Source organism: Micromonospora sp. NPDC047467 (genome assembly GCF_040643095.1).
GTDB lineage: Bacteria > Actinomycetota > Actinomycetes > Mycobacteriales > Micromonosporaceae > Micromonospora.
This window is the reverse complement of record NZ_JBEYTO010000002.1, coordinates 730,433-785,835: the sequence shown is the minus strand read 5'-3', so window position 1 is coordinate 785,835 and position 55,403 is coordinate 730,433. Positions and strand designations below refer to the sequence as shown.

Annotated in this window: 59 protein-coding genes, 2 tRNA genes and 1 pseudogene (2 of these 62 running past the window's edge); 23 read left to right on the top strand and 39 right to left on the bottom strand. The window is 72.3% G+C overall.

What is annotated here, in order from left to right; genetic code table 11:
* The 7 genes from cysD to ABZ780_RS07860 all read right to left on the bottom strand — a co-directional run.
* Positions 1-331: the 5' portion of a sulfate adenylyltransferase subunit CysD gene (gene cysD, locus ABZ780_RS07890; RefSeq protein ID WP_357009293.1), read on the bottom strand. 581 nt of this gene lie to the left of the window's left edge; only the first 331 of its 912 coding nucleotides appear in the window; its start codon is at positions 329-331; its stop codon lies beyond the left edge, outside the window.
* Between the two features lie 75 nt (positions 332-406).
* Positions 407-1,237 (bottom strand): inositol monophosphatase family protein, encoded by an 831-nt coding sequence (locus tag ABZ780_RS07885; protein WP_357009296.1) that lies wholly within the window; start codon positions 1,235-1,237, stop codon positions 407-409.
* Between the two features lie 133 nt (positions 1,238-1,370).
* Positions 1,371-1,961, bottom strand: a complete 591-nt coding sequence (pth, locus tag ABZ780_RS07880; RefSeq protein ID WP_357485099.1) for an aminoacyl-tRNA hydrolase — start codon at positions 1,959-1,961, stop codon at positions 1,371-1,373.
* A 95-nt stretch (positions 1,962-2,056) separates the two neighbouring features.
* Positions 2,057-2,755: a 50S ribosomal protein L25/general stress protein Ctc gene (locus tag ABZ780_RS07875; protein ID WP_357009302.1), complete on the bottom strand. Its 699-nt coding sequence runs from the start codon at positions 2,753-2,755 to the stop codon at positions 2,057-2,059.
* Between the two features lie 344 nt (positions 2,756-3,099).
* Complete coding sequence (locus ABZ780_RS07870) at positions 3,100-4,080, bottom strand: ribose-phosphate diphosphokinase (RefSeq protein WP_357009305.1); 981 nt, start codon at positions 4,078-4,080, stop codon at positions 3,100-3,102.
* Between the two features lie 57 nt (positions 4,081-4,137).
* Positions 4,138-5,670 carry a bifunctional UDP-N-acetylglucosamine diphosphorylase/glucosamine-1-phosphate N-acetyltransferase GlmU gene (gene glmU / locus ABZ780_RS07865; protein ID WP_357485096.1) on the bottom strand — a complete coding sequence of 511 codons (1,533 nt, stop codon included), beginning with the start codon at positions 5,668-5,670 and terminating at the stop codon, positions 4,138-4,140.
* A 110-nt stretch (positions 5,671-5,780) separates the two neighbouring features.
* Positions 5,781-5,852 (bottom strand) — tRNA-Gln (locus ABZ780_RS07860).
* 303 nt (positions 5,853-6,155) lie between these two features.
* Between ABZ780_RS07860 and ABZ780_RS07855 the strand changes: the two genes are divergently transcribed.
* Positions 6,156-7,121 (top strand): acyl-CoA desaturase, encoded by a 966-nt coding sequence (locus ABZ780_RS07855; protein ID WP_357485094.1) that lies wholly within the window; start codon positions 6,156-6,158, stop codon positions 7,119-7,121.
* A 220-nt stretch (positions 7,122-7,341) separates the two neighbouring features.
* The gene (locus tag ABZ780_RS07850; RefSeq protein ID WP_357009314.1) at positions 7,342-8,028 is read left to right on the top strand and encodes a TetR/AcrR family transcriptional regulator; all 687 of its coding nucleotides are present in this window, start codon (positions 7,342-7,344) and stop codon (positions 8,026-8,028) included.
* Between the two features lie 30 nt (positions 8,029-8,058).
* Here ABZ780_RS07850 and ABZ780_RS07845 read toward each other — a convergent pair whose 3' ends face one another.
* From ABZ780_RS07845 to ABZ780_RS07820, 6 genes are all read right to left on the bottom strand, one after another.
* Positions 8,059-8,535 carry a DUF4383 domain-containing protein gene (locus ABZ780_RS07845; RefSeq protein ID WP_357009316.1) on the bottom strand — a complete coding sequence of 159 codons (477 nt, stop codon included), beginning with the start codon at positions 8,533-8,535 and terminating at the stop codon, positions 8,059-8,061.
* A gap of 207 nt (positions 8,536-8,742) precedes the next feature.
* Complete coding sequence (locus ABZ780_RS07840; RefSeq protein WP_357485091.1) at positions 8,743-9,198, bottom strand: DUF4383 domain-containing protein; 456 nt, start codon at positions 9,196-9,198, stop codon at positions 8,743-8,745.
* Between the two features lie 102 nt (positions 9,199-9,300).
* Positions 9,301-11,106 carry an ABC-F family ATP-binding cassette domain-containing protein gene (locus ABZ780_RS07835; RefSeq protein ID WP_357009322.1) on the bottom strand — a complete coding sequence of 602 codons (1,806 nt, stop codon included), beginning with the start codon at positions 11,104-11,106 and terminating at the stop codon, positions 9,301-9,303.
* Between the two features lie 114 nt (positions 11,107-11,220).
* Positions 11,221-12,171, bottom strand: a complete 951-nt coding sequence (locus ABZ780_RS07830) for a 4-(cytidine 5'-diphospho)-2-C-methyl-D-erythritol kinase (protein WP_357485088.1) — start codon at positions 12,169-12,171, stop codon at positions 11,221-11,223.
* A gap of 77 nt (positions 12,172-12,248) precedes the next feature.
* Positions 12,249-13,118 (bottom strand): 16S rRNA (adenine(1518)-N(6)/adenine(1519)-N(6))-dimethyltransferase RsmA, encoded by an 870-nt coding sequence (gene rsmA / locus ABZ780_RS07825; RefSeq protein ID WP_357009326.1) that lies wholly within the window; start codon positions 13,116-13,118, stop codon positions 12,249-12,251.
* Positions 13,119-13,164: 46 nt separating this feature from the next.
* Complete coding sequence (locus ABZ780_RS07820; protein ID WP_357485085.1) at positions 13,165-14,064, bottom strand: TatD family hydrolase; 900 nt, start codon at positions 14,062-14,064, stop codon at positions 13,165-13,167.
* Between the two features lie 221 nt (positions 14,065-14,285).
* On the opposite strand from ABZ780_RS07820, the gene ABZ780_RS07815 reads away from it, so the two are divergent.
* On the top strand, positions 14,286-15,533 hold the full coding sequence (locus ABZ780_RS07815) for a hypothetical protein (RefSeq protein ID WP_357485083.1): 1,248 nt from the start codon (positions 14,286-14,288) through the stop codon (positions 15,531-15,533).
* A gap of 50 nt (positions 15,534-15,583) precedes the next feature.
* Here ABZ780_RS07815 and metG read toward each other — a convergent pair whose 3' ends face one another.
* Positions 15,584-17,386: a methionine--tRNA ligase gene (gene metG, locus ABZ780_RS07810; RefSeq protein ID WP_357485080.1), complete on the bottom strand. Its 1,803-nt coding sequence runs from the start codon at positions 17,384-17,386 to the stop codon at positions 15,584-15,586.
* Positions 17,387-17,535: 149 nt separating this feature from the next.
* Here metG and ABZ780_RS07805 point away from each other — a divergent pair, with 149 nt between their 5' ends.
* Positions 17,536-18,552 (top strand): hypothetical protein, encoded by a 1,017-nt coding sequence (locus tag ABZ780_RS07805; RefSeq protein ID WP_357485078.1) that lies wholly within the window; start codon positions 17,536-17,538, stop codon positions 18,550-18,552.
* A 25-nt stretch (positions 18,553-18,577) separates the two neighbouring features.
* On the opposite strand, the gene rsmI is transcribed toward ABZ780_RS07805, so the two are convergent.
* A complete protein-coding gene (gene rsmI / locus ABZ780_RS07800; protein ID WP_357485075.1) occupies positions 18,578-19,426 on the bottom strand; it encodes a 16S rRNA (cytidine(1402)-2'-O)-methyltransferase in 849 nt (282 codons plus the stop codon).
* A gap of 84 nt (positions 19,427-19,510) precedes the next feature.
* Between rsmI and ABZ780_RS07795 the strand changes: the two genes are divergently transcribed.
* The 6 genes from ABZ780_RS07795 (at position 19,511) to ABZ780_RS07770 (ending at position 26,603) form a co-directional block, all read left to right on the top strand.
* A complete protein-coding gene (locus ABZ780_RS07795; RefSeq protein WP_357485073.1) occupies positions 19,511-21,226 on the top strand; it encodes a phospholipid carrier-dependent glycosyltransferase in 1,716 nt (571 codons plus the stop codon).
* A 351-nt stretch (positions 21,227-21,577) separates the two neighbouring features.
* Positions 21,578-21,943: an MmcQ/YjbR family DNA-binding protein gene (locus tag ABZ780_RS07790; protein WP_357009348.1), complete on the top strand. Its 366-nt coding sequence runs from the start codon at positions 21,578-21,580 to the stop codon at positions 21,941-21,943.
* A gap of 144 nt (positions 21,944-22,087) precedes the next feature.
* Positions 22,088-23,371 (top strand): VWA domain-containing protein, encoded by a 1,284-nt coding sequence (locus ABZ780_RS07785; RefSeq protein WP_357485070.1) that lies wholly within the window; start codon positions 22,088-22,090, stop codon positions 23,369-23,371.
* Positions 23,371-24,153, top strand: a complete 783-nt coding sequence (locus ABZ780_RS07780) for a peptidase (protein WP_357485068.1) — start codon at positions 23,371-23,373, stop codon at positions 24,151-24,153. The genes ABZ780_RS07785 and ABZ780_RS07780 overlap by 1 nt, the downstream gene beginning before the upstream one ends.
* 532 nt (positions 24,154-24,685) lie before the next feature.
* Positions 24,686-25,342 carry a 4'-phosphopantetheinyl transferase superfamily protein gene (locus tag ABZ780_RS07775; protein WP_357009360.1) on the top strand — a complete coding sequence of 219 codons (657 nt, stop codon included), beginning with the start codon at positions 24,686-24,688 and terminating at the stop codon, positions 25,340-25,342.
* A gap of 142 nt (positions 25,343-25,484) precedes the next feature.
* Positions 25,485-26,603, top strand: a complete 1,119-nt coding sequence (locus ABZ780_RS07770) for a hypothetical protein (protein WP_357009363.1) — start codon at positions 25,485-25,487, stop codon at positions 26,601-26,603.
* 60 nt (positions 26,604-26,663) lie between these two features.
* Here ABZ780_RS07770 and ABZ780_RS07765 read toward each other — a convergent pair whose 3' ends face one another.
* On the bottom strand, positions 26,664-27,668 hold the full coding sequence (locus tag ABZ780_RS07765; RefSeq protein WP_357009366.1) for a hypothetical protein: 1,005 nt from the start codon (positions 27,666-27,668) through the stop codon (positions 26,664-26,666).
* Positions 27,669-27,948: 280 nt separating this feature from the next.
* Positions 27,949-28,022 (bottom strand) — tRNA-Ala (locus tag ABZ780_RS07760).
* A gap of 382 nt (positions 28,023-28,404) precedes the next feature.
* Between ABZ780_RS07760 and ABZ780_RS07755 the strand changes: the two genes are divergently transcribed.
* The gene (locus ABZ780_RS07755; RefSeq protein ID WP_357485065.1) at positions 28,405-28,590 is read left to right on the top strand and encodes a hypothetical protein; all 186 of its coding nucleotides are present in this window, start codon (positions 28,405-28,407) and stop codon (positions 28,588-28,590) included.
* On the opposite strand, the gene ABZ780_RS07750 is transcribed toward ABZ780_RS07755, so the two are convergent.
* The 5 genes from ABZ780_RS07750 to ABZ780_RS07730 all read right to left on the bottom strand — a co-directional run bounded on the left by ABZ780_RS07750 (position 28,566) and on the right by ABZ780_RS07730 (position 34,934).
* Positions 28,566-29,348: a hypothetical protein gene (locus ABZ780_RS07750; protein WP_357009369.1), complete on the bottom strand. Its 783-nt coding sequence runs from the start codon at positions 29,346-29,348 to the stop codon at positions 28,566-28,568. The two genes, ABZ780_RS07755 and ABZ780_RS07750, sit on opposite strands and share 25 nt — an antisense overlap.
* Positions 29,349-29,525: 177 nt before the next feature.
* Positions 29,526-30,176, bottom strand: a complete 651-nt coding sequence (locus ABZ780_RS07745; protein ID WP_357009372.1) for a GNAT family protein — start codon at positions 30,174-30,176, stop codon at positions 29,526-29,528.
* A gap of 73 nt (positions 30,177-30,249) precedes the next feature.
* A complete protein-coding gene (gene glp, locus ABZ780_RS07740) occupies positions 30,250-31,563 on the bottom strand; it encodes a gephyrin-like molybdotransferase Glp (RefSeq protein WP_357009374.1) in 1,314 nt (437 codons plus the stop codon).
* The gene (locus ABZ780_RS07735; RefSeq protein ID WP_357009376.1) at positions 31,560-32,522 is read right to left on the bottom strand and encodes a UTP--glucose-1-phosphate uridylyltransferase; all 963 of its coding nucleotides are present in this window, start codon (positions 32,520-32,522) and stop codon (positions 31,560-31,562) included. Before ABZ780_RS07735 ends, glp begins: the two co-directional genes overlap by 4 nt.
* A gap of 9 nt (positions 32,523-32,531) precedes the next feature.
* Entirely contained in the window at positions 32,532-34,934 is a 2,403-nt protein-coding gene (locus ABZ780_RS07730; RefSeq protein ID WP_357009378.1) for a diguanylate cyclase, read from the bottom strand.
* An 85-nt stretch (positions 34,935-35,019) separates the two neighbouring features.
* On the opposite strand from ABZ780_RS07730, the gene ABZ780_RS07725 reads away from it, so the two are divergent.
* Positions 35,020-35,697 (top strand): 5-formyltetrahydrofolate cyclo-ligase, encoded by a 678-nt coding sequence (locus ABZ780_RS07725; protein WP_357009381.1) that lies wholly within the window; start codon positions 35,020-35,022, stop codon positions 35,695-35,697.
* A pseudogene (locus tag ABZ780_RS07720) lies at positions 35,694-35,900 on the top strand (FmdB family zinc ribbon protein); the annotation flags it as partial. The gene ABZ780_RS07725 and the pseudogene ABZ780_RS07720, both read left to right, overlap by 4 nt.
* A 14-nt stretch (positions 35,901-35,914) precedes the next feature.
* Here ABZ780_RS07720 and ABZ780_RS07715 read toward each other — a convergent pair.
* A complete protein-coding gene (locus ABZ780_RS07715) occupies positions 35,915-36,211 on the bottom strand; it encodes a hypothetical protein (RefSeq protein ID WP_357485343.1) in 297 nt (98 codons plus the stop codon).
* Positions 36,212-36,453: 242 nt separating this feature from the next.
* Here ABZ780_RS07715 and ABZ780_RS07710 point away from each other — a divergent pair, with 242 nt between their 5' ends.
* Positions 36,454-37,137 carry a flagellar biosynthesis protein FlgA gene (locus ABZ780_RS07710; protein ID WP_357009384.1) on the top strand — a complete coding sequence of 228 codons (684 nt, stop codon included), beginning with the start codon at positions 36,454-36,456 and terminating at the stop codon, positions 37,135-37,137.
* A 137-nt stretch (positions 37,138-37,274) separates the two neighbouring features.
* On the opposite strand, the gene ABZ780_RS07705 is transcribed toward ABZ780_RS07710, so the two are convergent.
* On the bottom strand, positions 37,275-37,457 hold the full coding sequence (locus ABZ780_RS07705; RefSeq protein WP_357009386.1) for a hypothetical protein: 183 nt from the start codon (positions 37,455-37,457) through the stop codon (positions 37,275-37,277).
* 171 nt (positions 37,458-37,628) lie between these two features.
* Here ABZ780_RS07705 and ABZ780_RS07700 point away from each other — a divergent pair, with 171 nt between their 5' ends.
* The gene (locus tag ABZ780_RS07700; RefSeq protein ID WP_357009388.1) at positions 37,629-37,961 is read left to right on the top strand and encodes a hypothetical protein; all 333 of its coding nucleotides are present in this window, start codon (positions 37,629-37,631) and stop codon (positions 37,959-37,961) included.
* Between the two features lie 31 nt (positions 37,962-37,992).
* On the opposite strand, the gene ABZ780_RS07695 is transcribed toward ABZ780_RS07700, so the two are convergent.
* Positions 37,993-38,475: a DUF2231 domain-containing protein gene (locus tag ABZ780_RS07695; RefSeq protein WP_357485330.1), complete on the bottom strand. Its 483-nt coding sequence runs from the start codon at positions 38,473-38,475 to the stop codon at positions 37,993-37,995.
* Positions 38,476-38,679: 204 nt separating this feature from the next.
* Here ABZ780_RS07695 and ABZ780_RS07690 point away from each other — a divergent pair, with 204 nt between their 5' ends.
* Positions 38,680-39,108 (top strand): Fur family transcriptional regulator, encoded by a 429-nt coding sequence (locus tag ABZ780_RS07690; RefSeq protein ID WP_357009391.1) that lies wholly within the window; start codon positions 38,680-38,682, stop codon positions 39,106-39,108.
* 48 nt (positions 39,109-39,156) lie between these two features.
* A complete protein-coding gene (locus tag ABZ780_RS07685; RefSeq protein ID WP_357009393.1) occupies positions 39,157-40,020 on the top strand; it encodes an oxygenase MpaB family protein in 864 nt (287 codons plus the stop codon).
* A gap of 100 nt (positions 40,021-40,120) precedes the next feature.
* Here ABZ780_RS07685 and ABZ780_RS07680 read toward each other — a convergent pair whose 3' ends face one another.
* The 11 genes from ABZ780_RS07680 to ABZ780_RS07630 all read right to left on the bottom strand — a co-directional run bounded on the left by ABZ780_RS07680 (position 40,121) and on the right by ABZ780_RS07630 (position 48,501).
* Complete coding sequence (locus tag ABZ780_RS07680; RefSeq protein WP_357009590.1) at positions 40,121-40,948, bottom strand: PD-(D/E)XK nuclease family protein; 828 nt, start codon at positions 40,946-40,948, stop codon at positions 40,121-40,123.
* Positions 40,949-41,084: 136 nt separating this feature from the next.
* Positions 41,085-41,699, bottom strand: coding sequence for a MarC family protein (locus ABZ780_RS07675; protein WP_357009396.1), 615 nt, complete (start codon positions 41,697-41,699; stop codon positions 41,085-41,087).
* A gap of 40 nt (positions 41,700-41,739) precedes the next feature.
* A complete protein-coding gene (locus ABZ780_RS07670; RefSeq protein WP_357485062.1) occupies positions 41,740-42,612 on the bottom strand; it encodes a PHP domain-containing protein in 873 nt (290 codons plus the stop codon).
* Between the two features lie 47 nt (positions 42,613-42,659).
* Complete coding sequence (locus tag ABZ780_RS07665) at positions 42,660-43,922, bottom strand: hypothetical protein (RefSeq protein ID WP_357009403.1); 1,263 nt, start codon at positions 43,920-43,922, stop codon at positions 42,660-42,662.
* Complete coding sequence (locus tag ABZ780_RS07660) at positions 43,919-44,677, bottom strand: SigE family RNA polymerase sigma factor (protein ID WP_357485060.1); 759 nt, start codon at positions 44,675-44,677, stop codon at positions 43,919-43,921. Before ABZ780_RS07660 ends, ABZ780_RS07665 begins: the two co-directional genes overlap by 4 nt.
* Before the next feature lie 103 nt (positions 44,678-44,780).
* Complete coding sequence (locus tag ABZ780_RS07655; RefSeq protein ID WP_357009409.1) at positions 44,781-45,656, bottom strand: PH domain-containing protein; 876 nt, start codon at positions 45,654-45,656, stop codon at positions 44,781-44,783.
* Positions 45,657-45,662: 6 nt separating this feature from the next.
* Entirely contained in the window at positions 45,663-45,821 is a 159-nt protein-coding gene (locus tag ABZ780_RS07650; RefSeq protein ID WP_007455302.1) for a hypothetical protein, read from the bottom strand.
* A gap of 116 nt (positions 45,822-45,937) precedes the next feature.
* The gene (locus ABZ780_RS07645; protein WP_357485057.1) at positions 45,938-46,621 is read right to left on the bottom strand and encodes a DUF6758 family protein; all 684 of its coding nucleotides are present in this window, start codon (positions 46,619-46,621) and stop codon (positions 45,938-45,940) included.
* Positions 46,622-46,692: 71 nt separating this feature from the next.
* Positions 46,693-47,316, bottom strand: coding sequence for an RNA methyltransferase (locus ABZ780_RS07640; RefSeq protein ID WP_357009411.1), 624 nt, complete (start codon positions 47,314-47,316; stop codon positions 46,693-46,695).
* 53 nt (positions 47,317-47,369) lie between these two features.
* Complete coding sequence (locus ABZ780_RS07635; RefSeq protein ID WP_357009415.1) at positions 47,370-47,873, bottom strand: hypothetical protein; 504 nt, start codon at positions 47,871-47,873, stop codon at positions 47,370-47,372.
* A gap of 112 nt (positions 47,874-47,985) precedes the next feature.
* Positions 47,986-48,501: a MaoC family dehydratase gene (locus tag ABZ780_RS07630; protein ID WP_357009418.1), complete on the bottom strand. Its 516-nt coding sequence runs from the start codon at positions 48,499-48,501 to the stop codon at positions 47,986-47,988.
* A gap of 556 nt (positions 48,502-49,057) precedes the next feature.
* Between ABZ780_RS07630 and trxA the strand changes: the two genes are divergently transcribed.
* The 3 genes from trxA (at position 49,058) to ABZ780_RS07615 (ending at position 50,983) form a co-directional block, all read left to right on the top strand.
* Positions 49,058-49,420, top strand: a complete 363-nt coding sequence (gene trxA / locus ABZ780_RS07625) for a thioredoxin (protein ID WP_357009421.1) — start codon at positions 49,058-49,060, stop codon at positions 49,418-49,420.
* 154 nt (positions 49,421-49,574) lie between these two features.
* A complete protein-coding gene (locus tag ABZ780_RS07620; RefSeq protein WP_357009424.1) occupies positions 49,575-50,015 on the top strand; it encodes a hypothetical protein in 441 nt (146 codons plus the stop codon).
* Positions 50,012-50,983, top strand: coding sequence for an HTTM domain-containing protein (locus ABZ780_RS07615; RefSeq protein WP_357009427.1), 972 nt, complete (start codon positions 50,012-50,014; stop codon positions 50,981-50,983). Before ABZ780_RS07620 ends, ABZ780_RS07615 begins: the two co-directional genes overlap by 4 nt.
* Here ABZ780_RS07615 and ABZ780_RS07610 read toward each other — a convergent pair.
* On the bottom strand, positions 50,947-51,366 hold the full coding sequence (locus ABZ780_RS07610; protein ID WP_357009430.1) for a DUF393 domain-containing protein: 420 nt from the start codon (positions 51,364-51,366) through the stop codon (positions 50,947-50,949). The genes ABZ780_RS07615 and ABZ780_RS07610 overlap by 37 nt on opposite strands.
* Positions 51,367-51,457: 91 nt before the next feature.
* Here ABZ780_RS07610 and ABZ780_RS07605 point away from each other — a divergent pair, with 91 nt between their 5' ends.
* Positions 51,458-52,504, top strand: a complete 1,047-nt coding sequence (locus ABZ780_RS07605; RefSeq protein WP_357009433.1) for an Rv2578c family radical SAM protein — start codon at positions 51,458-51,460, stop codon at positions 52,502-52,504.
* A 25-nt stretch (positions 52,505-52,529) separates the two neighbouring features.
* Positions 52,530-52,937 carry a CoA-binding protein gene (locus ABZ780_RS07600; RefSeq protein ID WP_357009436.1) on the top strand — a complete coding sequence of 136 codons (408 nt, stop codon included), beginning with the start codon at positions 52,530-52,532 and terminating at the stop codon, positions 52,935-52,937.
* Between the two features lie 115 nt (positions 52,938-53,052).
* Here the strand turns inward: ABZ780_RS07600 and ABZ780_RS07595 are convergent, their stop codons facing one another.
* A complete protein-coding gene (locus ABZ780_RS07595) occupies positions 53,053-54,249 on the bottom strand; it encodes an acyl-CoA dehydrogenase family protein (protein WP_357009439.1) in 1,197 nt (398 codons plus the stop codon).
* A gap of 176 nt (positions 54,250-54,425) precedes the next feature.
* Here ABZ780_RS07595 and ABZ780_RS07590 point away from each other — a divergent pair, with 176 nt between their 5' ends.
* The gene (locus ABZ780_RS07590) at positions 54,426-54,962 is read left to right on the top strand and encodes a DUF4190 domain-containing protein (protein ID WP_357485054.1); all 537 of its coding nucleotides are present in this window, start codon (positions 54,426-54,428) and stop codon (positions 54,960-54,962) included.
* Between the two features lie 23 nt (positions 54,963-54,985).
* Here ABZ780_RS07590 and ABZ780_RS07585 read toward each other — a convergent pair whose 3' ends face one another.
* Positions 54,986-55,403 carry the final stretch of an SDR family NAD(P)-dependent oxidoreductase gene (locus ABZ780_RS07585; RefSeq protein ID WP_357009594.1) on the bottom strand. 419 nt of this gene lie beyond the right edge of the window, so 418 of the gene's 837 nt are visible here — the last part of the coding sequence; its start codon lies beyond the right edge, outside the window — the gene reads right to left on this strand; it ends in the stop codon at positions 54,986-54,988.

Sequence of the window (55,403 nt, the reverse complement as noted above, 5' to 3'; positions counted from 1 at the left end):
TCCCGTCGCCGGACTCCCGGACCATGCCGCTCGCCAGGGCCTCCGGCACGCTCGCCACCACGAGCTGCAACCCCAGCTCGGCGACCCGCTGATCGCGGTATTCCAGGACCTCGGGAAAGTTGTGCCCGGTGTCGACGTGCATGACCGGGAAGGGGATGTTGGCGGGGGCGAACGCCTTCTGCGCCAGCCGCAGCATGACGATCGAGTCCTTGCCGCCGGAGAAGAGCAGCACCGGGCGTTCCATCTCGGCGACCACCTCGCGCATCACGAAGATGCTCTCCGCCTCCAGGGCGTCCAGGTGGGAGACCCGGTAGGCCGCGGGGGTGGTCATGACGGCTGCTCGATTCGCTTGCTCATCCGATTTCCAGACCTTTCCGGTCGGGCATGTCAAGAAAGTCCGCTCAGGCTACCCGGAATGTCTCTGCAGCGCTGCAAGCAACCGGTGGGCGAGATCCTTGCGACAGACCAGCAGGTCCGGCAGGCGCGGATCCGCCTCGTTGTATCGAAGCGCAGAACCGTCGATCCGGGAAGCGTGCAGTCCGGTGGCCGTCGCCACAGCCACCGGGGCGGCCGAGTCCCACTCGTACTGCCCGCCGGCGTGGATGTACGCGTCCACCTCGCCGGTCACCACGGCAGCGATCTTCGCGCCGGCCGAGCCCATCGGCACCAGGTGCGCCCCGACGTCCTCGGCCAGGTCGGTCAGGAAGACGGGCGGCCGGCTCCGGCTCGCGGCCAGGCGGATCTTCCGCTCGCCGGCCGTCGCCGCCTCCACGGTCATCGGCGGGTACGCCGGCGGGTAGTCCGTGCCCAGCACCCGGTGCTGCGCCGGCAGCCCCACGGCCCCGGCCACCAGCCCGTGCGCGCTCGGCGCGTTACGGGCCCAGAGAGCGATGTGCACCGCCCAGTCCGAGCGGCCCTCCTCGGAGAACTCCCGGGTGCCGTCCAACGGGTCGATGATCCACACGCGGTCGGCGGTCAGCCTGGACACCGCCCCGGCGTTCACCTCGGCCGCCCAGGCCAGCCGCGAGCCCTCGTCCTCCTCGGAGAGCACCGCGTCCCCGGGCCGCCACTTCGCCAGCTCCGTACGGATCAGGTCGTGCGACACCTTGTCACCGGCCGACTTCAGGGCACCGGCGTCCGCGAAACCCAACTCCGTCCGCAGGGCGAGCAGCGCCTGACCGGCCCGAGAGGCCAGCCACCGGGCGAACGCGCCGTCGATCATCGGAGGACTACCCATCTGCCACTCCCGTCGCCTCGCCGCGTCCCGCGCCGCACGCACTGACTGGCCACGACCCGCTGCGCAGGTCGCGGCACTCCGAAAGGCGCAGACTACCGGCCCGCCATTTCCGATCCGGTACGCCCCGCACCGCTCAACCGCCGTGGTAGAGGTTCTGGGTCGGCTCCACGCCCTTGACGATCACCGACTCCACCACGTCGGCAGCCCGGTCCACCAGGAAATCCAGCTCCTTGCGCTCCGCCGCGCCGAAATCCGACAGCACGTAATCCGCCGGATCCTGCCGTCCCGGTGGGCGACCGACGCCGAACCGCACCCGGACGTAGTCCTTCGTGCCCAACGACTTCGACATCGAGCGCAGGCCGTTGTGCCCGCCCTCGCCACCGCCGAACTTGATGCGTACCTGGCCGAAGTCGATGTCCAGCTCGTCGTGCGCCGCGATCACCCGCGCCGGGGGCACCTTGTAGAACTGCGCCAACGCCGCGACGGGCCCACCGGAGAGGTTCATGTACGTCAGTGGCTTGGCCAGCACCAGCTTCGGCCCGCCGAACCCGAGCCGCCCCTCGGCTACCTCGGCGACCGCACGCTTGTGCCGGCCGAACCGCGCGCCCACGCGTCCGGCCAGCAGGTCGGCCACCATGAAGCCGACGTTGTGCCGGTTACCGGCGTACTCCCGACCGGGGTTTCCCAGGCCGACCACCAGCCACGGCCCCGCCTCGTCCGTCACGACCCGTCCCTTTCGCAGTCCCGTCCGACCGACACCCGATACGCCGGCAGGCGCCCCCGAAGTCTCGGGGACGCCTGCCGCACGATACGAACCGATCAGGCCTCGGTGCGCGCCTCGGTGTTCTCCGCGCCCTCGGCGGCCGGAGCGGCGTCCGCGCCCTCGGAGCCCTCGGTGACCTCGCCGACCTCGGCCTCAGCCTCGTCGGTGGCCACCTCGACCTCGGGCAGCGTCGCCTCGAGCTGCTCGGCGGTCGGCGCGGCGGTCACCGCGGCGACCGGCAGCGTCGCGTCGACAGCCAGCTCGACACCGCTCGGCAGCTCGACGTCGCCGGCGGTCACCTGGGAGCCCGCCTCCAGGCCCTCGATCGAGGCCTCGAGGTGGTCCGGCACCTTGGTGGCGTCGGCGGTCACCGAGAGGGTGTCGTGGTCGTGCACGATCAGGGTGTCCCGGGCGGCCTCGCCGGTCAGCTGGACCGGGACCTCGACGGTGACCTTCTCGCCCCGGCGGACCAGGATGAGGTCCACGTGCTCGAAGGTGTCCCGGATCGGGTCACGCTGAATCGCCTTCGGCAGCGCCAGCACCTGGGTGCCGTCGGTGATGTCGATCGCGAAGAGCTGGTTGGCACCGCCCTTACGGATCGCCGCGGCGAACTCCCGCGACGGCAGCGCGATGTGCTTGGGCTTCTCGCCGTGGCCGTACAGCACGGCTGGCACCTTGCCGGCCCGGCGGGTACGGCGGGCACCACCCTTGCCGAACTCGGTGCGGGGCTCGGCGCTGATCTTTACCTCGGACACGGGGAAACTCCTGATGCTTTTCGCTGCGGCGGCTTGTCGTCTTGCGGTGCTGGGCGAGGGGCTCGCTGGGGCTCATGCGTCATGAACGACTGCCCGGAGCACCGCGTCGATGACGGTGCCTCCGTGCGGCGCTCTTCAGCGGCCCGCCGGGCACCCTCGCCGTGGCAACCGCACCAGTCTACCCGAGCTGATTCCAGGGCTCGCGGCAGTCCCCGGTCACGGCTCCGGGCTGGTACGCCGACGGTGATCCCGTCCGCGTACCAGCCCCGTTTCCCCTCAGCCTGCCAGCTCCGGACCCGCCAGCGTGCCGAATGGCGGAAACGGGGCCCATCACACCGCGAGGCTCAGCTCAGCCCACCGAAGAGGGTGGTCACCGAACCATCGTCGAAGACCTCCCGGATCGCCCGCGCCAGCAGCGGCGCGATCGACAGCACGGTCAGCTTGTCCAGCTGCTTCTCCGGCGGGAGCGGCAGCGTGTTGGTCACCACGATCTCGCTGATCGAGCTGTTCTTGAGCCGCTCGGTGGCCGGGTCCGACAGCAGCGCGTGGGTGGACGCCACCACGATCTCCGCCGCGCCCGACTCCTTGAGGATGTCGGCGGCCTTGGTGATCGTGCCGCCGGTGTCGATCATGTCGTCGACGATCAGGCAGACCCGGTCCTCCACCTCGCCGACCACCCGGTTCGCCACGACCTGGTTCGGCTTCATCGGGTCGCGGGTCTTGTGGATGAACGCCAGCGGGCAGCCGCCCAGCCGGTCGGTCCACCGCTCCGCCACCCGGACCCGGCCCGAGTCCGGTGCCACCACGGTCATCGGGCGGCCGGCGTATTTGTGCTCCACGTACTCGGCGAGGATGTCCATCGCGAAGAGGTGGTCCACCGGGCCGTCGAAGAAGCCCTGGATCTGCGCGGTGTGCAGGTCGACGGTGAGGATCCGGTTCGCACCGGCGGTCTTCAGCAGGTCCGCCACCAGTCGTGCCGAGATCGGCTCCCGACCCCGGTGCTTCTTGTCCTGCCGCGCGTACGGGTAGAACGGCAGCACGACGGTGATCCGCTTGGCCGACCCCCGCTTCAGCGCGTCCACCATGATCAGGGTCTCCATGACCCAGGTGTTCACCCCGTGCGTCACGGACTGCACCACGAAGGCGTCCGAACCACGCACCGAGTCCTTGAATCGTACGAAGAGCTCGCCGTTGGCGAACTCGTACGCGTCGGCCGGCGTCGGCGCGACACCGAGCACCTCGCCGATCTCCTTGGCCAACTCCGGAAAACCTCGTCCGGAAAAGAGCATCAGGCTTTTGCGGTTTTCGGCGACGATGCTGCCCATGGGCCCGTCTGCTCCCGTTTGTCGGCGATACCCGGCCCTGTGGTGGTGGGTCGGAGACTATTCGGTTGCAGTATCTCCCGTGCCCGACGCACCGCCCACCGTCTCGGCCGGCCCGTGCATTGCCTCACTGTCGCTTGCGGCGCCGGCCCCGTTGGACGCACCCTGCACGTCGCGTGCCCGCTTGGCGGCCTCGGCCGCGGCGGTGCCGGCCCGCCGCTTCACCACCCAGCCCTCGATGTTGCGCTGGCGTGCCCGGGCGACACCCATCGCACCCGCCGGTACGTCGTCCACGATGACCGAGCCGGCCGCCGTGTACGCGCCGTCGCCCACCTCGACCGGTGCCACGAACATGTTGTCCGCGCCGGTCCGGGCGTGGCTGCCGATCACCGTGCGGTGCTTGTGCACCCCGTCGTAGTTGACGAAGACCGACGCCGCGCCGATGTTGCTCTGCTCGCCGATCGTCGCGTCACCGACGTACGTCAGGTGCGGCACCTTGGAGCCGGCGCCGATCTCGGAGTTCTTCACCTCGACGAACGTGCCGACCTTCGCCTTGTCGGCGAGCCGTGCGGCGGGCCGCAGGTAGGCGTACGGGCCCACGCTGGCGCCCGCGCCCACCTCGGCGCCCACGGCGTGGCTGCGCACCACCGAGGCGGCCGGGCCGACGATCGTGTCGACAAGCGTGACGTCCGGCCCGACCAGCGTGCCCGCGCCGACCACCGTGCTGCCGCGCAGTTGGGTGTTCTGGTCGATGACCGCGTCGCGGTCCAGCACCACCGTCACGTCGATCCAGGTGGTCGCGGGGTCGAGCAGGCTGACCCCGGTCCGCATCCACGCCTCGTTGACCCGGTCGCGCAGCAGCCGGCGCAGCGTCGCCAGTTCCACCCGGTCGTTGCAGCCCAACGTCTCCACGTGGTCGTCGGCCACGTGGACCGCGACCGGCTCGCCGGCCGAGCGGAGCAACCCGAAGACGTCGGTCAGGTACTCCTCACCCTGGTCGTTGTCGGTGGAGAGCTTGCCCAGCGCGTCGCGCAGCCGCACCGCGTCGAACGCGTAGATGCCGGCGTTGATCTCCTGGATGGCGCGTTGCGTCGCGTCGGCGTCGCGCTCCTCGACGATCTGCTCCAGCCGCCCGTCCGCGTCCCGGACGATCCGGCCGAGCCCGGTCGGGTCGGGCACCTCGGCGGCCAGCACGGTCGCCGCCGCGGCGGCCTGCTCGTGCGCGGTGACCAACGCGCCGACCGTCTCCGGGCGCAGCAGGGGAACGTCCCCGTTGATCACCACGACGGTGCCGGCCCCGTCCGGTACGGCCTCCAGCGCGATGCGGGCGGCGTGCCCGGTGCCGAGCTGCTCGGCCTGGAGCACGGGAGTGGCGTCCGGGGCGACCTCGGTCAGGTGGGCGCGAACCTGGTCGGCGCCGTGCCCGACCACGACGACGGTGCGGTCGGCCGCCAGCGGGGCGGCCGCGCTCAGAACGTGGCCCAGCAGCGTGCGGCCGAGCAGGGGGTGCAGCACCTTTGGCAGTGTCGACTTCATCCGCTTGCCCTCACCGGCGGCGAGCACGACGACGGTACGAAGGTGGGGCTGGGGCACGACGTGGCTCCCGTCGGGACGGCGGACACTCTCGCGGTCATGCTAACCGCGAGGGCCGGCTCGGTTCCCTCTTACCCCCAGTGGGGCCCAGAACGGACCAAAGGGGGCAGCTCGGCCGCCAGGGTTCGAACCTGAAACACGGGTACCAAAGACCCGGGTGTTGCCAATTACACCACGGCCGATCAGCGACGCTAAGGCGTCACATCTGGGATGGGCATCCCGCGCTACACCTTAGCGCCCCGGCCGCCGGACGCCATCGCTCATTCCGCCCTACGCCTGGCGACGCGCCCGCCCGGGAGCGCCCCGGGCGGCCGTCCGGATTCGACTCGGACGTCGGTGACCGGCCGCCTGCGGTCGCTATCGGCGAGGCTCTGACCTGCCTCTCAGCGCCTTTTCGGAAACTTCCTCGTGCGATCTACGGTGCCGTAAGTTACGGTGACGTAGGCGTAGCTTCGTGATCCTTTCGTCCCCCCCTGCGAGGTGCCATGTCGACCACTGTGCTCGAACCCAACACCACCGGCCCCGGCCCGAAACCGCTCACCGACGGCAGCCAGTCCCCCGGGATCCTGGCCGGCCTGTGGGCGTTCGTCGTGATTCCCTTCGTGGCCCTGCTGGTCGCCGTCCCGGTGGCCTGGGGTGGCTGGCTGGGCTGGACCGACGTGGTCATCGGCCTGGTCTGGTACGTGGTCTGCGGGCTCGGTATCACCGTCGGCTTCCACCGGTACTTCACGCACGGCTCGTTCAAGGCCAAGCGGTGGCTGCGCGTCTCGCTGGCGGTCGCGGGTTCGTTGGCGGTGCAGGGCGAGATCATCCAGTGGGTGGCCGACCACCGGCGGCACCACGCCTTCTCCGACCTGGAGGGTGACCCGCACTCCCCGTGGCGCTTCGGCACCAGCTTCTGGGCGCTGACCCGCGGGCTGTTCCACGCCCACGTTGGCTGGTTGTTCCGTCGGGAGCTGTCCAACCGGGCACGGTTCGCGCCCGACCTGATCGCCGATCGCGACATCAGCCGTGTGGACCGGCTCTTCCCGGCCCTGGTGGCCATCTCGCTGCTCGGCCCGGCGCTGATCGGCGGCCTGGTCACCTGGTCGTGGCAGGGCGCGCTCACCGCGTTCTTCTGGGCCGGGCTGGTCCGGATCGGCCTGCTGCACCACGTCACCTGGGCGATCAACTCGGTCTGCCACGTCTACGGCGAGCGTCCGTTCGCCATGCGCCAGGGTGACCGGGCGTCGAACTTCTGGCCGCTGGCGATCCTGTCGTTCGGCGAGAGCTGGCACAACCTGCACCACGCCGACCCCACCAGCGCACGGCACGGCGTCCTGCGTGGCCAGGTGGACATCTCCGCCCGCGTCATCTGGTTGTTCGAGAAGATCGGTGCGGCGTCGCAGGTCCGCTGGCCGAAGCCGGAACGCATCGCGGCGAAGCTCGTGAAGCCGGTCCCACCCCGGTAAACCGGGCGGTACTCCTGGAGGGCGCCTGGCAGGATGGCCGGATGACCGAGCCAAGCGGGGGGACCGGACGGCTCGGCGGACAGGGCCGGGCCCCAACCGGGTGCGGTCGCACTGCACGGCGGGCGGCTGGGCCGCCCGCCAGTGAGGCGACGATGTGAGCGGGCACAACGGAGGCACCATCCCACGGCAGGGCGTCACCGAGCGCCAGCGAGGCGGCGACATGCCTGAGGTCAGCGACACTGCCGGAGGCCGGCGCGCGGCTGCGGCTTCCGCGGCCAAACCCAAAACCACCTCCCGGGTACGCATGTCGGCGGCCCAGCGGCGGGAGCAGTTGATCGCGACCGGCCGTCAACTGTTCGCCGAGCGCGGTTTCGACGCCACCTCCATCGAGGAGGTGGCGGCCCGCGCCAAGGTCTCGAAGCCGGTGGTCTACGAGCATTTCGGCGGCAAGGAAGGGCTCTACGCGGTGGTCGTGGACCGGGAGGTCCGTGCCCTACTGGACCGGATCACCACGGCGTTGACCGCCGGGCACCCGCGGGAGCTGTTGGAGCAGGCGGCGATGGCCCTGCTGGGCTACATCGAGGAGGAGACCAGCGGGTTCCGCGTGCTGGTCCGCGAGTCGCCGCTGATGTCCGCGACGGGCACCTTCAGCAGCGTGATGAACGACGTGGCACACCAGGTCGAGCACATTTTGGGCGCCGAATTCAAGAGCCGCGGGTACGACCCGAAGCTGGCCGAACTGTATTCGCAGGCGCTGGTGGGCATGGTCGCGCTGACCGGCAGTTGGTGGCTGGAGGTGCGCAAGCCACGTAAGGAGGTGGTGGCGGCGCACCTGGTCAACCTGGCCTGGAACGGGTTGTCGCACCTGGAGGCGAAACCGGGCCTGATCACCGCGCGCCGCCGCTGACCCGTCAGCGACGGCCGCGGCCGTTCCCGCTCAGCGGCGGTGCACCTCGGCGACCGGGTGGTTACGGCGTTGGCGTTCCGTCTCGGCGTGCTCCTCGGACCCGACCTTGTCGTAGAGGCCGGTGCCGAGCAGGATCAGGCCGAACACCATCGACACGACGACTGTCGACATCGAGAAGTTGAGGAAGTTCGCATCGGTCTGCAGCACCGACATCATGAGGATGCTGGTCGCCAGGAACACCGCGCCGGCGGTCAGGTTCATGTAGTGGCCGAGGTTGGTGCGCCGGGACGCCCCGATGATCAGAACGACTCCGAAGATCACCGAGGCGAGTGAGAAGGCCAGGTTGGTTCGCAGGCCGAGCGCCCAGTGGCTGCCCCGGTCGAAGAGCGGGTCACCGATCGTCTCGGCGACACCCCAGACGCCGAAGACCAGGATGTAGAGGCCGATCAGACCGGTCAGAACCCGGTAGAGCGGCCGTGCCGGATGGTTCACCGGAAAGTGCGGCATACCTCGGACCTCCTGAATTAACCGATTCAGGAGGATTGTCACCCGAGGCGACAGAAGCTGTCCCATGAACGGGCAAAGCGGAAGGGCCGCCGAAAGGCTGGACCAGGTCAGGTTTTCGCCGGAGCCCGAGCTGCGCAGGGATCAAGCCTGACCGCCCGGAGCAGCTCGGGCTCCGGCGAAAACCACAACAGCGACCAAGAAACGACCTCAGAGGACGAGGCGAGCCTTATGGAACGCCTCCGCCTCCTCCTCGGAGCCGACCTTGCCGTACATGCCGGCCATGAGCAGCACCAGGGAGGCCGTCAGCATGACGACCACGGTGAACACGTTGACATTGAAGATGTTGGCGTCGGTCCGGATGAACGCGAGGCTGGCCAGGCCGATCGCCATGAGGGCGTACGCCAGCCACTGGTTGATCGCCACGTCGATGTTGCGGCCGAGCGCGGTGCCGACCAGCACGATGATCCCGATAAGCACGCTGAACAGCGAGAACCCGAAGTTGGTGCCCTGACCGAGGACCTGGGTGTCGTCCTTAGCGAAAATCTCGTCGCCGGCGGTCGTGATGATGCCGAGCACACCGAAGACCACCAGGTACAGACCGGTCAGCCCGCCGATCGCCCGGTAGATCGGCCGCGCGGGGTGGTTGACGGGGGTGTGGGCCATGTCTGAGTCTCCAACGCCGTGGGTGAGGTGTCGCCGACGATTGTCCCGCATGTGGTGGTGTGACGCCGCACACGTCCCCCGGGGCGACGCGTTCCACCCCGGTCAGCTCTCGGGCAGGTCCTCGGCGAGGGTCATCCAGGTCTCCTCGATCCGCTCCCGTTCGGCGCGCAGGTCCTTGAGCTGGGTGTCCAGGTCGGCGACCTTGGCGTAGTCGGTGGCATCGGCGGCGAGCTGGTCCAGCAGGGTGACCTCGCGCTGGTCGAGCTTGCCGAGCTGCCGTTCCAGCCGGGTCAGCTCCTTGCGGGCCTGGCGGACGTCGGCCGCGGACATGCCGCCAGCAGAAGGGCCGGCGGACACGGTGGTCGGGCTGGCAGCGGTCCGGGGTGCACCGGCCCGTTCGGCGGTCCGGGCAAGGTACTCGTCGACGCCGCCGGGCAGGTGCACGAGCCGACCGTCGCCGAACATCCCGTACGCCGTGTCGGTGACCCGTTCGATGAGGTAGCGGTCGTGGCTGGCCACGATGATCGTGCCCGGCCACGAGTCGAGCAGATCCTCCAGCGCGGCCAGGGTGTCGGTGTCCAGGTCGTTGGTGGGCTCGTCGAAGAGCAGCACGTTGGGCTCACCCGCGAGCAGCCTCAGCATCTGCAACCGGCGGCGCTCACCGCCGGAGAGGTCGCTGACCGGTGTCCAGAGGCGGCGGTCGTCGAAACCGAAGACCTCGGCGAGCTGGGCGGCGGAGACCTCTCGGTCGCCGAGCTGGACGCGGCGGGCGACCTCCTCGACGGCTTCGAGGACCCGCAGGTGCCCGGGCAGCTCGGCGAGCTCCTGGGACAGGAACGCCGGCCGGACCGTGGAGCCCGTGTTGAAGCGGCCACCGTCGGGGCGGGTGATCCCGGCGAGCATCCGCAGCAGCGTGGTCTTGCCGGCGCCGTTGGCACCGAGAATGGCGATCCGGTCACCGGGGCCGACCAGCCACGTGGCGTCCCGCAGGATCTCTTTCGGCCCGGCGTGCAGCTCGACGTTCTCCAGGTCGTACACCTGCTTGCCGAGCCGGGAGGTGGCCATCCGCTGCAACGACATGGTGTCGCGGGCCGGCGGCACGTCGGCGATCAACGCGTTGGCGGCGTCGATGCGGAACTGGGGCTTCGAGGTGCGGGCCGGCGGGCCACGGCGCAGCCAGGCGATCTCCTTGCGGAGCAGGTTCTGCCGGCGGGCCTCGGTGGCGGCGGCGACGCGCTCACGCTCGGCTCGGGCGAGGATCCAGGCGGCGAACCCACCCTCGTACGCGCGGACGGCCTGGTCGGCGACCTCCCAGGTGGTGGTGCAGACCGCGTCCAGGAACCACCGGTCGTGGGTGACCACCACCAGGGAGCCCTTGCGACCGACCAGGTGCCGGGCCAGCCAGTCGACACCGGCGACGTCGAGGTGGTTGGTGGGCTCGTCGAGGATCAACAGGTCGGAGTCGCGGACGAGCAGCGCGGCGAGCGCCACCCGGCGCCGTTCGCCACCGGACATCGGGCCGACCGGCTGGTCGAGGCCGAGGTGTGGCATGCCGAGGCCGTCAAGGATGGCGCGCACCCCTGCGTCACCGGCCCACTCGTGCTCGGCGCCCATGCCCTCGCCGAGCCAGGCGGTGCCGAGCACGACGTCCCGGACGGTGGCGTCGGGGGCGAGCGCGAGCTGCTGCGGCAGCCAGAGCACGCGCAGGTCGCGGCGGTGGGTCACCCGGCCGTCGTCAGGGTCCTCCTGCTTGGTGAGCAGTCGCAGCAGGGTGGACTTGCCGGCACCGTTGAGGCCGACCACGCCGATCCGGTCGGCGTCGTCCAGGCCGAGCGAGACGTCCGTGAGCAGCCGCCCGGCGGCGCCGTACCCCTTGGACACCCGGTCCAGATTGACGATGTTGGCCACGTTCCACCCTTCATGATCAAGGCGTCCGGGTGCCGGCGGGCACCTGGACGCCTGCCACAAGGGTACGCGGACGCCCCGGCCTACCGCGCCGCGCGCCCACCGGCGGACGCGACGTCAGCCGACGCGGGCCCCGGCGACCGGGCCGTGCGCGACCCGCGCCTGTCGGCACACGCCCGCCGTGGCCAGCTCGGCGGCGATCCGCTCCGCGTTGGCCGCGTCGGGGGCGAGGAAGACGCAGGTCGGGCCGGAGCCGGAGACGATGCCGGCGAGCGCGCCGGCCGCCTCGCCGGCCTTGAGCGTGTCCGCCAGCGCCGGGCGCATCGCCAGGGCCGCGTCCTGAAGGTCGTTGCCGAGCGTACGGGCGAGGACCCGGGGGTCACGCTGACGCAGCGCGCCCAGCAGGGCATCGGTGCTGCCCAGCGGGGTGCCGGCGGCGCCGGAATCGCGAAGCCGGTCCAACTCGCGGTACGCGGCAGGCGTGGACAGGCCGACGTCGGCGATCGCCACGACCCAGTGCCAGGACGTCGGCCGGACCAGCACGGGGCTGACCGCCTCGCCCCGGCCGGTGCCCAGCGCGGTGCCGCCGTAGATCAGGAACGGCACGTCGGAGCCGAGGTCGGCGGCGATCCCGGCAAGCTCGTCGCGGGACAGCCCGGTGCCCCAGAGGGCGTCGCAGGCCACCAGCGCGGCGGCCGCGTCGGCACTGCCGCCGGCCAGCCCACCGGCGAGCGGGATCTGCTTGCGCAGGTGCAGTCGGGCGTGCGGCAGCACCCCCGCGTACCCGGCGAGGGCGTGCGCGGCGCGGATCACCAGGTTGGTGTCGTCCAACGCCAGCTCGCCGGTGCCCTCGCCCTCCATGGTCAGGGCGAGGGTGTCGCCCCGGCGGGCCGTCAGCTCGTCGTAGATCGAGATGGCGTGGTAGACGGTGTTCAACTCGTGGTAGCCGTCGCGGCGCAGCGGACCCACCCCGAGGTGCAGGTTGATCTTCGCGGGCACCCGGACCCTCACCGGCCCGACGGCCCCGCGCCGCTCGTCCTCGTCGTCCGGTCGCCAGGCCTCGGTCACGGGGTGACGTCCCGCACGAGCAGGCGAGTGTCGAACGGCTTGATCAAGGTCAACTCCTTGGCGGGCACGGCGTCAGCCTACTTCGCGGCCGGCGTACCGACCGGGGCCGACGCGGCGATGGCGGCGAACTGCTCGACGGTCAACGACTCCCCCCGGGCGCCGGGGTCGACGCCGGCCGCGATGAGCGCGGCGGCGGCCCGGTCCGCGCCGCCGGCCCAGCCGGCCAGCGCGGCGCGCAGGGTCTTGCGACGCTGCGCGAACGCCGCGTCCACCACTGCGAAGACCCGTTCCCGGGGTACGTCGTCGCGAGGCGGTTCGTGGCAGGTGAAGGCCACCAGGCCGGAGTCGACGTTCGGCACCGGCCAGAACACGTTCGGCGGCACCCGACCGGCGCTGCGGGCCTTCGCGTACCAGGCGAGCTTGACCGACGGGATGCCGTACACCTTCGAGCCGGGACCGGCGACCAACCGGTCGGCGACCTCTTTCTGCACCATGACCAGGCCGTGCCGCAGGGTGGGCAGCTCGGCGAGCAGGTTCAGCACCACCGGCACGGCCACGTTGTAGGGCAGGTTCGCCACCAGCGCGGTCGGCGGCGGGTCGGCCAGTTCGGCGGCGCGAACGCGCAGCGCGTCGGCGCGGTGCACGGTGAGCCGGTCGGCGTCCGGCCCGGCGTGCCGCGCGGCGGTCTCCGGCAGCGCCCCGGCGAGCACCGGGTCGATCTCGACGGCGTGCACGTGCCCGGCGACGGGCAGCAGCCCCAGGGTGAGCGAGCCGAGCCCGGGGCCGACCTCCAGGGCCACGTCGTCGGGGGTCAGGCCGGCGGCGGTGACGATCCGGCGCACGGTGTTCGGGTCGTGCACGAAGTTCTGGCCCAGCTTCTTGGTGGGCGCGACGCCCAGCCGGGCGGCGAGTTCCCGGATCTCCGCCGGGCCGAGGAGACCGGTCATGGCTGGCAGCGTAGCGGCGTCGTCGGGGCCGACCGGCGGGCCGGGCTCACCACGGGCCGAAGACCCGGTCGCCGGTGGCCGAGATGGCCGCGCACAGCTCGTCCAGGTCGGTGCCGGTGGTAGCGGCGAGCGAGCGGACGGTGAGCGGAATCAGGTACGAGGCGTTCGGCCGGCCACGGTGCGGCATCGGGGTGAGGTACGGGGCGTCGGTCTCCACCAGGATCTGGTCCACCGGGGTCAGCGCGGCGGCCTCCCGCAGCGCGCCGGCGCTGCCGAAGGTGACCGTGCCGGCGAAGCTGAGCAGGAAGCCGCGGCGGACGCACTCGCGGGCGAAGTCGGCGTCACCGGAGAAGCAGTGCAGCACCACCGTGTCCGGGGCGCCCTCGTCGTCGAGGATCCGCAGCACGTCGGCGTGCGCCTCCCGGTCGTGGATGACCAACGCCCGGTCGTACCGCTTGGCGATGGCGATGTGCGCGCGGAAGCTCTCCTCCTGCGCGGCGCGCCCCTCGTCGCCGGTCCGGAAGAAGTCCATCCCGGTCTCGCCGATCCCCCGGACCCGGTCGCGGGCGGCCAACGACTCGATCTCCCGCAGCGCCTCGTCGAGGTCGGCCAGTCGGGGCGCCTCGTTGGGGTGCAGCGCCACGGTGGCCAGCACGGCGGGATGACTGTCGGCGATGTCCGCGCCCCAGCGCGAGGAGGCCACGTCCACGCCCACCTGGACCAGCCGGTCCACGCCGACCGTGGCGGCCACCCCGACCGCCGCGGCGATCGGGTCGTCGGCCGACCCGCCACCGGGCACGCCGGCCTCGCTGACGGTGAGGTCCAGGTGGGTGTGGCTGTCCAGCACCGGCCGGGGCAGTGGCTCGGGGGCGGGCGGGAACTCTCCGGCCCGCCGGGCGGCACGTTCGCGGCGGGTTTCAGTCGGCTCGCTCATCAGCGACAGCATCACACACCGGGGCTGTCCATCCGCCCGCCACCCGGCGTTCACCTCGACTACGCCGCGCGACTCTAGCGTGCCACCGAGCGAGCGTGGCGAGCGAACGGCAGGCACAGCAGCGTGACGCGAGGCGACGGCACGGAGCGAGGCGGAGTGCTGGCAATGAGCGGACTGAGTGCGCCACCGGGTCGTGTCGGCCCGCATCTCACCGAGCAGAGGGAGGTGGCGGCATGAGCGTCAGCCCTCGGGCCGGCGGCGCCGCCGACGAACGGACCGGACTGCGCGTGGCGTTCGGTGGCGGGACGTATCCGGCCGAGGAGATCGCCCGGGGTGCCGCGTACGAGCTGTTCAGCGCCAGCGAGGTGGCCGGCTTCGAGTGGGCGCCCCGGTCCGGCGGCGCCCTGCCGTGGCGTCGGTTCGTGCACGTCACCGAGGTGACCGCGGTGCACGGGGCCACCGAGGCGGCCGAGGAGCCGGAGACTCCGCTGATGATGCCGGCGCACCGGGAGCAGGGCTGGGCCCACCTGCACCAACTCAGCCAGCAGCCGGCCGCGGCGGGCGATCCGACTCTCGTCGCCGTACGCGCGTCGGCGGTCGTGCGGCGGGGCACCCGGATGGTGAAGATGCTCTCCGCCCGGCAACTCTCCGGCTACGTGCGGGGCTGGCTGCCGCACGGCTTCTGTTACCGGGAGCACGATGTGGCGCACCTGCGCACTCCGGCGGCGACGACGGTGCTGCGCACCGACGGGGACACCAGCCGGGACGGCCTGGACGTCGCGTACGCGCTGCGGTGGCGGGCCGCCGACCCGGGTGACTACGACGTACCGGCGGGCGGGGCACACCGGGGGCTGACCGCCCTCGCATCCCGGGACCGGCTGGGTCCACCGGTGCTGGGCACCGGCTTCGTGCCGAGCAACGGCCAGCTCATCCCGGAGTTCATCACCCGGGACTTCGCCGATCTGCCGATGCCGGCGAACGCCACCCTGCTCGCGTACCCCGCCGACGGGGTGGAGGTGGTGCTCTACACCTACCAGGCCGAGCAGCGCGGGTGGCTGCGGATGGCGGGCCCGCAGTGGCGGCACCTGCTGGCGGCGGTGCCGGATCTGTCCCCGGACCAGGAGTACGTGCCGACCGGGGACGCCCCGCGCTCCACCCAACTGGTCGGCATGTACGGCGACACCGAGTACGAGGCGGTGGCCGACCTGCCCGGCGGCTTCCGGGTGCTGGCGATGACCCGGGCGGCCCGGTACCCGGTGGAGTTGGTGGCCCGCCGACTGCGGTTCGCGCAGTGGCGGGGCGTGCCGTGCCTCGTGCTGCGGGAGGAGGCCGGCTGGCTGCGGTTGCGGCTGCGCTACCCGGATCCGGATTCGGTGGTCACCACCGGCGCGCAGTGCCACGACCGTGGCGTCTACGAGACGTGGGCGCCGGCCGCCGAGGTGACCGACGACCAGGTGATGGACACCCGGTACGCGATGTGACGACGCGCGGCGGTAGGACGCTCACCGCCGCGCGTCGAGCGCTCAGCCGCTCAGCCGGCCAGGCGGGCCAGCTCCTCGTCGACGATCGACGGGTCGAGCTTGCGGAACACCGGCGTCGGCGCGGCCAGGGGCCGGCCGGCCTCCAGCGGCACCGACTCCCAGCGCGCACCGACCGTGTAGTCCCCGGTCAGCACCGGGTACGCCGGCCCGCCGTCCAGGTCGTCGACCTGCTCGATGACCGGCATCGGCGCGTGCACACCGGTGCCGCCGAGCAGCTCGTGCACCTGCTGCGCGGAGTGCGGCAGGAACGGGGTGAGCAGCGTGTTGGCGTCGCTGACCACCTGGAGGGCGACGTGCAGGATGGTGCCCTGGCGGGGCTTGTCGGCCTCAGCCTTGAGCTTCCACGGCGCCTGGTCGGAGAGGTACTTGTTGGCCTCGGCGACCACCTTCATCGCCTCACCGATTGCCTGCTTCTGCCGGTGCCGGCCGATCAGGTCGCCGACCGTGGTGAAGCCCGCCCGGGCCACCGCGAGCAGCGCCTCGTCGGCCTCGGTGAGGCCCGCCGGGTCGACGGGCGGGATCGCGCCGAAGTTCTTCGCCGCCATCGAGATGGATCGGTTGACCAGGTTGCCCCAGCCGGCGACCAGTTCGTCGTTGTTGCGGCGGAGGAACTCGGCCCAGGTGAAGTCCGTGTCGTTGCTCTCCGGGCCAGCAGCGGCGATGAAGTACCGCAGCGCGTCGGCGTCGTAGCGCTCCAGGAAGTCCCGGACGTAGATGACCACCTTGCGGGACGAGGAGAACTTGCGCCCCTCCATGGTCAGGTACTCGCTGGAGACCACCTCGGTCGGCAGGTTGAGCCGACCCAGCTCGCCCGGCTCACCGTCGCGGGAGCCCTCGCCCGAGTAACCGGAGAGCAGCGCCGGCCAGATCACCGAGTGGAAGACGATGTTGTCCTTGCCCATGAAGTAGTACGACCGGGCGTCCTTGCCCTCGCCGTCGGTCGACCACCACCTGCGCCACGCCTCCGGGTCGCCGGAGCGGCGCGCCCACTCGATCGAGGCGGACAGGTAGCCGATCACCGCGTCGAACCAGACGTAGATCCGCTTGTCGGGCCGGTCCCGCCAGCCGTCCAGCGGGATCGGTACGCCCCATTCCAGGTCCCGGGTGATCGCCCGGGGCTGGAGGTCGTCGAGCAGGTTGCGGGAGAACCGCAGCACGTTGGGCCGCCACCCCTCCCGGTTGTCCAGCCACTGCCGCAGCACGTCGGCCAGGGCGGGCAGGTCCAGGAAGAAGTGCTCGGTCTCGACGAACTTCGGGGTCTCCCCGTTGATCCGCGACTTCGGGTCGATCAGGTCGATCGGGTCGAGCTGGTTGCCGCAGTTGTCGCACTGGTCGCCCCGCGCGCTGTCGTACCCGCAGATCGGGCAGGTGCCCTCGATGTACCGGTCGGGCAGGGTGCGCCCGGTGGACGGCGAGATCGCACCCATCGTGGTCTTGGGCACGATGTAGCCGTTGCGGTACATCCCCTCGAACAACTCCTGCACCACGGCGTAGTGGTTGCGGGTGGTGGTGCGGGTGAACAGGTCGTAGGAGAGCCCGAGGCCGTGCAGGTCCTCGACGATCACCCTGTTGTACCGGTCGGCCAGCTCGCGCGGGGTGACCCCGTCGGCGTCGGCCTGCACCTGGATGGGGGTGCCGTGCTCGTCGGTGCCCGAGACCATGAGCACGTCGTGGCCGGCCATCCGCATATACCGGGCGAAGACGTCGGAGGGAACGCCGAAACCGGAGACGTGGCCGATGTGGCGGGGGCCGTTGGCGTACGGCCAGGCCACTGCCGCGAGAACGTGACTCATGAGCAGCAAGCCTAGTGACCCGTCCGGGGAGCCCGCGAACCAATAGGGGGTGCCGGCCCGGCGGACCGGGCCGACCACCCCAGCCAATGGTCCGATTTGTCGCCGACACGCTGTCAAGCTGCCCGTTCTGCCTCCGTGACCGGTGTGCAATGAACGTCGTGACTGGCAGACGAGCGGCCCGGGATCACGACGACCCTCCCACCGGGCCGGTGGTCGGCGACGAGCCCGCCCCGGCGCCCGGCGCGTCCCGGAGCGCCGGGGTAGCGCCCCAGCCCCGGTTGGTGCCCGACACCGACAGGAGCGGCACCGACAGGAGCGGCCCGTCGGCCGACACGGTGACGACGGCCGAGACGGCGACGGCCGACACGGTGACGACGGCCGAGACGGCGACGGCCGACACGGTGACGACGGCTGACCCGGCCGGGGCGACGGTCGAAGTGGAGCCGACCACCGGGGCACCGGTGGACGCGGTGCCGCGCCGGGTGCCGGTCCGCCAGCAGAACCGCTGGCACCAGGGCGCCCGCCGGCTCGACGCCGACGCACCAGAGGACGAGGGCAGCGCCTTCTGGGCGCCGATCGAGCAGGTGCACTGGGACGGCACCCCGGTGCGGCAGGACACCGAGCCCCAGCGGGACCGGCGGCCCGCCCGCCGCGCGCCGACCCGGACGACGGCGCTGCCGGACCCGCTGCCCGGGCTGGCCGCGCTGGTGCTGCTGAGCCTGGTCGCGGCCTTCTTCGCCTGGGTCAGCGCCGGGCCGTTCTGGCTCGCGGTCGGGCATGCCCGGGTCGGCACCGTGGTGATCGACGAGTGCACCGGCAGCGGGCTGTCCCAGCGGTGCCGGGGCATCTTCACGGCGGACGACGGACGGTTCCTGGCCCACGGGGTACGCGTCAGCGGTGTGCCCATCGGAAGCGACGCTCCCGGGACGGCGCTGCCGGCGCGGATGACCGGCCCGGGCAGCGGCACCGCGTACGCCGACACCGGCGCGGGTCGGCACCTGCGCTGGCTGCCCGGCCTGCTGGTCGTGGCCGGCTGCGCCGCCGGCATCGCCCGGTGGACCGGCGCGACCCGGTTGCCCGGTCGGCGGCACCGCCGCTGGGCGGTGACCGCCGCGCTGGCCGGCCCTGCGCTGATCACTCTCGGATTCCTCATCGCCGCGTGGTGAACCCGGCGCGGGTCGGGAGCCCCGGTCAGCTGTGCACGATCGTGTAGACGTCGCGGCGACGCAGGGCGTACTCGGTGGCGACGTCGGTGATGGCGTCGCGGCGGGACCGGCCGGCGGCCTCGCGCTCGGCGACCGCCGCGCGCAGGGTGTCGTCGTCGGGACGTTCCGGGGCGGTCACCGGCGCACCGGCGACCACCAGGGTGATCTCGCCACGCGGGTCGCCCTCGGCGGCCCATCGGGCGAGTTCGCCGAGGGGGCGGCGGAGCACCTCCTCGTAGGTCTTGGTGAGCTCACGGCAGAGCGCGGCCGGCCGGTCCGCGCCGAACGTGTCGGCCAGGTCGGCGAGCGCCGCGCCGATCCGGTGTGGCGCCTCGAAGAAGACCAGGGTGCGCTCCTCGGCGGCGAGCGCCCGCAGTCGGGACCGGCGGGCGCCGGGCGTCCGGGGCAGGAATCCCTCGAAGCAGAACCTGTCGCAGGGCAGCCCGGAGACGGCGAGGGCGGTGGTCACCGCGCTTGGCCCGGGGGCGACGGTGACCGGCGCCCCGACGTCGAGCGTGGCCCGGACCAGCCGGTAGCCCGGGTCGGAGACGCTCGGCATGCCGCCGTCGGTGACCAGCGCCACCGTGTACCCGCCGAGGATGACCTCCACGAGTTCGGGGGTTCGCCGCTCCTCGTTGCCCTCGAAGTAGGAGACGATCCGGCCCCCGATGGTGATGTCGAGGTCGCGGGCCAGCCGGGTGAGGCGACGCGTGTCCTCGGCGGCGACCACGTCGGCGCTGACCAGCACGTCCCGGAACCGGGCCGACGCGTCGGCGGGGTTGCCGAGCGGAGCACCGAGCAGGATCAGGCGCCCAGCTTCGGACATTTCACCCACGACATCGTCTCCTTCATCGACAATCGATACCGGTATCAGGGACGACGGGCGCCACCGGACACCTTGGCAGCCTACGATCGCCGGGTGACGAGTGCGTCGACAGCGCAGAGCCCGAGCGCCGACCCGGCAACCACGGTCGAGGTGACGGGCGAGCCCAGCCCCACACCGGACCCGGCGGCACCCCGCGCCGACGGCGGTGGCGCGGCCGCCGTGATCCGCCGCCGGTTCGCCACCGTCGACGCACGGGCGGACCGGTTCTCGTGGCTCGCCACCGCCGTGGTGGTGGCCATCGCGGCGATCCTGCGCTTCGTCGACCTGTCCAGCATCAAGGGCAAGATCTTCGACGAGACGTACTACGCCAAGGACGGCTACGGGCTGATCAGCCGCGGCGTCGAGTGGAACTACAAGGACAACGTCCCCTCGTACGTGGTGCACCCACCACTGGGCAAGTGGTTGATCGGCCTCGGCGAGTGGGCCTTCGGCTATCAGGACGCCGATTCGAAGGTCTCCGTTCCCGGGCACCTGATCACCACCTCGCCGGAGTTCGGCTGGCGGTTCTCGGCGGCCGTCATCGGCACCCTGTCAGTGCTCCTGCTGGTCCGGATCGGCCGGCGGATGTTCCGCTCGACGGTCCTGGGTTGCGCGGCCGGTCTGCTGCTCGCCCTGGACGGCTTCCACCTGGTGCTGTCCCGCACGGCGCTGCTCGACATCTTCCTCCTGTTCTTCGTGCTGGCGGCCTTCGGCGCACTGGTGCTCGACCGGGACGCCCGCCGCCGGCGCTGGGCACGCGCACTGGACGACGGGCTCGACCCCAGCCAGCCAGGCCGCGCGGGTCGCCCGCCGACCGGCTGGCGCACGTGGCCCTGGTGGCGGCTCGCCGCCGGAGTGCTGATCGGCTGCGCCTGCGCGGTGAAGTGGAGCGCGGTCTACTTCGTGCCCGTCTTCGCGCTGTTGGTGATCCTCTGGGAGGTCGGGGTCCGCCGGTCCGCGGGCGTCCGCAGGCCGTGGCGGGACACCGCGCTCGACGAGCTGCCCTGGCTGGTGCTGGCCGGCGTGCTGATGGTGCTCACCTACCTCGCCAGCTGGTCGGGGTGGCTGCTCACCGACGACGGCTACTACCGGTCCGCATCGTCGACGGCGTACCCGACCGGTTCGCTCAGTGACGCCCCGGTGATCGGCCCGCTGATCAACCTCTTCGAATACCACCGTGCGGCCTACGGCTTCCACGCCCAACTCGACGACGCACACAAATACCAGTCCTGGCCGTGGCAGTGGCTGCTGCTCGGTCGCCCGGTGGCGTTCCACTACTCGGGCGACGGTGTCTGCGGCGCACCGTCCTGCGCCTCGGAGATCCTGCTGCTGGGCACCCCGCTGCTGTGGTGGTCGTTCCTGCCCGCCCTGGTGGCGCTGGTGTGGCTGGGCGTGGCACGGCGCGACTGGCGGGCCGGCGCGATCCTGCTGAGTGTGGCGGCGGGGATCCTGCCCTGGTTCGTGCTCGCCCTCGACGGCCGGACGATGTTCTCGTTCTACGCCGCGCCGGTGCTGCCGTTCCTGGTGTTGGCCGTGGTCTACGTGCTGGGTGCGCTGATCGCCCCGGCCGGGGGCGACGTGGGCGAGATGGCAGCGCTGACGCCCGGCGACCCGGGCTACGAACGCAGGCTGGTGGGCAGCGTCGCGGCCGGGGCTTACGTGCTGCTGGTGGGGCTGTGCTTCGCGTACTTCTATCCGATCTTCGTGGGCAAGGTGATCCCGTACTCGGACTGGCTGGCACGGATGTGGCTCGACGGCCGGTGGATATAAGCACCGGCAGGCGACGCGCCGCACAGCGCGACGGAGACGGGCCCGCACGCTTGAAGCGTGCGGGCCCGTTCGACAAAGACGCGCGCCCCGATCGCCTGCCACGGGGGAAGCGGGCGATTGGGGCGCGCATGGAGAGCTTAACCACCCCACACCACCGGCACAACGGGTCAACTTGGGTCAGATTTCCGACGATTCCAACCGCGTCCGGTCCTTTCCTTCGATAGTTGACCCAGGGTGACCCCGCCGTGGACCCAGCGCCTCGTCGGGCCACTTCGATGCCGCGCGCCGCTGCGGGCCCCCGACCCGGCTCGCCGTGCCGGGTCTGGCGATGGTGACGGGAGACAGGGTGCCGTGGAGTTGTTGAGCCGGGTCCGCGAGATCTGCCTTGCCCTACCCGAGGCGACCGAGCGACTCAGCCACGGGTCACCGACCTGGTTCATCCGGGACAAGACCGTCTTCGTCACCCTGCACGCCGACGGGCATCACCAGAACGACTTCGCCCACCTCTGGTGCGCGGCCCCGCCGGGCGCCCAGGCGGAGCTGATCGCCGCCGACCCGGCCCGCTTCTTCCGTCCGCCCTATGTGGGCGGCCGGGGCTGGCTCGGCGTACGGCTCGACGGCGCGGTCGACTGGACCGAGATCGACGAGTTGTGCCGGGACGCGTACCGGGAGGTCGCGCCGAAACGGCTGGTCGCCCTGCTCGACGCGTCCGCCTGACCGACCCGCCCTGCGGGGCGAGACCACGACCTCGGCCGGGCTGCCCCCGGTCTGGTCCGGGGCGTATCGCCGGGGCCGCCTGGACGATCGCCGGAGCCAGCCACCCAGATGATCATCCAAAGTGGATCTCACTACACTGCGGCCGTGATCAACTTCAGACGATCGGCGGCCGTCCTCATCGGACTGCTGGCGACCACCGCGCTGACCGGGCCGGTCCCGGCGGCGGCCTACGAGGAGCCGGTGGCCGAGCCACCCCGGGTCGAACTCGTACTCGACGTCAGCGGCTCGATGCGCGCCGCCGACATCGACGGACGCAGCCGGATCTCCGTCGCCCAGCAGGCGTTCAACGAGGTGGTGGACGCGCTGCCGGAGGAGACACAACTCGGCATCCGGGTGCTCGGCGCGACCTACCGGGGCAAGGACAAGAAGGTCGGCTGCCAGGACACCCAACAGATCGTGCCGGTCGGGCCGGTGGACCGCGCCCAGGCCAAGGAGGCGGTGGCGACACTCCGGCCGACCGGGTTCACCCCGGTCGGGCTCGCGCTGCGCTCCGCCGCGCAGGATCTGGGCACCGGCTCCACCACCCGACGGATCGTGCTGATCACCGACGGGGAGGACACCTGCGCCCCGCCGGACCCCTGCGAGGTGGCCCGGGAACTGGCCGCGCAGGGCACCAGCCTGGTCGTCGACACCCTCGGCCTGGCGCCCGACGAGAAGGTCCGCCGGCAGTTGCTCTGCATCGCCAGCGCGACCGGCGGCACCTACACCGCCGCGCAGAGCGCCGAGGAGCTGACCGGCCGGATCAAGCAGCTCATCGAGCGGGCCGCCGACACCCACACCCGGGCACCGACCGTCGTCGGCGGCACGAACGCGTGCGACTCGGCCCCGCTGCTCGCCCCCGGGGTCTACGCGGCCCGGGAGGCGTTCTCCGAGCACCGCTACTACCGGGTGCCGGTACGCCCCGGGCAGGAGCTGCGCGCCTCGGTGAGCATGGCGCTGGACCGGCCGGTGAACCGGGACTACGGGGTGCTGCTGCGGGCCACCGCCGCCGACGGCCGGGAACTCGTCCGCGGAACGGACGCCGGCAGCGGACGCGCCGACGTGCTCTCCGCCGGGCTGCGCTGGTCGGCCACCGCCGACGACGAGGACGCGGCCGAGACCGATCAGACCCCGGCGCCCGTCATCGAGCCCACCACCGTCTGCCTGGTGGTGAGCAACTCGTTCGCCCCCCGCCCGGGAACGGCCGCGACCCCCGGCATGCCGGTGGAACTGACCATCGACGTGGTCACCGCCGCGCCCGCCCCGGACGGGCCCGACCTTGGCCGGGGCTGGGTGCTGCTAGCCCTGCTCACGGTCGCCGGCCTGCTCACCGGTCTGCTCGCCGGCCTGCTCACCCGCTGGTGGGTCGCCACCTGGAGGGAGAACTGATGCGTACCGCACTGTTCCGGCCCCTGGCCGCGCTGCTCGCCGCCGGCGGGGCCGTGCTGCTGCCCGCGACGGCCGCCGCCGCCCCCACGCCGTCGCCGGGCGCCACGCCGGTGACCCGGGCCGGCACCTCGTTCCTCACCGCCACCCCGATCACCGCCGGGCAGCCGGTACGGGTGGACGCCTCGGTCGGCGACCACCTGTACTGGTCGTTCCCGGCGACGGCCGGTCAGGTGCACGAGATCACTGCCACCGTCACCTTCCCGAAGGCACGCGGCGGCGCCTCCACCTGGACCGTCGACGTCTTCGACGGGCTGCGTCGGCGGCAGGCCTGCACCGCCGGGGCGCAGACCCCGACGGTGGACGGGAAGGCGACGAGCGTGGCGCTGGGCTGCACGCTGCGCGAGGTGCGGCCCTGGGCGGAACCGTGGTCGGCCGACCCGCTCCCCGGCGCGTACGTCATCCGGCTGTCCGTGGTCGACCTGCCGGAGCCGGACCTCGGCGCGCCCATCGACGTGGACCTGCTGGTCGGCGTCATCGCCGATCGGGGCTCCTCGGCCGACGACGGTGAGCTGGCCACGCCGCTGGTGCCGAACACCCAGGCGGGCACCGTGCTCACCGCCGTACCCCCGGTGGACCCGGAGGCCGACGACGACGGTGACTCGCTGACGGGCTGGCTGCCGGATCTCGGCTCGCGCTGGATCTGGACCAGCGTGGGCGGCGTGCTCGCCGCGGTGGCGGGCGTGTTCGGCTTCGCCCTGACCCGGCGGCCCCGGCGCGCCTGAACCCCACCCGGTGAGCCGGCGGCCCTGCCCTGGGGCGGGGCCGCCGGCTCACCGACGGTCAGCGGCGGCGCGGCAACCAGCCGATGAAGCGATCCTGCAGGGACATGACCGGGGCGGCGCGCAGGTCCTCCGTGGCGGCGGCGAGACACGAGCCCAGATAGACACTGAGCATCGCCCGGTCACCTCCATATTCCGCGAGCAGACGGCTGCGCTTCGTCGCGCACGGCCACTCCTCACCACAGGAGCCGCACGTCCAGCCCGGGGTCTTCGGGGCGTGGTCGTCAGCCCGTCCCCCCGGCCGTTCCGCACCATCGGTCATCGCAGGTCCTCTCCAGCTGTCCACGGGACTGGTGGCCGCCTATGTCCGGCCAGCGTTGATGGTGGTCCCCCCGGAGCCATCAGGGATGGAACGACGCGTCCCTCCAGTGGTACATCTTTGCGGTACGTTCTCCCCTCGTGGGAGTCAGAAAGTTGACCGTCGGCCGGATGTCGGCGATCCATGCCCGTTTCTACCGATAGGTAGGCGACACCGATGCGTGACCTGCTGCCGACAACGGTCGCCGTGGCCGTCGCCGGGCCGGACGACTGGGCCGGGGAACTGCTCGCCGCCGAGCAGGCGTGCCTCGGTGAGCGGGCGGTGCAGACCCGTCGCCGGGACTTCACGGCCGGCCGGGTGTGCGCCCGCCGGGCAATGGCCGGCCTCGGCCTGCCGGCGACGGCCGTGCCGGCCGCCGCCGACCGGGCACCGGTCTGGCCGGCCGGCGTCGTCGGCACCATCACCCACACCAGCGGCTACTGCGCCGCCGCCGCCGCGCACGCCACCGACCTCCGGTCCGTCGGCATGGACGCCGAGCGGCACCGCGAAATCAATGCGGGGGTACGCCGACTCGTGCTGCTGCCCGAGGAGGAGGAGAACTGCGCTCGGCTGCCCGCCGACATCTCCTGGCCGGTCGTGTACTTCAGCGCCAAGGAGACCGTCTACAAGGTGTGGTACCCGATCGTCGGCAGTTGGTTGGACTTCCACGACGCCCACCTCGACATCGACCCGGACGCCGGCACGTTCACCGCCCGGATCGCACCGGCCCGGGTGGACGCGGCCGGCGTCGTCGATCCGCCGGCCACGATCACCGGCCGGTTCGTGGTCGCCGACGGGCTGGTCCGGACCGCCGCCGTCCTCACGCTCCACTGACCCGCCAGGTCTGCTCGGCGTCCACACTGGCCGTTCCGTCGCCACTGCGGGACGGATCCAGCGCGACGATCGGGCGATCGACAACGCACGGTAGCGTCGTCGGGTTCCCTGAACCGCACGTGCCGAGGCGCCAAGGAGTACGTTGACCCACCCCCAGCCCCCCAGCGGGCCGCAGGACCCCCAACAGCCGAACCCGGAGCCGCCCGCCCAGCCGTTCCCCGCGACACCGCAGCCGCAGTTCGCCGCCGACCCGACGGTCCCGCAGACACCCGCACAGCCCAACCCGTGGTCGGCGCAGGGGAACCCGCCGCAGCCGCCGGTGTCGGTGCCGCCGGTGTCCGGAGCACCGCAGTCGGGCGTACCGGGTCAGTGGACACCGCCGACCGCGCCGCAGCCGCCGTACGCCAACGAACCGCAGCCGCCCTACGCCCATGCGCCGTACCCGGCCGCCCCGGATCAGCCCTGGTCGCAGCCGCCGGTCGCGGACGGCGGCTACCCGCCGCCGGGCGGGGCGTACCCACCGCCCGGAGCAGCAGGTTACCCACCGCCCGGAGCAGCGGGTTACCCACCACCCGGAGCAGCGGGTTACCCACCGGCCGGAGGGGCGTATCCGACGCCGGGAGGGCCGGGTTACCCGCCCACCGTGCAGCCGCCCGCGAAGAACTCCAAGACCGTGCTGATCATCGCGGTCACCGCGGCCGTGCTCGCCCTGCTGTGCTGCGCGGGCGGCATCGTGGCGGTGGTCGTCGGCGCGAACCGTGTCGCGAACGAGGTGACCGACGCCCTGCCCACCCCGGGCACGACCGGCGGCACTGGGCGGTCGGCGCCCAACCCGTCGTCGACCAACCCGGCTTTCGGCGAGGCAGCCCAGAACATGCCCGCCGGACGCACCCTGCAGATGGACGACGACCGAGGCGTCATGAAGATCACCGTGGACCGGTTCAGCACCTCCACCGAACCCTGCCGGGCGAGCGGCCTCAAGCCCAGCAAGGGCACGTACGTGATCGCCGACGTGACCGTGTCGGTCGTGCAGGGCACCGGCTCGATCAACCCGCTGTACTTCTGGTGGATCGCCGCCGACGGCACCAAGACCAGCTCGATCGCCGGGGTCCTCTCCGGCTGCGGCAAGTCGATGCCGTCCGGCACCGACCTGCCCGTCGGCACCACCCGCACTGGCACCCTCGTGTTCAACGTGCCCGACACCAACGGCGTGTTGGAGTACCAGCACCGGTTCAAGGCCGCCGGCACCTGGAAGCCCTGACGTGGTGACGCGGGGCCGGCCCGTCGGGGCCGGCCCCACGCAGGGTGAGATGCCGGGGTGTCAGCAGCCGGTCCAGCGCACCGGGGTTACCCGGTCGGCGTTGCGGAAGCCGACGATGGTGCCCGTGTCGGAGATGGAACGAGCGCCGATTGTCACCCTGTCCCCACCACCGGGCAGGACCCGGGAGCTGGCACCGCGCGCGACCCGTTCACCGCCCACCACGACCCCGCTGGCGTTGACGTCGTCGCCGAGCGTCAACCGCTGGTCGAGCGTCGTGTACGAGCCGTTTCGGAGATCCCACCGCACCATGACCGGGCTGGTGCCGCCCAGGTTGACCCGGCCGATCGCCCAGTGGCCCGCCGCCGCGCCGACCACAGTCGACTGAGCACCCGGGGCGGTGAGCGCGCCGATCCGGCCATTCGGCCGGCGGATCCAACCGGTCCAGCTGCCAAATTCCCCGGCAGAACCGACGATGGTCCCGTTCGCCGTGATTCCACTCGGCGTCGCGTTCACCGGAGCGTCGAGCACCTCGACCGTGCCGGGCCGGGCGGCCGGCCAGCGCAGCGCGACGTACTCCCCGGCGACGATGTCCGAGCCGTAGCCGACGATGTCGCCGGCCTCGTTGATCGCGGAGACGAAGATGCCACTCGACGGCACCACCGGCAACTGCTCGAACCGGCCGTCGCGGTACGTCCACGGACGGCCGATGCCGCTCTCGGCCCAGCCGTTGCCGACCACGACACCGCGGGTGTTGACGTCGACGGCGTCGACCATGCCGGGGGACTCGATCTCGGTGAGCCGCTGCCCGTCCCAGATCAGCAGCAGCTCCTGGTTGCCGCTGTCACGGACCCGCAGGGCGGCCCCGACGACGAAGCGACCCGACGGGTCGATGGCGTTCGCGTCGGCGCGGTAGGTGTCGGCCGGGTACGGCAGCGTACTGATCGTGCAGGCGCGGGCGGCCGCGGGTGCGGCGGTGGCCGTCCCGGACACGACGGCGGCGAGGGATGTGGCCAGCAGTCCGGCTACGGTGCCGGCGAGCATCCTGCGTCGAGCGGTGTGCGTCATTCTGTGCTCCCCGTGTCGGCCCGAGCGCTCCGGGCATCAACTGATGACAGATGCACACCTGGGCACGCCCCAAGGTTGCGGCAAGTCCGATGAGCGACTCGATCGACATCGGCGTCTCCCGGCCTGCTACGAGGCCGGCTCCGCGTCGGAATGCTGTTCATCGCTGGCGTCTCCGGGTCGGCACACCCGAGCGCTGCGCTACCGGGTGCTGTCCGTCTGCCCTGTCCGCGAGATCGAAAAAGGCCGTCTCCGACGAGCGGAAACGGCCTTTGACCTGGGGTGGAGCTGAGGGGATTTGAACCCCTGACCCCCTCGATGCGAACGAGGTGCGCTACCAGTCTGCGCCACAGCCCCCCACCGGCGAACCGGCTTCGGTCCCACCCGGCTTACACCGGGCGGGCCGGCAGCAAGGCTAACAGGTCGCCGGCCCCCACCGCGAATCCGCCCCCGGTGCCGCGCTGACGCCGGCGCCACGACGACACCCACCCGCCCTCGGCGCCGCGCTCCAGCGCCGCCGCGCCCCGTTGCTGGAGACCAACACCAAGATTGTGCGTCAGGCCACCGGGAGCCACGATCAATTCGATTTGGTCGAAGATAGGACATCCGAGACACATCGTCGCCCCACATCCCGCGAACCCAAGTCGACCAACCCGCCGTCGCCCGCGCGAAACCTTGATCCACTCCGTATCGCCGATGTGGCGGCATCCTCCGCCGGGGACACCCCCAGATCGGCGACATGGAGTGGATCAAGCCCGGCAAGCGCCCCAAGCCCGCCGAGCCCCGGCGGGCGCGCCGCAAGACCGACGGACCCGGCAAGACCGACCGGCGCGGCAAGACCAGCGGGCGCCGCAAGACCAGCGAGCGCCGCAAGACCAGCGAGCGCGGCAAGACCAGCGGTCAGGCGCCTCGGCCGGCCTCGTAGGGGCGGCCACGTAGCCCGCCCGAGCGCCGGTACGAGACCGAGCCGCCGTTGACGGCCGCCGGCAGGTCTCCGGGTCGGTCGAGACCCATGGCGGCTCGGCGTACCCCCTCGCGTTGGGCGGCAAGGCGGCGTTGCGCCTCCCGGCGGGCCGCAGCACGGCGGGCCTGTTCCCGGCGGACCTCGGCCTGGCGGGCGGCCAACCAGGCCGCCTCCCGGGCTCGGGCGCGGCGTCGGCGACGACCGGCCAGGGCCTGACCCCGCAGGTGGACGACGTACATGGCCAACAGCAGGAAGGTGACCGAGAAGCTGATCCAGAAGCCGGGGCTGACGAACAGGACGCCGATCAGCTCGACGAAGTTGAGCAGCAGCAGGGCGGCGAGCACGCGGCGGCGACGGTACACGGCGGGGGTGTGCTGTCGGCGCGGCGGCGGACGGCGGCGGGACCGCTTCGGGGCCGGCGGCACGGCGCGCAGCCGGTTGGAGCGGCGCGCCGCCGGGGGTGCCGAGACCGGCGCGGTCAGCTTCCCCGTAGCCGAATCCTCACTGAGGGTGACGACAAGGGAGCGCGGCGGGTGGACGGGTCGCCGCCCGGGCACAGTGCGGCGCCGTCGGCGGCGCTGGAGCACCCGCGCCGTCGACTGCGCCCGCTCCGCCACCAGCCGCTCGGTGGCGTCGTACCGGCGAACCAACGCCGGGGCCAGGGCGAGCAGGCCGGCGGCGGCGAGGACGGCGAGGAGCACCGAGGTCGGCACCCTCACCCCTCCCGTCACCGAATTCGGAGCAACCGCCACCGGACCGCAGGATCTTCCACCAATCGTGCCTGGGTGCGTAGATCGTCCGGACGGGGGGCGCTTGCCGCAGCTTGCAGTTACTTGAGGTTACGGCGCGCCGACCGGGATGCCACCGCGCCGCGCCGATCCCGTGCGTGGGACGGCTCACCGCGCACTGGCGCGTACCCGATGCCAGCGGGCCAACAGACCGCCCTCGGCGGCGATCTCCTCGCTCGTCATCGCGTATCCGATGTGGTCTCGCCAGGCACCGTCGATGTGCATGTAGCGCACGTGGTACGACTCCTCGCGGAAGCCGAGTTTCTCCACCACCCGCCGGGACGGTCGGTTCTCCGGCCGGATGTTGACCTCCACCCGGTGCAGCCCGCCCGGCCCGAAGGCGTGGTCCACGGCGAGTGCGAGGGCCGTCGGGATCACGCCCTGCCCGGCGACCCGGGCGTCCACCCAGTAGCCGACGTACCCGGAGCAGAAGGCGCGCCGGACGATGCTGCCCACGTTGAGGTGCCCGACCAGGCGCTCCCGGTCGGCCTCCCGCAGACAGACCGCGAACGGCATACCCTCGCCCTCACGGGCCGACCGTCGCTGGTCGCGGTGCACCCAGCGGAACGCGGCAGGCGAGTTCAGCTCGTCCCAACCGCCGGGCAGCGACGACTCCCAGGGTGCCAGCCAGGCCTTGTTGGCCCGCCGTACCTCTGACCACGCCGCAGCGTCGGAGCGCCGGTAGGGCCGCAGCAGCACCGGGCCGTCGGCCAGCACCGCCGGCCAGCCGGGTGCCCGCGCGGGTCCGAAGAGACTCACCCGCACAGTCTCCCGCGCGGGACCGTGTGGTGCGCAAGTGGACCCGCGATGAACCGGGGACCGCGCAGAGCCGTCACCGACGGCGGTCGAGCAGCAGAACGTCCACGGTGGAGCCGGCGGCCGCGGAGGTGACCCGCTCGCCGAGCACCAGCAGCCCGTTCGCCTCGGCCAGCCCGGAGAGCGTGAACGGGCCGCCGCTGAGCGGTTGCACCGTGTACCCGCCGCCGCGCCGCTCGGCGACGTGCGCGGGCCGGAACTCGCGCAGCCCACCCGGTGACGACACGGTCTCCAGCAGGTGCGCCCGAACGCTGGGCCGGAACACCGGCTCGGCGCCGGCGAGTAGTTGGATCGCGGGGCGGGCCAGCACCTCGAAGCCGATCAGCGCCGCGCCGGGGTCGCCGGGCAGGCAGACCACCGGCACCTCCTCGGCGCCGACGGTGCCGAAGCCGAGCGCGGTGCCCGGATAGAGCGCCACGTCGGTGAAGGTGACCGGGCCGGCCCGGCCGCCCTCACGCCGGGACAGGATGCGGCGCACCATGTCGCCGGGCCCGGTGCCGGTCCCCCCGGTGGTGATGATCAGGTCGGCGCGCAGGGTCTGGTCCTCCAGCAGCCCGCGCAGCCCTTCCGGGTCGTCGTCGCAGATGCCCACCCGGTACGCCAGGGCGCCCACCTCGGCGGCGGCGGCGGTCAACGCGTGTGAGTTGGCGTCCACCACCTGCCCGGGCTGGCTGCCCCGGCCCACGTCGACCAGTTCGTCGCCGGTGGCCACGATGACCACCCGTGGACTGGGCCGCACCACCACGTGCCCGATGCCGGTGGCGGCGAAGACCGCGACCAACGCCGGGGAGACGTACGTGCCGGCTCGGGCGAGCAGGGTGCCGGCGGGCAACTCCTCACCGGCGCGGCGGACCCCGTACCCCCGCTTGGGGGTGCGGAAGATCTCCACGGCGGCCATGCCCTGGTCGGTCCACTCCACCGGGACCACGACGTCGGCGGCGATCGGCAGCGGCGCACCGGCGGCCACCGAGAAGCACGAGCCCGGGGTGAGCCGCACGGGTCGCCAGCTCGCCGCGCCCAGGTCGCCGACGACGTTGAGCCGGATCGTCCGACCGCCGGGCGTGCCGGAGGGGGCCGGGACGTAGCTCGGCCCCCGGCCCCCTCCGGAAATGTCCTCCCAGCGGGCCGCGTAACCGTCCACGGCCGCCTGGTCGAAGGCCGGGAAGGCGTGCGGCGCGACGACGTCCTCGGCGAGGACGTTGCCGTGCGCCTGGGTGAGGTCGAGGTCGAGTGGCGGCAGCGCTCGTAACCTGCGCAGCACGCTGCCCAGGTAGTCGGCGAGCGGCGTCAACTCGTTCGCGGCCGCCTCGGCGTCGGCCGTAGCTGTCATGTACCAGATCCGCCTGCCGCGTCGGCCCGGACGAAGTCGGCCAGCCAGGAACGGAACTCGGTGCCGAGATCCTCGCGCTCGGCGGCGATCTGCACGACCGTCTGCAGGTAGCCCAACGGCATGCCGGTGTCGTATCGGGTGCCTCGGTAGACGATCGCGTGCACCGGTGTGCCCTCGGTGCGCAGCAGCTCCATGGCGTCGGTCAGCTGGATCTCGCCGCCGCTGCCCGGCTTTGTCCGCCGGATCGCGTCGAAAATCTTCCCCGGCAGCACGTACCGGCCGAGCACGGCGAGGTTGCTCGGCGCGTCCTCCGGCTGCGGCTTCTCCACCATGCCGGTCACCTTGACGACCTCGCCGATGTCGCTCAGCTCCGACTCGGCCGGCTCGACGGAGGCGATGCCGTACCGCTTGGTGTCGGCCGGGTCGACCTCGAAGAAGGCGAGCACCACCCCGCCGGTACGGGCCTGCAGTTCCAGCATGGCCGGCAGCAGCGGCTCGGACGGCTTGACGAACTCGTCGCCGAGCAGCACCGCGAAGGGCTGGTCGCCGACGTGGGACTCGGCGTACCCGACGGCGTGACCGAGCCCGAGCTGCTCCGGCTGCCGGACGGTGTAGATCTCGGCCAGCTCACTGGGCCGACGCACGGCCGCCAGCCGCTCGGCGTCGCCCTTCTCCTCCAGCCTGGTCTCCAGGTCGGGGCGACGGTCGAAGTGGTCCACCATCGACGTCTTACCCCGACCGGTGATCAGCAACACGTCACCGATGCCGGCCTGGGTGGCCTCCTCGACGATGTACTGCAGCACCGGCCGGTCCACTACCGGCAGCAGTTCCTTGGGCACCGCCTTGGTGGCCGGCAGGAAACGGGTGGCCAGTCCGGCGGCCGGGATGACGGCCTTGACCGCCAGGGGACGGCCGGTTGCGGCGACCGTCGGTGAAGGGTTCGCTGAGTGCTCCGACATGCCGCGAGACTATCGGCCACGGCTCTGCCGCGGCGGGTGTGGCCCAGAAGACGCGCCGCCGCCGGGCCCTGGCCGCCCGACGTCCGGGCCAGCCCGCGCGCCTTCCCCCTCGGTGGTCGCCGGGTCGTCCACCGACTCCGGCCGGGCGTCCGCCGGCCCTGGCGGGTTCGACTCGGGTACGCCCACAGCCGACTCCGACCGGGCGGGCCCGCCCGGCTCCCGTTGGACCTGCACGGGCCGGCCGGCGCGCGGCAGCCCGTCGAGTGGGCTGACGGCCCCCGCCTGCACCGGGATCTCGCACATCGGCACGTCGGGGCGGACCTCGGCCATGCGACAGGTGTCCCGACCCGCCGCCTTGGCCGCGTAGAGGGCGTCGTCGGCGGCCTCCAGCACCTCCGCGCCGGTGCTGCCGTGGTGCGGGTAGACGGCGATGCCCACCGACACGGTCACCACGATCGGCCCGGCGTACCCCTCGACGACGACAGGTGTCTCCCGTACCGCCGCGCCCAGCCGTTCCGCGACGATCGCCGCGCCCCGGGCGTCGGTCTCCGGCAGGAGCACCACGAACTCCTCGCCGCCCTGCCGGAAGGCGAGGTCCACCTCGCGGATCTCGCCGCGTACGCGCTGGGCGAACTCGGCCAGCACGGTGTCCCCCGCCGCGTGCCCGTACGTGTCGTTGACGTCCTTGAAGCGGTCCAGGTCGAGGGCGAGCACGCTGAGCATCCGACCGAACCGGCTGGCCCGTTCCACCTCCCGTCGGATCGACTCGCGCAGGTAGCGGTAGTTCCACAACCCGGTGAGCGGGTCGGTGAGGGAGAGCCGCTGCGCCTCCTCGTGCACCCGGACGTTGTCCACCGCCACGGCCGCGTGGCCGGCGAAAGTGCGCAGGGTGACGAGGTCGTCGTCGTCGAACTCGTCGGCGCCCAGCCGGTCGTAGAGGGCCAGCACCCCGAGCGCCGCCGCCTCGCCGGCCTCGTCAGCGTCCACCGCCGGCCCACCCGGGACTGTCGCAGCCCCGGAGGTCGTGGCCCCCGAGGTTGTGGCCCCGCCGCCGGGGGTGGCCCCGCCGCCCGAGGTGGCTGCGGCCCCGCCGCCCGGGGTGGCGAACGGCACCGCGACGTAGGTGCGGCAGAGTGGCTCCCCCGTCGGGGTCTCGGTCGCCTCCACGCGACCCCGCTGCGGCACGCCGGTGGCCGCCACCGCGCCGACCACACCGACGCCCACCGGCACCCGCAGGGTCTCCGGGCCGCCCGGATCCCCCTCCGGCAAGCGCCCGTCGAGCCCTTCGCTGCACTGTGCGACGAGCACCCCGCCAGCCTCCACCAGCAGCACCGCGCCAGCCCGCGCCCCGGTGGCCGCGATGGCGCTGTGCAGGATCACCCGCAGGATGCGTTGCAGGTCATGGGTGCTGGCCAAGGTGTCGCCGAGCACCGTCAGGTGCCCGCGTAACTGGTCACGGCTGCTGGTGAGCGCCGCGACGTACGACCCGGTCTCCCGGGTCATCCGGTTGAACGCGGCGGCCAGGCGGCCCAGCTCGTCGCGGCTGCGCACCGGCACCCGGGCGGTCAGATCGCCCTGCGTCACCCGGTCCACGGCGCTGGCCAGCTCCACCAGCGGTCGGGTGGTCACCCGGGCGAGTCGCCAGGCGGCCAGCACGGCGAGCAGCCCGGCCAGCACGACCACGCCGGCCAGCGTGGCGGGCAGACCCGGTGGCCGCTCGCTGGGCACCGAGAGCACCAGCGGCAGTGGCTGCCCGCTGGACGGCCCGATGCGCCGCACGTACCGGCCGTCGGAGGTCTCGGTGACCCGTTCGCCGTCGGTGCCGTTGGCGGCGGCCAGCACCGCGTCGCGTACCTCGCGGGACTCGGTGGTGTGGGTGAAGCGGCCGGCGCTCACGCCCCCGTCGAGCAGGGTGACCGCCACCCCGGTCACCGCCGCCAGCCGGGCCACGAACGCCGGGTCGACCAGCTGCGCGGCGGAGACCGTGCCCAGCATCGCGCCGGTCCGGTCGTGCAGGTCGACCCGGACGGCCAGCGCGCGGACCGGGCCGGGCGAGGCTGCGGTCGGCGTGGAGCAGTCCCGCCAGGGGGTCGACGGCGCGCCGGGCGAGGCGTACGTGACCCGGCCGGTCACGTCGGTGATCAGAACGGCGGCGGCCAGCCCTCGGCCGATCAGCTGGCGGGCGGCGACGGCCGGGTCACCGGTGAGGGCGACCGCGTCGGCCGTGGCGCGCAACTGCTGGCAGAGGGCGTCGATCGAGGTACGCACGGTGGACACGGCGACCGCGAGGCGCTCGGTGGACCGCCTGTGGTCGACGGCCGCGACGGTGGAGGCGACGAAGAAGGCCCCGAGCAGGACTGGCCCGAGCACCACCACGAGGAAGGCCGCTGTCAACCGTCCGCGTAGCGTCACTCGGTTCCCCCCGGAAGTCCGACGCCGTTGCTTGCGATGCTGACACAGTGCGACCGTGGGAGTGGTGTTGCGTCAGGAGTGTTGCATGACGGAATTTTCTGATGAAGCGGAAGTGGCCCGTGTTTCCAAGCGGGAAGCCCGCATCGAGCTGCTCGCCCGCCGCCGGGCCCTGCCCGGTTCGACGCGGGCTGCCGCCGCCGGGCGCGTCCAGGCCGAGCTGATCGCGCTGGTACGCCGCCTGCGGCCCCGCCGGATGACGGCGTACGTGCCGGTCGGCTCCGAGCCGGGCGGCGGCGACCTGCCGGAGGTGCTGCGGGACGCGCTGCCGGCCGACGCCGAGCTGCTGCTGCCGGTGCTCCGCGCCGATCTGGATCTGGACTGGGCGGCGTACACCGGACCGGACGCTCTGGTGGCGGCCGGTCGGGGCCTCCGCGAGCCGGCCGGTCCGCGGCTCGGGTTGGCCGCGGTGACCGAGGCGGAGCTGGTGGTCGTACCGGCGCTGGCCGTCGACCGGCGCGGCCGGCGACTGGGCCGGGGCGGCGGCTCGTACGACCGGGTGCTGGCACGGGTGCCGGCGGCCACGCTGACCGTGGTGCCACTGCATGACGGTGAGCTGGTCGAGGCCCTGCCCGCCGAGGCGCACGACCGTCCGGTCCGCGCGGTCGTCACCCCCTCCGACGGGGTGCGTACGCTTGATGACGGCCCGGGTACGGCGCAGGGTGTCGCGCCCCACACGTCCGCTGGACGAACCCGGGGCGCATGACGCACCATTGGCACTCGAATACGTCGAGTGCCAACTGGCCGAGCCAGATACCGGAGGAGAACGTGCCCACCTACCAGTACGCCTGCACCGCGTGCGGTCACCAGCTCGAGGCGGTGCAGTCCTTCTCTGACGAGCCGCTGACCGAGTGCCCGACGTGCCAGGGGCGGCTGCGCAAGGTCTTCAACTCGGTCGGCATCGTCTTCAAGGGCTCGGGCTTCTACCGCACCGACTCCCGCGCGTCCGGTTCCGAGGCATCGGCCGGCGCCACGGCGGCCAAGTCCGAGTCGTCCTCGTCGTCCTCGGGTGGGGATTCCGGCTCGTCGAGCACCTCGTCCGGTTCGTCCGCTCGCTCGTCCTCGTCCGGGTCGTCGTCCGGGTCGCCGTCGTCCGGGTCGTCCGGGTCTTCGTCGTCCTCTGGGTCGTCGTCGAGCGGCGGCAAGGCCCCCGCGGGCAGCTCCGCTTCCTGACCCACCTGACCCTGGGACCATCTCGCGCTGGCGCCGACCACCGTCATCCGCTCGGCTTCCTGGAACTCGGCCTGTCCGTACCGGTCTGATCGCCCGGTTTCCAGGAACCCGAGTCGATCAACGCCCGCGCTGCCTCTCGTGCCATAGCAGGCCCGGCCGGCCGGTGGACGGTTATCCACAGGCCGGCCGGTTGTCCACAGGCACCCACGTACGGGCGGATCTGCCGGCCACGATCGGCCTAATCTGCCGTCCACGGGTGTCACTGCGGCACCCGGACGGGAGGCGGCAGATGACGACCCGCGATCCGGGCTCGGCACGGGCGCTGCGCCCACTACGTCGGCTGGCCCTGCCCGGCGGTCGCACCCTGCTCCGTGCCGGGCTGGTCGCCGTGCTGCTCGGCCTGGCCGCTGCCATCCTGCACACCCCGACCGACTGCCCGCCGACCGGTGCCGCCGGACGGTCCCCGGCGCGCTCCGGCGCAGCTGACACTGGGCCACTCTCGGCGAGCGGGCCGACCGACACAGGTCAGGGCCGGGCCGACAACGGGCACGGGCAGACCGGCCAGGGCCGGACCGGCGCAGGGCAGACCGACACGGGCCAGGGCCAGACCGGCGCAGGACAGACCGGCCAGAGCCAGACCGGCACGGGCGCGGCGGCCGACGGTGCGCAGCCGTCCCCGGGGCCGCTACCGCTGCCCAGCGGCGCGGTCGGGGTGCCGATCCGGCTGGCCGAGCCTGCCGCCCTGGCGGTCGTCCGGCCCGGTGCCCGGGTCGACCTACTGGCTGCGCCGCCGGGCGGGGCGGACGCCGTCGAGGCCACCCTGCTGGCTCCCCGGGCGCTGGTCCTGGACGTGTTGGGTGCCGGCGCGACCGACGGGACCGCCGCTCTGTATCTGGCGCTCCGTCCTGACCAGGCACAACGCGCGGTCGGGCTGCCCGAGGGGAGCCGATTCGCGATAGTCGTGCGCGCCTGACCGTAATCGCGTTGCTCTTCGCCTGCCGTCCCCGCATCGGGAACGATGCCCGGGGCAAGAGGGCGCTCAGCCCTCGCGCCGCGCCGCCCACGGTCGGCCGGGCAGCGCCTCAGCGGCTCTGGTGGAAGGGCGCGGGGTCAGTCCCAGTGTGGGGGGCGCTGGGCGAGGAGCCAGTCGTCGTTGCCGCTGGTCCGCTCGCCCCAGCCCACGTCGGTGTCGTCCGAGGTCTGCTCGGGCAGCACCACGAAGTCGTCGCTCAGGTCGACGGTGCGGTCATCGTCGCCGCGCGCGCCAGGCGTGCCGGGGTCCTCGGTGCTCACGAGCGGCAAGACTAGCGCAGCCGACGGCAGCGAACCGTCCGCCAGCAGAGGCACGCGCCGGCCAGAAGCAACCCGACCGTACGGGGCACGCCGGCCAGAAGCAACCGGGCCGGCGGGGCGCGCCGGTCAGAAGCGACCGGGCCGCCGGCCACGTTGGTAGCGTCGGACGGCGTGACGACCCCCAGCGGTGGCAGCACCCCGGACGACTACTGGCGGCGCCCCGGGGCCGGTGACGGCGAAAAGGCGGACCAACCCCCCGCCGCGCCCGCCACCGCCTCCCCGAGCGCGTACCCGGGCCCGCCCCCGAGCGTGCCACCCCCGGCTGGCTGGCGTCCCCCGGTCCATTTGCAGCCGGCGCCGCCCCGACGGCTGCCTCCGCAGGACATGGCCGACCTGGACGTCGCCGAGCAGCGTTCGCAGCGGGTCACCTACGGCTTCGGCGCGGCGGCCGCCGTCGTGCTGGTGTTCCTCGTCTGCCTGCTCTGCTCGCGGATCATCTTCTGATCACCCGACGGCCACCGCCGCGGCGGGCCGGTCAGAGGGTGGTGCCCCAGACGGCCACGGCACCCGAGTGGCCGGTCAGGTAGACGTAGACCAGAGCCGCGATGGACAGCGCGACGACCGCCACCGCGAGCACCGGTGTCACCAGGGTCGGCAGCCGTGGCACCCGGCGGTGCCCGCTGGTCGCCACGAGCAGCAGGATGGCCACAATCCCGAGCGGCACCACGATCCGGAACAGGATGTCGCCGTATCGGGAGTGCTCGAAGATCTGGTTGAGAATCTGGCCCTGGTAGCCCTTGGCGACCAGGGCATCGGTGAAGGCCTCCCCCGACTCGACGGCCACGAAGGCGGTCACCGGCGCGATCACGGCGAGGATGCCCAGCGCCCAGTCCAGCCGGTGCCGCCAGCGCGGCAACCCCACGTACCCGATGGCCAGCACCGCCAGCAGCGGCACGAAGACGACCACCGCGTGGACCACGAGGACGTGAGCCGGTAGACCCAGGATCTCCTCGAACATCGGCTCCTCCAGGGGCATCACAATCACGGGACCGCCAGCGTACGGATCGCCGATCGTTTCCCGGGCTCTCCCCCGGAGACACGCGCGCAGCCGCCATCGGGTTCAGCGCAGCCCGGTACCGGGTCGGGTTGTCCGGGCTGTGTTCGTGGCCACGGCGGCGGGAGGACGGTTGTCGATGCCGGCCGCGCGTGCTGTCATTGGCGCATGTCCGGTGCTGAGGAGCTGCTGCGATCGAAGGGCCTACGGGTCACCCGACCGCGCCTCGCGGTGCTCGACGTGCTCGCGGGCGGCGGTCACCTGGAGGTCGACGAGATCACGCGGCGGGTCCGCGAACGCCTCGACTCGGTCTCCACCCAGGCGGTCTACGACGTGTTGGGGGCGCTGTCCCGGGCCGGCCTCTCCCGCCGAATCGAGCCGGCCGGCAGTCCCGCCCGGTACGAGGCACGCGCCGGCGACAACCACCACCACGTGGTCTGCCGGGGCTGTGGCGAGATCGCCGACATCGACTGCGCGGTGGGCAGCGCCCCCTGCCTGCAGCCGGGCGTCGCGCACGCCTTCGAGGTCGACGAGGCGGAAGTCACCTTCTGGGGTCTCTGCCCGGCCTGCCAGTCCCGCCGCTCCGCCGACAGCTGACCCGTCCGCCCACCGGCGCGGTCGGGCAGACCGTGGCACTCTTGGTCGGTGGACTCCGATGACCTCGGCCTCTTCGGTCCGGGTTCGGTCACGTGGAAGGTGCACGAGGAGCCGATCCTGATCGTCGCCGGCCTGCGCTCGCTCTACCTCCAGGCGTTGCACCCCCGAGCCATGGCCGGGGTCGCGCAGAACAGCAACTACCGCACCGACGCCTGGGGACGCCTCGTCCGCACCGCCACCTACGTGGCGACCACCGTCTACGGGACCACCGCCGAGGCGGAGGCGGCCGGGGCGCGGCTACGCCGGCTGCACGCCCGGATGCGGGCCACCGACCAGCTCACCGGCGAGGAGTTCCGCGTCGACGAACCGGACCTGCTGCGCTGGGTGCACGTCACCGAGGTCGAGTCGTTCCTCAGCACCGCTCGACGGGCGGGCCTGCCGCTCACCGACGACGAGGTGGACGGCTACTACACCGAGCAGCGCCGCTCGGCCGCTCTCGTCGGCTTGGATCCGGCCACGGTCCCGGGTACGGCCGCCGAGGTGGAGGCGTACTACCGCGCGGTGCGGCCGGAGCTGCGGATGACCCGGGAGGCGGCCGAGACGGCGCTCTTCCTCACCGCCCCGCCGCTGCCGTGGAAGCTGAGCCTGCCGGCCCGGCTGGGGCTCACCCTGGGCCCACCGCGCTGGGCGTACCTCGGCATCGCCGGCACCGCGCTGGCTCTGCTGCCGGCGTGGGCTCACCGGATGTACGGCGGGCTGGGGCTGCCCACCACCGCGCTGTCGGCGGATCTGACCGTGCGCGCCCTGCGGCTGGCGCTCGGCGCGGTGCCCCGCCGCTATCTGGAGGGGCCGTTGTCGCAGGCCGCCAAGGAGCGGGCTGCGCGCCACGCCACTGCGCCGCTGGCCGGCTGACCTGCCCCTCACGCCGGGTGCCGGCCGTCGGCGGCCGGTCTGTGTCCGCCGCCCGACGGTCAGCCGGCGGCGAATCGGTTTGTGACCGGCCGCCCGTCGGTCAGCTGTCGGTGGGGCGGTCCACGGCCGCCCACGGTTCCTTGCCCGGCGCCTGTGCCCCGGTCGGGCAGTGTCGGCGGAAGTCGCACCAGCCGCAGCGCGGGCCGGGTGCCACCGGAAACGCCTCGTCGGCATCGCCGCCGGCCGCGACCGCCCGCTCGGCGGCCATGATGTCGCGGGCCGTCTCCTCCGCACGGGTCAACTGCCGGGCCAGCGACTCGACGGTGTGGTCGTGGCCGGCGACCGTGCCGGTCGGCAGGTGGTGCAGCTCCACCCGTCGGCACGGCCGGCGGAACACCCGCTCGGCCGCGTACGCGTAGAGCGCCAGCGCCTGCGAGCCCCGGGCGTCGTCCGAGTCGAGCCCGGTGCGACCGGTCTTGTAGTCGACGATGACCAGCTCCGGGCCCTCCGGCCCGGGGCGGGAGTCGATGCGGTCGGCCCGGCCGTTGAACGCGAGAACCGCGGTCTTGACGGCCACCACCCGCTCCACGCCGAGCGGGTCGGCATCCGGCTCCAGCGTCTCGACGTATGCCTCCAGCCAGCCCAACGCCCGCCGGTAGGCGGCCCGCTCCTGCTCGTCGTCGCGGTAGCCCTCACGAACCCAGGTGCCCTTGAGCAGCGCGGCCAGGGCCTCGGGGCGGCGCCGGTCGGCGGGCAGCGCATACCAGTTCTTCAGGGCGGTGTGCACGCTGGCGCCCAGCGAGTTGTGTGCCCACGGCGGGCCCTTCTGCGGCGTGGGCCGGTCGACGTAGGAGTAGCGGTAGCGGCGGGGGCAGTCCGCGTACGCGCCGAGTTTGCTCGGGGTGCAGACGAACAACCGTTCCGGCATGCCCTCGAAGCCGAGCTGCTCGGCACCACCGGGGCGCTGCTGAGGGGCTCGGCCGCCCGCGGCGGGTCGTCCGGCTGAAGAGGCTCGTCGCACGCCTGCGATCCTGCCATCCACCCCCGACATCCGGGTGTCCCGGTCAGACCATGTTCACGTACTGCCTGACGAAGGCGGCCACCGCGTCGGCGATGAGCTGCACGGCGATCGCGGCCAGCAGCAGGCCGGCGATCCGGGTCAGCACCTCGATGCCGCCCGGGCGCAGGATCTTCACGATGCCGCCGGAGAAGCGCAGCACGATCCAGACCGCGACCATCACGGCGAGGATCGCCGCGCCGATGGCGCTGAAATCGCCCCACCCGTCGGCCTGCTGGACGAAGAGCATCGTCGCCACGATGGCGCCCGGGCCGGCCAGCAGTGGGGTGCCCAGGGGCACCAGCGCGATGTTCGAGGTGGTCTGTTGGCTGGGGTCGTCGGCCTTGCCGGTGAGCAGTTCCAGTGCGACAAGCACGAGCAGCAGGCCGCCCGCGGCCTGCAGGGCGGGCAGGTCCACGTGCAGGTAGTCGAGCAGGGTCTGCCCGGCCACCGCGAAGATCACGATCACGCCGAGCGCCAGCGCGACGGCCTGCCACGCCGCCCGGTTGCGGTCCCGGGCGGGCAGCGGGCCGGTCAGCGCCAGGAAGATCGGCATCATGCCCGGCGGGTCGGTGATCACCAGCAGGGTCACGAACACCTCGCCGAACAGCTTCAGATCCACGCGATCAACCTAGCCGTGCCGCAGCCGGCCGAATTTGGGATCAGCCGGAAGCGACCTCGGTCACCCCGGCGGCCACGATCCGCTCGTACGCCTCGACACCGGTGCTGAACGCGCCGAGCTGGACGGTCTTGTGGGTGCCGTGGAAGTCCGATGAGCCAGTGACGAACAGGTCCAGGTCGGCGGCGAGCGCCCGTACGTGTGCCCGCTCGGCCGGGCTGTGGTCCTCGTGGTCGGCTTCCAGCCCGGCCAGGCCGGCGGCGGCCAGCTCGGCGATCAGCTCGTCGGGCACGACCCGGCCGCGCCGGGTGGCGCGCGGATGGGCGAAGACCGGTACGCCGCCGGCCGCCCGGACCAGCCGGATCGCCCGGAAGACGTCGATGTCCTCCTTCGGCAGCCGGTACCGCTCGCCCAGCCAGTCGGGGCCGAACGCCTCCCGGGTGCTGCCGACCAGGCCGGCCCGGATCAGCGCCTGCGCGATGTGCGGACGTCCCACCGTGCCTCCGGCCGCACCGGAGAGGATCTCGGGCCAGCTCACGTCGATGCCGTCGGCGCGCAGCAGCGCCACGATCCGTTCGCCGCGCTCCTCGCGGGCGGCCCGCACCCGGGTCAGCTCGGCGACCAGCTCCGGGTGGTCCGGATCGAACAGGTAGGCCAGCAGGTGCAGCGGCACCTCCGGACGCACGCCGGACCAGCGGCAGGACAGCTCCGCGCCCCGGACCAGGCGCAGCCCGGGGGGCAGTGCCCGCAGCGCCGGCGCCCAGCCGGCGGTGGTGTCGTGGTCGGTGATCGCCAGGACGTCCAGCCCCGCGTCGGCGGCGGCGCGGACCAGCTCGGCCGGGGTCAGAGTGCCGTCGCTGGCCGTCGAGTGGGTGTGCAGGTCGATTCGCGGCGCGGGGCCGGTAGGCGAGGTCACCGCCCGACGCTACCGAGGACCGACGAGCGCGGTCTGGGCGGTGCCGGTCAGGGCCCGGTGACCAGGACGGGTCGGTCGCCGGGTTGCAGGCCGGGCACGGGCTTCACGTCGGCGGGCTCTCCGGCCCGCACCCGTTTGACATCGACCCGGACCAGGTTGCCGGCGCTGTCGACGTACGAGGCGGCCGATTCGGTCGTCCAGGCGATCGCACCCGTCGCCGGAGGCCCGGCCGGCGCGGCGGTCAGCGCCGGCCCGAGCCGGTGCAGGTCGACCAGGAGCGCACGGTCGGCCTCGCCGACCGACCCGTTCACCAGCAGCCACCGCCCGTCGGTGGAGACACCGCCGACGCCGTCCAGGCTCAGCTGCGGGCCGCAGCCGGTGCGGACCCGTTTCAGGTCACGCTTCGGGTCGAGCACCGCCAGGCATGCCCCGGGCGACTCGGTCGTGGCGACCTGGGCGATGAGCCGGCCGTCGGGCAACGTGCCGTAGACGTTCAGGGTGCCGCGCTCGGAGACCGTCGTCAGCTCCTCGGCGCCGGGCCGCCACAGGACGTGGCCCGGGCTGGCCGGGTCGAGCCGAACCAGGACGCTGCCGCCGACGAACTGGACTGGTTCCGCGCCGGCCGGCACCGGAATACGCACCGTCCCGATGAGCTGCGTGCCGACCACGCCCGCCGTCAGCAGGTCGTCGCCGTCGCGCCAGGCGACCTGGTGGCCGTCGGGCGCCAGGACGATCTGGCCCGCACCGGCCAGCAGCACCTGCACCAGCCCGTCGTTCTGGGTGACCCAGAGGGAGCGGCCAGCGGTGGTCTCCGCGCCGACCACCAGCAGACCCCCACCGCTCGGCAGTGGGCGGGCACGCTCGGCCGGCCCGACGGTCGGCAGCGTGAGCCGCGTCCCCTCGGCGCTGATCAGGACCCCGGCGAGGAGCCGGCCGGCGGACGTTCCGGGCGTGGGTGTGGGGGCCTCGACGGTGGCCGACGGGATCGGCCGACCCGAGGGGTCCGGGTCGCCGATCACGACGATGGGTGTGCCCTGCCGGCCGGTGTCGCTGGCGAGCTGCGCCATGCCGGCGCTGATCAGCACGGTGGTGACCACTCCGAGGGCGAGACCGACCCCGGCCCGCCGCCGCCGGATCCGGTTCGCCCGACGGATAACCTGGCCGGCCGGGTCAGCGCTCAGTGGGCGGGCGACGGCGACCTGGTGCGAGAGGGTCTCCCGCACCGCACCTTCCAGCTCGTCACGTCGCACCTGGTAAGGACGCCCCGGCCCGCCGTTCAGGTTGTCGGACGAGCGCGGGAATGCGCTCACTGCCGGTCTCCGGGGCCGGTGCCGACGGGCACGGCCGCCGGGGCGGTGGGCAGTTCGACCGGCAGGGCGGTCGGGCGGGGCACGGACGGGCGGGGCACGGCACGCTCGGCCGCAGGCCGGGGGCGGGCCGTCGCGGCGGCCGGGGCCTGCCTGCTCGGGGTGCCCGCGCCGCGACCGGCGGTGCCGGCGAGGGGCGCCCGGCCCGTGGCGGCAGGCTTGGCGGCCTGGTCCGGCCGGGCGGCGTCACCGAACAGGTCCGGCATGGCGGCGCCCATCCGTCGGCGCAGCGTGCCCAACGCGCGGGATGCCTGGCTCTTCACGGTGCCGGGCGAGATGTCCAGTATCGCGGCGGTCTGGGCCTCCGACATGTCTTCGTAGTACCGCAGCACGAGCACCGCCCGCTGCCGGTTGGGCAACTCCTTGAGGTGTCGCCAGAGCAGGTCGCGGTCGAGTTGCTGCTCGATCTCGTCGACGCCGGCCCGCTCGGGCAGCACCTCGGTGGGGCGTTCACCGTGCCAGCGCCGCCGCCACCAACTCGTCGACGTGTTGACCATCACACGTCGGGCGTACGGCTCGACGGCCTCGATCCCGCCGAGCCGCTTCCACGCGAGGTAGGTCTTGGTCAGCGCCGTCTGGAGCAGATCCTCGGCCGTGGCCCAGTCGCCGGTGAGCAGGTAGGCGGTGCGGAGCAGGGCGGCGGAGCGAGCCGCGACGAACTCGCGAAACTCCTCCTCCAACGGGTCCCTGCTCGCCACCACACACCTCCGCACCAAAGCCGTCCTGGCAGAGTGCCACGTCAGAGGCGGTCTGGTCCATGACGAAAGGTGCGCAGTTGCTCCGATGTTCGGACGAAAACTTTCACGCCCCGTCGTCGGCCTTGGCCTCGTCGGCCTCCTTGCCGAGCCGCGCCTCGACCGCCTGCGGCTCGTACATCTCTTCGACGACGCGCAGGTAGAGCTCGTTCGGGTTGGGCAGATTCTTGATCTCGCGGAGCGCCTGCTCCTGGCCGGCGGACTCCAGCACGAAGGTGCCGTAGTTGAGCGCACGGCCGGTCGGGCTCTGCTCGTACTTCATGTCGGTGACCCGGACCAACGGCATCATGGCGACCCGGCGGGTGATGATGCCGTTGACCACCATGACCCGCTTGTTGGTCAGGATGAAACGGTCATACCACCAGTCGGCGACCTTCCAGGCCACCCAACCCATCACCGCGAACCAGAGCAGCACGGCGATGGTCGTCAGCGCGCCCACGTTCTTTCCGGCGAGGAAGCCGGACAGGTAGCCGAGCACGAAGGTCGCCGCGATGCCGATCAACAGCGGGGTGGTGAGGTGGATCCAGTGCCGCTTCCACTCACCCCGGTAGCGCTCGGTGGGGAAGAGGTAACGGGCGACCAGCGAGCTGGGCTCGTCCTCCAGCGGGAGCACCCGCCGGGGAGTCGCCCCGGTCGCGTCGGCACGCAGCCCCGCCAGCTCGTCCTCGGAGATCTGCGGCGGCTGGTAGCTGGCTTCCGGATCACGGATCCAGGCCCGACTGGACCGGCCTTCGCCGGCATAGCCGGGCCCGTCGCCGTAGCCGACGTCGTCCGAAAGGGACGGACCGCCGGACAGGCCAGGGCCAGCTCCGTAGCCCGGGCCGTCATCGGGGTCGATCCGCGGGATCGGCTCGGTGTCGCGCTCGCGGCGTTCCCGGTCAGGGTCGTCCGGGTCGAAGGGTGGACCGGAGGGGCTGCCCATCGGCGGCTAGGCGACGAGGCTGGTGAAGAAGTCGCCGAACCCCTGGGCGATGTCCATGATCCCGCCGCCCAGCGACTTGAACACATCAGCCGCAGAGTTTGGCCGATAGGCGACGAAGAAGATCAAGAATGCGATTCCGGCCCAGGTGAGGACCTTCTTGACCATGGCGGGCCATCCTCTCGCGCGGCGCCGGGTCCCATTACCGCAGCGGCACCCAGAGTATCAGTGTGGTGTCGTACAGTGAATATCTGCGTCCGTTCTCCGTCAATCCGGAGGGGTTGTCAAGCCCTCCCGGGTAGGTACGGGGACGGTGCGCCGTACACGAGCTCGGGAGGAGTCCACTCGGTCAGGTCGTGTAACACGACTTCTTCCGCGAGCAGGTGACCCGCACTCGCCGGCCAGGCTATCGCATGCAGCCACATTCCCCGAGCTTCGCCGGCGTACGCGCTTCGATCCGTCGACGAATTCACCAACCACAGTGGAGTCGGGTGGCCACCGACGCGGATCCTGGCCTGCCCGACGTGCTCCGGATGCCCCGGCCCGGGGTCGGCCAACGCGTCGACCAACTCCAGCCCCGGGTCCGGGCCGGACAGACCGGCAAGTCTGGTGCCGAGGCCCACGCCCGGCTCCTCGGCCACGAAGACCAGGTCCGCCGGACCACCACCGAGCGGCGCCGGGCCCGCGCAGGCCACCGCCGTCGCCCGCACTCCGGTGCGGTCGTCCCCGGCGTACGCCACGCCGGTGAGGGTCCAGCCGGGCGGCAGGGGCCACGGGCACCACAGCGGCGTCCCCGGTGGACCCGCGGTCGCGGTCGCGGTGATCCGTTCGACCACGCTCGCCACGATCTCCGCCCCGATGTGCTCGGGCACATGAAGCGGCGGCACCGGGCCACAGCGCAGGCACCTCGACTCGGTGTGCATCAGATCCGGCGCCCGTACCGGGCCCCCGCATCTCGGACAACTCACCGCGACACTCACATCCCCACCGTCACCCCGCAGCACCGGCGCGTCAAGCCGGAACGTCCGATTGCGCCGGATCAGTCCGGCGGCGGGCCGGCGTGGGTACGGATCCACGCGTGCATGGCGATGCCGCTGGCCACACCCGCGTTGATCGACCGCGTCGAGCCGTACTGGGCGATGGAGTAGAGCTGGCCGCACGCGTCGCGGGCGGGTTCGGAGAGGCCGGGCCCCTCCTGGCCGAACAGGAGCACGCAGTCCCGCGGCAGGGTGCCGGTCTCCAGCGGCCGGGAGCCGGGCAGGTTGTCGATGCCGACCACCGGCAGCCGTCGCCCGGCGGCCCAGTCGACGAACGCCTCGATCGTCTCGTGGTGCCGCACGTGCTGGTAGCGGTCGGTCACCATCGCGCCGCGCCGGTTCCACCGTCGCCGGCCGACGATGTGCACCTCGGCGGCGTTGAAGGCGTTGGCGTTTCGGACGACGGTGCCGATGTTGAAGTCGTGCTGCCAGTTCTCGATGGCGACGTGGAAGCCGTGCCGGTGCTGGTCCAGGTCGGCGACGATCGCCTCGTGCCGCCAGTAGCGGTAGCGGTCGACCACGTTGCGCCGGTCCCCCTCGGCCAGCAACTGCGGGTCGTAGCGCGGGTCCTGGGGCGGGTCACCCGTCCAGGGGCCCACACCCACCTCAAGCTGGTCGTCGGTCACGGTCATCAGAGGGTACGGCCCTCGCCCGGCGGCCACCGCGAGGGCCCGCCGGGTCAGCCCAACCCGAGCGCGCCACCGAGCCGGTCCAGGAAGCGCCGGTCGGCCGGGCTCGCCGCGAGCCCGCCGGGGCCGGGCACGACCCGGCAGACGCGGCCCGCGACCGACTGCACCCACTGGCGGTACGCGGCCGAATCGGCCGGGTCGGCGCGCCGTTGCAGGACCCGGACCGCGGCCCGACAGGCGGCCAACAGGTCCACCAGGTCGGTGAGGCGTGCGGCGGGTGCCGGTGCGCCGTCGTGGCGGGCGTAGATGGCGGCGACGACCGCCCGGACCAGATCGCTGTCGAAGCCACGGCCGGCGGCCACCGCGTCGAGCCCGGCCAGGCCCGCCACCACCCCGCGTTCCGGGCGGCCGGGGCCGGATGCGGCGGCGGCCACGAGAACCCGACCGGGCAGGCTGGTGAGCAGATCCCACTCAGCCGCGGAGTAGACGGCGGTGGTCAAGGGTGCGGCTCGGCGCCCGGCTGAGGGCGGCTCTCCGGCGACGGAGTGGCTCATCGGACCTCCGGCGTCAGCATAAGCCCCGAAACGGGAACACGGCCTCTTTCCCCAGCAAAAGCTGATACGGGGGAAAGGGGCCGTGGCCGGCGGAGACGCTCCGCCTCGATGCTCAGCGTGGTTCGGGAAAGCTGGGCCGCTCCGGGTCCACTCCGTCGGCGACGGCGCTTGCCGCGTACTCCCGCTTGGGGACCATGACCTTGCGGCGAAAGACGCAGACCATGGTGCCGTCCTGGTTGTAGCCGCGGGTCTCCACCGACACCACGCCCCGGTCGGGCTTGGAGCCGGACTCCCGCTTGTCCAGCACGGTGGTCTCGCCGTAGATGGTGTCGCCGTGGAAGGTGGGCGCCACGTGCCGCAGCGACTCGACCTCCAGGTTGGCGATGGCCTTGCCGCTGACGTCCGGCACCGACATGCCGAGCAGCAGCGAGTAGATGTAGTTGCCGACCACGACGTTGCGCTTGAACTGACTGGACGTCTCGGCGTAGTGCGCGTCCATGTGCAGCGGGTGGTGGTTCATGGTGAGCAGACAGAAGAGGTGGTCGTCGTACTCGGTGACGGTCTTGCCCGGCCAGTGCCGGTAGACCGCGCCGACCTCGAACTCCTCGTAGTAGCGGCCGAACTGCATCCTGGGTCCCCTTCGACGGGCGGCGATGGAGTTCGGGACAGCATGCCTTACTGGCGAGTAGGGCGGCCGGCGGGGCGTGACCCCGGCGGAAATGTCACACCGGTCACTCGCACGGAGGGGGAGACGCAATGAGCGGCGGGGCCCTCCCCGGCACCCGCCGCCCACGCTCTGATGCGGTGAATTCTGCCCTACGGTCGCGTAGCTTCAACAGAGATCGAGGTCACATTTATCTTTTTGTAACAATACTGTGAGTGACGAAACGCGGGTTGATCAGCGATCTCCGCAGGCCGGATACGTCCTCGTCAAGGGTCAAGTTACCGATTCGTAGAGCTCGATCGCGTGGATCTCTCTGGAAACGCTCCCATCACGGCAGGTCACGCAAGTGCGTCGTGCATTTGCGATCAGCAGGACAGAGATGAACAGATGCGTGTCGATGACGCCGGACGGCCCCCGCGGGCAGCCCCGGAGCACGTTTCGTGTACGACCGCCCGGGAATTCGATACGGTCAGCCCTGGTTCTACGGGACGTAGGTAAACCGCGGTGATCGGAGAGTGCAATGGCAACCGTTGAGCTGACCTCGACGAACTTCGACGAGGTGACCGGCAGCGACGGCATCGTCCTGGTCGACTTCTGGGCCGACTGGTGTGGTCCGTGCAAGCGGTTCGCCCCGGTGTACGAGCGCTCCTCGGAGAAGCACCAGAACATCGTCTTCGGCAAGGTCGACACCGAGGCTCAGCAGGAGCTGGGCGCGAAGTTCGACATTCGCTCGATCCCGACGATCATGGCGATCCGGGACGGCGTCATCGTCTTCTCCCAGCCGGGCGCCCTCCCCGAGTCCGCGCTGGAGAACCTGATCGAGCAGGTCGAGGCGCTGGACATGGACGACGTCCGTAAGCAGCTGGCCGAGCACAACCACTGAGTCGTCCTCCTACGACGGCACGAAAGGCCGGGCCCGGTTCGGGCCCGGCCTTCGTCGTACCCGGACACACCTCCCATGATCACCACCCGGGCAGCCGGGAATGGCCGTCGGTAGGAACCAGCCCGGTCGGTACATCCCGTATCGTCACGACCCGATGGAGAAACTGACCACCCGCGGGCGCGTGACCCGGCTGGGCGTGACCGCACTCGGCCTCGTCCTGCTGATCGTCGGCACCTTCTGGGGCAGCGACGATGACTTCCCGTTCGGCCCGTTCCGGATGTACTCCACCTCCAACCCGCCGAACGCGCCCGCCCCCGACACCCGCGTCGAGGGGGTGAACAGCGCCGGCGCCGTGATCGACCTCGACCAGAACGCGACAGGCATCCGCCGCGCCGAGATCGAGGGTCAGCAGGACCGGTACGTCGCCGACCCGACGCTGCTCACCCAGGTCGCCGACGCGTACGCCGAACGCCACCCGGACGCCCCCGCGCTGGTCGAGGTCCGCATCGTCATCCGCTGGCACGGCATCCACGCCGGCCGACCCACCGGGAAGCACACCGACGAGACCGTGGTCCGCTGGCAGGCAACCCGATGAGCCGCTGGCTGACCGAGGCGGTGCCGCGCGGCCGAATCGCCGCCTTCCGGACTCTGATCTACCTCTTCGTCGCCGCCGACCTGGTGGTCTTCACCCCCTGGGTACGCACCCGGGCCAGCGTGCCCGGCGAGTTGTACGAGCCGCTGCTGATCGGCCGGATCCTCCCGCTGCCGACGCCGACGCCGACGCTGGTGGCGGTGGTCTTCTGGGTGCTGCTGCTCGTGGCCCTGCTCGCCGCGACCGGTCGAGCGCCCCGGCTGCTCGGCTGGACGGTCTGCGCGCTGTACCTCGAGTGGATGATCATCGCGATGAGCTACGGAAAGGTCGACCACGACCGGTTCGGCCTGCTCGTCGCGCTCGCCGTGCTGCCCACCGCCGGTCGTGCCCGGCACGGCGACACCACCCGCACCGAGGCCGGCGGCTGGGCGCTGCGGGTCACCCAGATCGCGGTGATCTGCACGTACTTCCTGGCCGCCTTTGCCAAGCTGCGCTTCGGCGGCCTGGACTGGCTGACCGGCTCGGTGCTGGCCCGGGCCATCATCCGACGCGGCACCGACCTGGCGGACCTGATCGCCCAGGTGCCGTACCTGCTGATTGTCGCCCAGTTCGGCATCGTGGCCTTCGAGCTGCTCAGCCCGGCGATCTTCCTGCTGCCGGCCCGCTGGCGACTCGCCATGGTCGGCTTCTTCTACTCGTTCCACGCGGTGACCATCGCGACCATCACCATCTCGTTCGCGCCGCACCTGGCCGCGATGACCGGCTTCCTGCCGCTGGAGCGGGTCCGCCCGCTGGTCTGGGCGCGCCGGCTCGTCGGCCGCGAGACTCCCGGGTCAGCGACAGCCACCCCGGACCCGGCGGGCGTCGACACCGAGCCGGTGCCGCCCGACCAGGCCCCGGTAAGAGCCGGTGCGGAGCCGACGCCGCTCGGCGGTCAGGCTCCGGTGGTCGGGCGACCGGCCGGGCCGTAGAGCCGTTCCCGGGCCTCCTGCGGCAGCGAGCAGGCCGCCGTGCCGCCGGGGAGCCGGTGCCGGTTGCGCGCCACCCAGCGGTACGTCGGCCAGGCCGCCGCGCGTACCGGAGGGAACCGCAGCCCGGCGCCGGCCACCCGCCAGAGCGGACCGCTCGCGGCGAGCAGCTTCGCGATGGCGTCCGGGCCGGCGGCACGGGAGCCGTCCGCGCCCACCCATTGCACGGCCTCCTCGCACTCGGCGGCCGTGAGGCCGAGCGCGTCCAGATCGGCGAACTGCCAGGGCACCACCCGCGCGCCGGTGGGGATGCGGCGCTCGATGAACTCCGCGCACCGTGTGCAGAACGCGCAGTCCCCGTCGTAGACGAAGGTCGACCTCTCCATGGCTCCATCCTCCCCTCCCGATCCGCAGATCGAGCACGGGTGTCCGGCGGGTCACTTGCGCCGCGCTCGTACACGTGTTCGAATAGTGCCCATGCGCTGGGACAACCTCACCGCTCCCCCGGTTGAGGGAGACCCCGAGCGGGCAGCGCCAGCGACGCCACCCCTGCCGCTGGCGCTGCCCGGCGCCGTCGTCCGCACCTTCGACACCCCCGAGTTCGCCGGCATGACGTTCTACGAGGTGCAGGCCAAATCCATCCTCAACCGGGTGCCCGGTCAGTCCCGCGTCCCGTTCGAGTGGACGGTCAACCCGTACCGGGGCTGCTCTCATGCTTGCGTCTACTGCTTCGCGAGAAATACACACACTTATCTCGATCTCGACGCCGGGGCGGACTTCGACCGGAAGGTGATCGTCAAGGTCAACGCGGGCGAGTTGGTCCGACGGGAGTTGGCCGCGCCGAGATGGCGGGGCGCGCACGTGGCGATGGGCACCAACGTGGACTGCTACCAGCGGGCCGAGGGTCGTTACCGGCTGATGCCGCAGATCATCGCGGCGCTTCGGGACTTCGCCAACCCGTTCTCGATTCTGACCAAGGGCACGCTGATCCTGCGCGACCTGCCGCTGCTGCGCGAGGCCGCCGAGGTGACCAGGGTCGGCATCTCCTACTCGGTGGGCTTCGTCGACGAGCAGCTCTGGCGTGCCGTCGAGCCGGGCACACCGCACCCGCGCCGCCGGCTGGCCGCCGTCCGGGCGCTCACCGACGCCGGCTTCTCCGTCGGGGTGCTGATGGCCCCGATCCTGCCCGGCCTGAGCGACAGCGACGAGTCGATCGACGCCACCGTGTCGGCGATCGCCGCCGCCGGGGCGACAAGCGTGACCCCGCTGGCCCTGCATCTGCGGCCCGGCGCTCGGGAGTGGTACGCGCATTGGCTCGCCCGGGACTACCCGCACCTCGTGCCCCGATACCGCGAGCTCTACCGCGCCGGCGCGTACGCCCCGCAGGCGTACCAGCGGGAGTTGACCGCGCGGGTGCGGATCGCGGCCCGCCGGCACGGGCTGCACCGCGCCGAGCAGGGCGACAACCGCAGCCTGCCCGAGCCGCCCGCACCGCCGGCCGCCGAGCAGCTGACCCTGCTCTAGTCGGGTCCAGAGCTACAGTCGGCGGGTGCGTACCGCTCAGCAGATCCTCGCCGACTCCGCCGTGATCGCCGTCGTGGGCGCGTCCCGAGACCCCAACAAGGCCGCGCATGGCGTGCCGTTGCAGATGCAGCGGCACGGCTGGCGGATCATCCCGGTCAACCCGGCCGTCGACGAACTCTTCGGAGAGCGGGCGTACCCGACGCTCGCCGACATCCCGCACCCGGTCGACCTGGTGAACGTGTTCCGGCCAGCGGCCGACGCCGTGCAGGTGGTCCGCGACGCGGCGACGATCGGCGCCCCCGCGGTCTGGTTGCAGCTGGGCATCGTCTCAACCGAAGCGCGGCGAATCGCCGAGGAGGCCGGCATGGACTACGTCGAGGACCGCTGCCTGGCCGTAGAACGCGCCGTAAACGCCCTAACCCGCCCCACCTAACCCAGCCCCCACCCCCCACACACCCCCGCGATCTTGCACTTTCGGTCACCCCTTTGATCCTTATATCGGGTATGTCGGGGCAGTAAGTGCAAGATCGCGGGAGGGGTGGGGCGGGTTAGAGCTTGTATTCCTTCAGGAGGCCGCGGCTGATGATGGTCTTCTGGATCTCCGAGGTGCCTTCGCCGATGAGCAGGAACGGGGCCTCCCGCATCAGGCGCTCGATCTCGTACTCCTTGGAGTAGCCGTAGCCGCCGTGGATGCGGAACGCCTCCTGCACCACCTCGGCGCAGTATTCCGAGGCGAGCAGCTTGGCCATCCCGGCCTCGACGTCGTTGCGCTGGCCGGCGTCCTTGAGCCGGGCGGCGTTGACCATGAGAGCGTGCGCGGCCTCGATCTTGGTGCCCATCTCGGCGAGCTTGAAGGCGATCGCCTGGTGCTTGGCGAGCGGCTGGCCGAAGGTCTTGCGCTGCTGGGCATAGCCGACGGCCAACTCGAAGGCGCGGATGGAGATGCCGCAGGCGCGGGCGGCGACGTTGACGCGGCCCACCTCGATGCCGTCCATCATCTGGTAGAAGCCCCGGCCCACCTTGTCGGCGCCGCCCAGGATGGCCGAGTCGGGCACCGTCACGCCGTCGAGCACCATCTCGGTGGTCTCGACGCCCTTGTAGCCCATCTTGTCGATCTTGCCGGGGATGGTGAGGCCGGGGGCGGTCTCGCCGAAGCCCGGCTCCTTCTCCAGCAGGAAGGTGCTCATGTTGCCGTACACCGACTCGGCGCCGGTGTCGGTCTTGACCAGGGTGGCGACCACCGAGGAGTACGCCCCGTTGGTCAGCCACATCTTCTGCCCGTTGAGCACGTAGCTGTCGCCGTCGCGGACCGCGCGGGACTTGATCGCCGACACGTCGGAGCCGGTCTCCGGCTCGGACATCGAGAAGGCGCCGCGCACCTCGCCGGTGGCCATCTTCGGCAGCAGTCGGGCCTTCTGCTCGGCCGAGCCGTGCTGGGAGATCAGGTACGCCACGATGAAGTGGGTGTTGACGATGCCGGAGATCGACATCCAGCCCCGGGACAACTGCTCCACCACCAGCGCGTAGGTGAGCAGCGACTCGCCCAGCCCGCCGTACTCCTCGTCGATGGTGAGGCCGAACAACCCCATCTCGCGCATCCCGTCGAGGATGTCGGTGGGGTACTCGTCGGCGTGCTCCAGCCGCTGGGCGTGCGGGATGATCTCCTTGTCGGCGAACTCGCGGACGGTCTCCAGGATCGACCGCTGCACATCGGTGAGGCCGGGCGTCTGGGCGAGTCTGGCCATCTCAGCCTCCGGGGATCAGCGCACTACTCGTGGGTAACTGAACGCTGGGTCAGTATCGGCCTCCGGGCCGGCGAGGCCAAGGTGACCAGTCCACACAACCGCTGTGAAAAGGTTCACCGCTGCGGGTACCGTCCGGCAAGAGGGACTTTTCCGGCACCGGCAGGAGGAGCACGGCTGTGACCTACCCGCCACCGTCGGGACCGCCCGGAGACGAACCGCCGCCGTCACCCTACGAGCCACCCCGGGACCAGTCGCCGTACGCGCCGCCGCCGGCCGGCCAGACGCCGTACCCGCCGCCACCGGACCAGTCGGCCTTCGGGCAGCCGGAACACTCACCGTACGGGCCACCCGGGAACGAGCCGCCACCGTACGAGCAGCAGGGACCGCACCAGTCGGCGCACTGGAGTCAGCAGCCGCCGTACCCCCCGCAGGGCCCGTACGGCCAGTACGGCCCACCGATGCCCGGACCGGGCCGGCCCACCAACGTGCTGGCGATCCTGTCGCTGGTGTTCGCCTTCGTGTTTCCCCCGGCCGGCGCCGTCCTCGGCCACGTGGCCAAGCGGCAGATCCAGACCAGCGGCGAGGAGGGCGGCCAGCTCGCCACCTGGGGAATGATCCTCGGGTACGTCTTCACAGGGCTGACCCTGCTGGCCTGCTGCGGCTGGCTGGCCCTCGTCATCATCGGCAGCAACGGCAACAGCGGCGGGTACTGACCGACCGGCATGGGCCGCGTCGGTCAGCGGAAGCGGGCCTCCCGGACACTGTTGCCACCGTCCACCACCAGCATCTGCCCGGTGATGTACGAGGCGGCCGGTGAGCAGAGGAAACTGATCGCCGCCGCGACCTCGTCCGGGGTGCCCGGCCGACCGACCGGCGTCCCCAGACCCTGCTTGATCTCGGCCATCGTGGACGCCGCCGTGTAGATGGTGCCGGGCGCGACCGCGTTCACGGTCACCCCGTCGGCGATCATCTCCATGGCCAGAGCCCGGGTCAGCCCGACCACCCCGGCCTTCGCCGCCGCGTACGCGGCCTCGGTGGGCAGGGCGTTGACCGGACCCGCGGTGGCCGCCAGGTTGACGATCCGCCCCCAGCCCCGCTCGGCCATCCCGCCGATGAACGCCCGGCTGCACAGGAACGCGGTCGACAGGTTGCGG

Coding starts and splice junctions, on each gene's coding strand:
- ABZ780_RS07885 (WP_357009296.1), bottom strand. CDS start 1,237: ATGGGTAGTCCTCCGATGATCGACGGCGCGTTCGCCCGGTGGCTGGCC.
- ABZ780_RS07870 (WP_357009305.1), bottom strand. CDS start 4,080: ATGGGCAGCATCGTCGCCGAAAACCGCAAAAGCCTGATGCTCTTTTCC.
- ABZ780_RS07855 (WP_357485094.1), top strand. CDS start 6,156: ATGTCGACCACTGTGCTCGAACCCAACACCACCGGCCCCGGCCCGAAA.
- ABZ780_RS07850 (WP_357009314.1), top strand. CDS start 7,342: ATGCCTGAGGTCAGCGACACTGCCGGAGGCCGGCGCGCGGCTGCGGCT.
- ABZ780_RS07845 (WP_357009316.1), bottom strand. CDS start 8,535: ATGCCGCACTTTCCGGTGAACCATCCGGCACGGCCGCTCTACCGGGTT.
- ABZ780_RS07840 (WP_357485091.1), bottom strand. CDS start 9,198: ATGGCCCACACCCCCGTCAACCACCCCGCGCGGCCGATCTACCGGGCG.
- rsmA (WP_357009326.1), bottom strand. CDS start 13,118: ATGACCGGTCTCCTCGGCCCGGCGGAGATCCGGGAACTCGCCGCCCGG.
- ABZ780_RS07820 (WP_357485085.1), bottom strand. CDS start 14,064: ATGCTGTCGCTGATGAGCGAGCCGACTGAAACCCGCCGCGAACGTGCC.
- ABZ780_RS07815 (WP_357485083.1), top strand. CDS start 14,286: ATGAGCGTCAGCCCTCGGGCCGGCGGCGCCGCCGACGAACGGACCGGA.
- metG (WP_357485080.1), bottom strand. CDS start 17,386: ATGAGTCACGTTCTCGCGGCAGTGGCCTGGCCGTACGCCAACGGCCCC.
- ABZ780_RS07805 (WP_357485078.1), top strand. CDS start 17,536: ATGAACGTCGTGACTGGCAGACGAGCGGCCCGGGATCACGACGACCCT.
- ABZ780_RS07780 (WP_357485068.1), top strand. CDS start 23,371: ATGCGTACCGCACTGTTCCGGCCCCTGGCCGCGCTGCTCGCCGCCGGC.
- ABZ780_RS07775 (WP_357009360.1), top strand. CDS start 24,686: ATGCGTGACCTGCTGCCGACAACGGTCGCCGTGGCCGTCGCCGGGCCG.
- ABZ780_RS07765 (WP_357009366.1), bottom strand. CDS start 27,668: ATGACGCACACCGCTCGACGCAGGATGCTCGCCGGCACCGTAGCCGGA.
- ABZ780_RS07755 (WP_357485065.1), top strand. CDS start 28,405: ATGGAGTGGATCAAGCCCGGCAAGCGCCCCAAGCCCGCCGAGCCCCGG.
- glp (WP_357009374.1), bottom strand. CDS start 31,563: ATGACAGCTACGGCCGACGCCGAGGCGGCCGCGAACGAGTTGACGCCG.
- ABZ780_RS07735 (WP_357009376.1), bottom strand. CDS start 32,522: ATGTCGGAGCACTCAGCGAACCCTTCACCGACGGTCGCCGCAACCGGC.
- ABZ780_RS07725 (WP_357009381.1), top strand. CDS start 35,020: ATGACGGAATTTTCTGATGAAGCGGAAGTGGCCCGTGTTTCCAAGCGG.
- ABZ780_RS07715 (WP_357485343.1), bottom strand. CDS start 36,211: ATGACGGTGGTCGGCGCCAGCGCGAGATGGTCCCAGGGTCAGGTGGGT.
- ABZ780_RS07710 (WP_357009384.1), top strand. CDS start 36,454: ATGACGACCCGCGATCCGGGCTCGGCACGGGCGCTGCGCCCACTACGT.
- ABZ780_RS07695 (WP_357485330.1), bottom strand. CDS start 38,475: ATGTTCGAGGAGATCCTGGGTCTACCGGCTCACGTCCTCGTGGTCCAC.
- ABZ780_RS07690 (WP_357009391.1), top strand. CDS start 38,680: ATGTCCGGTGCTGAGGAGCTGCTGCGATCGAAGGGCCTACGGGTCACC.
- ABZ780_RS07680 (WP_357009590.1), bottom strand. CDS start 40,948: ATGCCGGAACGGTTGTTCGTCTGCACCCCGAGCAAACTCGGCGCGTAC.
- ABZ780_RS07655 (WP_357009409.1), bottom strand. CDS start 45,656: ATGGGCAGCCCCTCCGGTCCACCCTTCGACCCGGACGACCCTGACCGG.
- ABZ780_RS07650 (WP_007455302.1), bottom strand. CDS start 45,821: ATGGTCAAGAAGGTCCTCACCTGGGCCGGAATCGCATTCTTGATCTTC.
- ABZ780_RS07635 (WP_357009415.1), bottom strand. CDS start 47,873: ATGAGCCACTCCGTCGCCGGAGAGCCGCCCTCAGCCGGGCGCCGAGCC.
- ABZ780_RS07630 (WP_357009418.1), bottom strand. CDS start 48,501: ATGCAGTTCGGCCGCTACTACGAGGAGTTCGAGGTCGGCGCGGTCTAC.
- trxA (WP_357009421.1), top strand. CDS start 49,058: ATGGCAACCGTTGAGCTGACCTCGACGAACTTCGACGAGGTGACCGGC.
- ABZ780_RS07620 (WP_357009424.1), top strand. CDS start 49,575: ATGGAGAAACTGACCACCCGCGGGCGCGTGACCCGGCTGGGCGTGACC.
- ABZ780_RS07615 (WP_357009427.1), top strand. CDS start 50,012: ATGAGCCGCTGGCTGACCGAGGCGGTGCCGCGCGGCCGAATCGCCGCC.
- ABZ780_RS07610 (WP_357009430.1), bottom strand. CDS start 51,366: ATGGAGAGGTCGACCTTCGTCTACGACGGGGACTGCGCGTTCTGCACA.
- ABZ780_RS07605 (WP_357009433.1), top strand. CDS start 51,458: ATGCGCTGGGACAACCTCACCGCTCCCCCGGTTGAGGGAGACCCCGAG.
- ABZ780_RS07595 (WP_357009439.1), bottom strand. CDS start 54,249: ATGGCCAGACTCGCCCAGACGCCCGGCCTCACCGATGTGCAGCGGTCG.